The sequence below is a fragment of the Ruegeria sp. YKSD179 genome, from assembly GCF_059612885.1.
Map to the genome: position 1 here is coordinate 1 of NZ_JBXWRL010000040.1, position 52,202 is coordinate 52,202.

Sequence of the window (52,202 nt, forward strand, 5' to 3'; positions counted from 1 at the left end):
TATTCACGGCCCAGCTTTCGGGCTTTATCAACTGCCTGGCAGCAACGAGCCGTCTGGCGGTTGGGTTTGGAGCACAGGTGAGCCACTCACATATACGCGGTGGTCGAAGGGTAATCCTGACAATTTTCGCGGCAGGCAAGGATATGGTCACTTTTTTGCCAACCCAAAACATTCACGCGAACCACACTTTTGGGACGACGGGAGTGACTACGCAAGGACATTTGTTATCGAGATTGAATAGCAGGCGTCACTAAGTCCGTTTTTTTAAAGTTACAGTTCCAAAGATGTATTTCAAACTCAGGTCACTTGCCCACTTCGGACTGGTCAGATTTTTCTGATGGCACCTCTTCTAACTGCAAACGCAAACCCCCGACAGTTTTTTTCTCGATTCAAGGCCAGAGATTTACTATACTAAAGTAGCAATCAGTGAGTGGTTGTGTTTTCAAACGATTCTGGCCGCTTCTCCGACACATCGGCGAAGCGGCCAATTTTTTGTGCGATGGGTTTAGAACGAACATTTTCTAGCAAATCTTGTTTGGGTTATGTTTAAAGATCTCTTTTGATCTCTTCGTCCTCGAGTTTGTTCCAAGCTGCAAACCAAACTAAAGTCTAGGGTCCGTCTATTGCTCAGAAATTCTCAGGGTTAAAGACCTCGACTCTTAACTAAGAAATCCTCAACTGCATCAAAGCGAAGTGCTCGAATTTGCGAGCAAAGCTGCCTGTGTTCTGTTACTGACCCTAAGTTTTCCTAAGATATTCGTGACGTGAAATTTCACGGTTACTTCTTTCAAACTCAGATCTTGCGCTATCGACTTATTGGATTGCCCCGAAGCAAGCATCCGCAGAATCTGTCTTTCTCGGACAGTTAAGCCATAGTTTTGGAGTTCGCTGTCAGGCTGACCCTGGGAATTGCCGGCAGAGATTTCAACGGGATTATTCGCTATCAGTTCATTGATGCCGGCTAGCATCAAGTCGACTGGCATAGATTTTGGGAAAAAAGCAAGCGCCCCAAGTTCAATGGCTTTATCCGCAACTTCAGGGGAAGCAACCCCTGAAATTATCACTGTTTTTTGGTCGGGAAACCGCGATCGGAGCCGGATCAAACCTTCCAAACCGTCCATCCCTGGCATCTGATAGTCGATAATTGCAAGATCGATGTTTCTGAAAGTTGAAAGCGCGACGTATGCCTCCTCAGCACTTGAGGCTACCTTCACTTCGAAACCGGCTTTTTCAGCCAGGTAGCTGGCCAATGTATCGCGAACCAGTTGATGATCATCGGCTAGTAAAATGGTGCTCATCAAGAACCGAACAGCCTCCGAGAAAGAACTATTATGCCTCAAACAACGATTGACTTAGACTCTGTTAATCTATGTTCGACGCTCAAATCAGTGATAGCTTGATTGTAACACCATGCAACCGGGGAGGCCAATTCTATGAACTTAAGAAATGCTCTGACTATCGTGGCTACTTTCGCCGTGATGTGTTTTTCATCAGCCTATGCACAAAATTCGATCCCGTTGACAGTTGTGCTTGTGGGCGGCGAGCAGAAAGAACTCTCGTTGGAGGTTTTGGATTCGCTAGACCAAGTTTCCTTTTCCACCTCTACTATTTGGACTGACGGAATTCACCAATTCAGCGGTGTTCCGATTTCCAGTCTTATCCAACACCTAAACGCCGATGGCGAACTCCTTAAACTTTATGCCTTGAACGATTATTCCGTTGAGATGCCGGTTGCAGAGCTCGAGGAAGAAGTTCCAATTATTGCAACTCGGATTGACGGGGCCACAATGTCGGTTCGGGAAAAGGGACCTTACTGGATAATGTTTCCGTTTGACGACAGTCCCGATTATCAGACCGAATCTAACTATGCGCGCTCGGTTTGGCAGTTGAAAAGAATTGACCTTCTCGAATGATTTGTAGGCATTTCTGGGCTTTAAAGCGAAGGTTTATGGAGGTGCAATGCGATTTAGGTTAGGCCGGATTCTTATTCCGGCATCTGTTTTGTTTCTTGTTGCGCTCGTGGTCGCCTTGGGCCGTAATCTTTGGCTTGAGCAGCGCGCGCTATCTACTGCTGGCAGCGAGAACGCCCAATGGACGATTTTGCAGTTGGACACCGAGTTCGCCAATCTGCGTTCCGTCTTGCTTGAAGAATCTTCCCGTATCAGCCCAGACACCGCAAGAATTTACGTACAGACCCAAATAGCCTTAAGTCGTATCGATCTCGTTAGCCAAGGAACGGCTCGAGAAATAATTGAGAGCGATAACCGCGCGTCGGAGTTGTTACGGGAACTTCAACAATTCGCCGATGAAACAGAAAGGCTTACGCAAAGTAACAGCTCAACCAACGATGTTGTTGAAATTGTCAACTTAACGACACGGTACCAACCGGTAGCCCGTGAATTGGCATTGTTGGGTATTTCCATCGGAGCCGAAAGAACCGAGGCCCGTAGGCAAGAATTTTCGTCAGCTCTCAGAAATGCCGGCCTGGTCGCGACTTCAGTCGTCATCGTATTAGCGGCAGTACTTCTGTTTCTGTACAGAATGCTAAGGCTTTCCAGAAAGCGCGACCTTGCACTTCGCGAAACAACAGCCCGGTTAGAGTCTACAGTGTCTGCTTCGCTTGATGCCATAGTCATCGGAAATGAGAGGGGTGAAATTGTAGAATTTAACCAGGCTGCTGAACAGGTTTTTGGTTCGAAGAAAAAAGACGTTTTAGGCAACATAATCGAGGGCACAATCCTCCCAGATGTTCATTATCAAGAAAATAATAACGAGCCTAACGCGCTAATCCCAAAACTCATTCCCGGGCTTCCCGAAAATAAGCGGGTCGAGATTTTGGGAACGAGGCGAAATGGAGAAGTGTTCCCAGCAGAGGTCAATGTGACAAGGGTATCGAATACAGGCGGCGGCTTGGTCGCCGTCTATCTGCGCGACATAAGTGAAAGAAAGCGCAACGAGCAAGCGTTATTGGAGGCCAAAGAAAGAGCGGAGCGAACTGATCGAGCAAAATCACGGTTCTTGGAAATAATGAGCCATGAAATGCGAACTCCTCTCACCGGAATTCTTGGAGTTCTCGACTTGCTAAAAACTACAGACCTCACGGAGAAGCAAAATCACTTTCTGGAGGTAGCAATCGGGTCGGGAGAGATTCTGCTCGAACAAATCAACGAAGCCCTTGATATTACACGCATTGAGTCAGGTTCGTTGGTTCTGTCGCCCGTTACATTCAATCCGTACGAGAAAATTTCTCAAGTCATCGCAATTCTTGAACCATTAGCAATGAAAAAAGGATTGGAACTTGAAACCGACCTCGATCAAAACTTGTCGGCCAACTTTATTGCCGATGAAGTGCGGGTGGGCCAAATTGTCACGAACCTTGTTGGAAACGCTATCAAGTTCACTTCCCAAGGAAGTGTCCAAGTACAGCTAAGGGGTGATAGTGCCCAGCATATTACTGAGTTGGTTCTGACCGTCTCAGACTCAGGAGATGGGATACCAGCAGACCAACTTGAAAAAGTTTTCGAAGATTATGTGACCCTAGCTCCTGTCAAAGGCCGGCAGTCCAGAGGGGATGGTCTTGGGCTTCCTATTTCAAGAAAAATTGCGAGAATGATGGGCGGGGACATTACTGTCTACTCCCAATTAAATCGCGGAAGTCGCTTCACCCTCAACCTCCCCTTAAAAACAGCTTCGAAGCCTCAGCAAATTGGGTCCAAAGTTGAACGCACAAGTATAGGGAATTCTGTCTCAGCTACGCGAAAACTTTCTGTTCTTGTCGTTGAAGATAACGTAGTTAACAATTCGGTTCTTTGTGAAATGCTATCAAGCCTGGGTCATCGGGTTCACAGTGCGGTCTCAGCAACCGACGGCTACGAACTGGCAATAAACACTAAATTTGACGTTATTCTGTTGGACATTGGTCTGCCTGACGGTGATGGGTGCGAACTAACTGAAAAGATAAGAAAATCTGGCGGGTTGAATGCAACCAGTCGGATTCATGGGCTTTCCGCATACGACGAAGAGGAATACTTGGATAAGGCCTTGGCTTCAGGGATGGACGGATACACAACCAAGCCAATTCGGCTTCACGATCTACAAAAAGCATTGCTGGGAGAACCATTGGATTCGAGCCCCGTGCCTGCCGACAAACCATTAATAGACAGGAATATACTACAGGAACTTGGTGACACATTGGGTCAAGCGCAAATGGAAAAAGCTCTTTTGGAATTCTTCCGAGAGATGTCTGATTTCTTTGCGGAGCATGAAAATCTACCTGACTTGAGTGAAAGAAGCGAATTGGCGTCTCATCTCCATAAACTTAGCGGCGCTGCTGCCTTGTTCGGGTTTCGTTCGTTGACGAAAGTTATTGAGGACACACGAAAAGAAGCAACCGAGGCAGATATAAACGGATTGGAGATTGCCTTAGATCATTTAAAGCAAGAGACGGAAAACACTCGCAGGAGAATGGGATAAGCGAAATCAAACCTGAAGATCCGCACCAACCTAACGACCCGTCCATTTAGTCGTACTTTAGGCGAGTTTTAGTTCCCCAAACTATTCTAATTGGTAGGTTGATAAAATTTTGCGATAACAAATAATTAAGGAAAGGTTCAAATCAGAAGATCTGCAACCACTCACTGGAACGATCTATCGTTCTTAGCCCGCCGACGCAGCTCGGCGGGTATTTCTTTTCGGTGAGGCGGAAATTCGGTCAGGTGACATCTAACCACTTTGAGGTCTGCTCTTCCTGGACTCTATGGTCTCGTTAAATGGTAATGTTTGGCCGTCTTACCAACAGGCATGGCAAGAATTAGACGAACCTCGGCCATATTATTTCACCAATTCAGTTGCACCTTTTAGCGACCACTTGGCTCCCTATCCCCAAGTGGAAGAGCGGCTCGCGAACGGCTTCGTCATTAATACAGTTTTGGGCAAAGCCACCGCGAACGTTCGTCTACCCGCCCAGTGGTGGGCCGCTGGGCGGGTTTCAAGAGGGTCATTTCAGAGAAACTAATTAGGAACGCGCATCAACGACCGCAGAAAGGTTCTCAGGCAAACTAAAAAAGCGCTGAGGAAGTCGCGCAAGCGTCTCTTGCACCAAGACATTAGGTCACCACAATCATATCAACGCAAAAATCCTTGCCTGACCGCCAGTGCCACCTTGGATTTTCGGCGCGCCCACGATGAGTGTTGCTCCCGATGCTGGCACTTCATCTAGGTTTGCAATGCACTCGATTCCAAATCGCCCAGTTGGCAACCAAGCATAATGGGTCGCGAAATCCTGACTGGCCCCTAAGTCGAGCGAAAGTGTGTCTACTGCAATCGACCGTGCACCCGTCTCCAGGAGCATCTGCGTCGCTTCAATATGGAATCCCGGATAATGCTGAATGCCGTCTGCGTCTGCATTCCTGAATCCGGGGGTATCCGTCTTCGTACTCCAACCTGAATTCATGGCCACACAAGCTCCATCGGGGATCGGACCGTTGGCATCTATCCAAGCCTGCAGGTCCTTTGGCGTCACTTGGGTATCGGCATCCTCTGCAGCGCGAGCGCGGATATCGACTACGGCTAATGGGCAAACCAAATCGTTAACTGGGATTTCGTCCACAGACAGACCGTCTGCTGAGAAATGCAAGGGCGCATCAATGTGAGTTCCCGAATGCTCGTCCACTGTATAGACGAACACGTTGAACCCGTGGTCGGCGAAATTTGCAGGTTGTTCGCGGTTCAAACCCGGTTCGCCGACCCAGGTCGGGAATTCTTCACTAAAGGTGTGGGTCATATCTACAACACGACCATGACCGGCCGCCAAGGTGGCCGGCGCTGAGGCGACCAACCCTGCAGCCGCTGTTACTGGCACCGCGGCTGATGCACGCAGTATGTCACGCCGGCTCAACATCCGGTTCTTTACTGAATTCATTACGCAAATATCACACAAGGCAATTCTCCTTTCTTAGATTGTGTCCGGTGCGGCGCTTGTGAATAGCCAAACCGGGGGTCAGTAAGAAGGCAATGTCGCTCGATGGGATCGCAGCCATAACAAAAATCCAAGATCCACCGTCAATCGAACTTCCGGGATTGCACCGTCGCCAATGCCACTTCCAGTCCGGTGCAAGGGACGCATAACTTGCGATCCGAAGTAGAGCGAATAAACGTCTGCGATCAGTTTAAAGGACAGCGTTCCGAACACTCGGAATTCCCCATTCCACCACTCGACTCGCTCAGAACGTTAACACGTTTTCAAAATCATTTGCTTTGATGTTCGAAAAAGAAATTGGAAACCAAATTCGTATTGCGACTGTGCGAGTGTCTCTTGTTACGAGACCTCTGCACCCAACTTCGAACTGAAGCACACTTGACATATTTCGACAGACCCAATTTCGAGACCAAGCAACTTTGCTTTTTTTTTGATTGGATTTGATCCAAAGTAATGGATCAAACGAATAAATCATATCGTAGGGTCAAAGGAAAGATTGCGGCGGAACTCAAGGCTGAGGCAAGCTTCGACGCTTACCGATACCACGAAACTGTCGTCAGAGTGGGAATTTGAATATCCTTCAAGAATTCAACGATATAGATAAATCGTTGCCTTTTGCGGCCGCTAAGTGGCCTGACCGGGTTGCGTTCCGAAGCAATGGCGAATCCATCTCGTACCTCACGCTTCTCAGAAAAGCCGAGGCGATGGCTGTCACCCTTCGTGCGGTTGGCGTCAAACCTGGCGATCGGGTGGCGTTGGCTTTGTACAAAGGTTTGGAAATGCCGATTGCCATACACGCAATTTGGATGGTCGGAGCAGCCTTTGTGCCATTAGACCCGATGGCGCCTGTGGAAAGATCCACCCAAATCATTTCAAATTGCGACACTTCAGTAGTGGTTGGCGCACCACGAAGTTCAGATTTACTTCAAAGAATTGCACTTGAAAACAAAGTTGTAGTCGTTGGTGCTTCAATCCCAAATTGTGACTGTGCCGTGCCTGATGAGCAGGTCACTAACTTTGTTTGCCACGAAAACGCACGTGATGATTTAGCTTACATAATTTTCACTTCCGGCTCCACGGGTACACCCAAGGGTATTTGCCACACTTTCGCTTCTGGAAGCGCTTTTGCTCACGCATGGCTAAGGCAATATGGGCTCAGACCCAGCGACGTTTTTTTCAACACCGTGCCCCTTCATTTCGATTTTTCTTTGGCCGATTTTTTTACTCCGCCTATGGTCGGAGCGACGACCGAGCTGGTTAAAGAGCAGGTGCTGATGTTCCCAGCAAGCCTTTCACAGTTGTTGGAGGAAAGCAGAGGGACAATCTGGAGTTCTGTTCCGTACACATTCTTACAACTTTGCGAGCGTGGAGCCTTGGAGCAACGCGACCTGTCCCATCTCAGGTGGATAATTTACGGTGGTGAACCAATGCCTCCGTCGGCTTTGCCAATTTTGCGAAACGCTTTAAGCGCCAAAATTTCAAACTCTTATGGGCCGGCCGAAGTAAATCAGGTCTCAGAATATACAGTGCCTAATGACCACCCTACGGACATGCCAATACCGATTGGTCATAACATGGATCACGCCACTTTCTTACGGGCGGATGACGGTGAACTGCTCGTGTCTTCAACTTCGATGATGCGCGGCTACTGGAACCGTCCAGACCTGAATGCCAGATGTTTTGCAACAATTAAGGGCAAAAAATACTACCGAACAGGTGACAGGGTTAAATTAGATTCTGAAGGTCGCTGGGTGTTTCTGGGACGGGAAGACCGCCAAGCGAAAGTACGCGGCTATCGCGTAGAACTTGACGAGATCGAACTAGCTATGAACTCTCACGAACTAGTTTCGGAAGCGGCGGCAATAGTTTCGCCTGACGGATCAAAAATACTGGGCTTTGCAATTTTGGCAGACAATCAGGAGCTGGAGATGTCTGACTTTAAAGGCTTCCTGAATTCCAAGTTGCCAGGTTACATGGTTCCCGACGAACTGGAATTCAGAAAGTCATTTGCCAAAACCAGCACGGGCAAGATCAATCGAAGAAGTCTTATGGAGACCGCCAAGTGAGCAGAATAAGCGATCAAGAAATTGCAGATTTCATCTCGAAAACCATCTTGGATGGTAGGCAGGTTTCAACGACGCAAGAATTGTTGTTGTCAGGAATTCTGGATTCGCTTGGGGTCATGACCCTAGTCGCGTTTTTAGAAACGGAAATGAAAATTCAAATTCCAACCGAGAAAATCACGTTTGAAAACTTTAGCAGTGTGGAACAGGTGTCGGGGTTTTTGAATACTATCTGAATTCAACCAATCAATGGGTTATACCCTAATGCTTTCGATTGATGAAAAGTGCGAAGAATTCCGCAACTTCGGCCATGAAGTTTTGAGCGAAGATGTGGAGGAACGAGATAGACGCGGGGCCAAAGACCCATCGGATTGGATGGGCCTGTGGCAGTCCGCCGCACTTAAAGGAGTGTTGGGTATAAACGTGCCGCAACAGTTCGGAGGCGAGGGGCGGTCTTTTACAGATTCTTTTCAAGCGCTGCATTCTCTTGGTAAAGGATGCCGCGACAATGGCATGTTGCTAGGCCTTAACGGGCAACTTTGGGCTATGCAGCATTCGATATCGGTGTTTGGGAACGAGCATCAAAAGGCTAAATGGCTACCTGCTCTCGTAGACGGTGAAGCGGTCTGCGCGCACGCTGTAACTGAGACGAATAGCGGGTCGGATGTGACCGGCATACGCGCGACGGCGGAAAAAACAAAATATGGATATCGTCTTAACGGGGAAAAGATTTGGATCGGCATGGCGCCTGCTGCAGACGTTGCTCAGGTATTCGCAATAACCAACCCGGATCACGGTGCCTGGGGAATGTCGGCGTTTATTGTTGATCTCAAGTCACCCGGAGTTTCAAAAAGCGCCCCATACGATAAGTCTGGTCATCGAACAGTACCGACCGGCAAACTAACGTTTGAAGACGTAGAAATCCCGGATGAGTCACTGTTGGGATCCGAAGGTTCCGGTCACGCAATTTTTAACCAGTCTATCGCCTGGGAACGAAGTTTCATTTTCTCTAGCCATTTGGGGGCCATGAAAAGGCAGCTCGACGAAACGGTTTTGTTTGCACGCGACCGCGCCCCGAATGGTAAACCGATCATAAACAACCAGACCGTTTCTAACCGAATTGCCGACATGCAGGTTCGCTATGAAATTTCGCGACTCTTGATAGAAAATGCTGCTCGCGAAATAGACGCTGGAGTTAAAAACCGAATGACACCTTCGGTTGTGAAATTATCTGTCGCCGAAGCACTTCTGGAAAATGCGTTGGAAGCACAGCGCATCAGGGGCGCAAGCGGATACCTGACCGGAGAATGCGAGAGAATGGTCCGGGATATGGCTGGAACGATAACGCTGGGTGGAACATCGGATATTCAACGCCTCCTAATTTCCGCTTATCAGAAAGGCGCCGTCAGAACTTAATCCGGTCACAACTGATTGTATTTGGACTTCTCAGCCTCTGCAGTTGGTATAACTAGGCCCCTTTGTAATTGCCGCGAAAACTACAAAATTGATCAGGGTCAAGGAGAAACATTCATATCTGATTAAATCTTGCTTTCGGAGAACTTACCGAAAGGAGTTTGGAGATGGTTGAGAAATCCCACACCAGCGGTTTTTGGCCTTCCCTCTATGATCCATTGCGCCAGATGGGCGAACGGGTTGCTGAATGGCTCGCGCCAGCATCCGAAGCTGCCGGAAGCGACGACTCATATCGAATTGCTGTCGAGCTCCCCGGAGTAGCGGAAAGGGATATCCATCTGAGTGTTGAGGAAGGCGTCGTTATTTTGAAGGGTAAGAAGCGATCCGAGCGCGAAGAAACAGGAGAAACCTGGTTCTTCTCCGAACGGCAATACGGCTCGTTTAGCCGTTCTTTTCGACTGCCCCCAGACGCAGAAGGGGACAAAGTCGACGCACAACTCAAGGACGGTGTTCTGACAATCACCATTCCAAAGAAGACACCAAGGAAGCAAGAAACCTCCAAAGTGGAAATTCGCAAGGGTTAGTATCAACCAGTGCTACCAATGCGTTGTCGGAGAAACCGGGTATGAGGCGTAAATCGGTCGACAATTGTCTGGCAACGACCGCCTCAGACCTTTCCAGGTGCGTGGTGTCCAGGTCATGATGGTTTTAGCGCTTGTCTGATTTTCCGGACTTATCATCAACTTTCCAACATGGATTCCGCCCAAGCACTTTTCTATCCGCATTTGAAACCGGGACGATTACTTAACGTTGCAAAGCAATCCTTGGAACGGTTGGCCGCTCAGGAAGAACTCGCAACGCATCAAACAGTACAAGGGTGTTTGCATAATAATTAGAGTATGAAAGCACTCATGTTAAAGGCGTGACGGGGTCCGAAGCTGGAACGCTCTCACGGTGAATGCGCAATAAATTGCAAACGCGCGGCACCACAAAAGCGTTCCGCCTACACATAGCAGCGACCTTTAACCACTATGCCGCTAAGTTCGCTTTAAGCGTCAAAGTTCCAGATGTCGCGTTGAACCTTCCATCCATCAGCTCCGTTGCGTAGGTAAAGAACATATTTCCCAGCAAGCTGTTGCCCTCCCATCGAGCCAGCCAGCGTTCCCATTGTTACAGCAATGTCACCGCTGACATGAGCCGCAGTGATAGTGGCAACCACATCACTCAGACCTCCGTCAATTGCGGCCTGCCAATACTCACGTATGGCACTAAGACCTGACATTGTGGGCGCACCAGGCGGCATCAACGCCCCGTCTTCGGCGTATGGTGCTGTTGCCATATCTGCGTCTTTCGCATTGATCCCTGCGATGATCGCCGCATCCAGTTCTTTAACTTTTTCAATGTCCGACATTTTCTCCTCCCACATTTTTTGTATGCCCCAAGACTACCACACATTCCTGAGTCGATGTTCTTCTATGGTTCCAAGTCCCTTTTAACCAAAAAACATAATGGGATACATCGGATCAGGATAATCGGCAGGCGATGTTATTTAGTGACCATCACCCCTAGCTTCTTCGCTCAAAGTGTTCCTCAACTGGCCTGCGTTCAATCGACGGCGTGCCGTTGGATGTTTCCTTACTCTTGGGGTTGTCGAACAAAAATTTGACCACAACTTCAAACAGCAACCACAAGGCGACGACCCCCAGTACCGCCACAAATAAATGAAACATTGGGTTCGCCATATTTCAGTTCCTTTCACTAAGATATAAAGAACGGTTCAGGACAATGGATAACTACACGCCAGGGCTCAGGGCCGGTTTCAAATGCGTGTCATTTGCTCAGCCACCATGTGCCCCAACCAATGTGAAATACGCCGGTTGACAGGTTCCGCGTCACTTCCTCGAACCGGACATCAAGCAACACTGCATTCTTTCCGTCCAAATAGCGCTGCCCAGATAGAGCGAACGCATTCATCACGTCATGAATTGTGCACGGCTGTTGGATAGTCAGCTGCATTTCCATGGGTGGAGTTAGGTCGTCATCCTGATCCCACCCTTGTATCACGGTCGCAAATTTGGTGCCGGCCTCAAAGGTTTGAGCGGCCAGAGCCGGGTCAATCTCCCGTATTGCCGTTTCTGTGTTGTTCACAAACACGGGGCGTCTCCTCTCAGGTTTCGTAGCGCGGGGTTCTAAACCTCTGCACTACCGAAGTGGTGGCACCTGAAGTTCCTTTCATGTGAGATTCCGCCAACCTAATGCGAATTTCTGCCAGCCCAGAGTTGGCATAATAGATGTTGGCGTTCCCAGCATGCATCCCGCCGCATAGCCGTGTTTATTGAACCGATTGAGCTCGGCGCACATCAATCAAACTATCTTCCGAATAGTAGGTAAACTGACGGCACTGATCTCGATGCAGAAAATCCGAAAACTTAAAACGACAAGCGTATCTTGGCATCAGTGAAACAGTGATTGAAATGTGGTAAAGTGTATTATGACTTCAAGTGATCTTTCAGCTGAAGAAGAAATGCGCCGTCGAATATTTGGCGGGGGCAGATTGCTTCTTGAAAATCTATCCCGGGACGAGCTGTCAGCGCTGTATCCCATGTTGATCAACGGTGACGCGGAAATAATAAACGAAGCCTGTAAACCTTATGTAATCCGCAAGCTTCCACGTTGGTAGGTTATCAGCGTTTTCATTAGGCGGCTTAAGTTATTCAGGCAAGCCCTGAATCTGTTTGGGTTCTGTCTCAACTTAGGTACTTACTTCACTGCCTTTCCGATTGTTCGCGTATTTGCTCGATCGAACGGGCGGCGAAGTTGCCCGACAAAGATTCATCTACCATCGCTTCCAACGCCGGCAACGCCGAAGAGGCCGAACCGCCTATTTCTCCCAGTGCTATTGCCGCTTCTTTTCTGACAAAGACTGAAGGACTATTCAGAAGTAAGATAAGTTCCGGCACTGCAGGCGCCGCCTCAGCACCAAATAACGCAAGCGATTGTGCAGCCGTTCGTTGTTCGTTGGCATCCCCGCGGGATAGGTCAGACTTGAGACTCGCTACCGTAGTACTTGGGGGCAGCGCGGCCAATCGAAGACCCTTGTTAATTCGATTGTTCAAATATTGATGTTCTCCAACCCAACGCACGATAAAGAAATACTCGCGGACGACTTCCTGCAAGGCGCCCTCATGTTCTCCTTTCTGCCACCTATCTATCATTGCCCGCGCCGCACGGCGTTTTCCGTTCAAAGCCAGAACCGATGCTGCAAAAGGCATCAATTCAATTGCCTGAGGGTTTCGATCCAACTCCTGCAAAATGGCTGCCTCGGCACTGTTTAAATCATTCTTTGCGAAATGTGCCGCCCCTTCGAACAAGGCATAATGACTGGGATAGGCAGGATCGAGACGCATTGCAGCTTGGACAAAAGCCAGACCTTCCTCTGGTTCGCCGCCCGCAATTAACGCCCACCCCATAGTCAAATGTGCTTCGGGGTCACTGGGCTGTAAAGCAATCGCTTTTGCGGCTTCCTGTCTGGCTTCGTCCGTTCCCCGGCTTACACCCGCTGCGCTATCCCAATCCGGAAGGTTGAGGCTGACGATGGCCCTTATGACGTGGATCAGCGACGTATCTTGCTGGGTTACTTCACGGAAATACTTGTAAAACAAACCGATATGCATTTTTTCGTCGGAGTTGGCGAACCCTCGCCAATGGTGAAAAATGTGCGGTCGCAAGTGGGCCAAAGCCAGTGTAGCCCACGCGCGTCCGTAGTTTGGATCAAGTGCGACTGCTTGCTCGAAATGCGGAATCGCTGCCAGATTATCCCTTTCATTAAATTGCGAGTACAACTCCCAGCCACGTTGGAAAGCTTCGCGCGCCTCGACCATTTTGGTTTCAAAATTTTCGATCGCGAACCTACTTTGAGTGTTCAGCGGAACCTCCAGTTCCTGCGCGATCGCAAGTACGATGCTGCTTTGAACATCAAAGATGTCGTTGTCTTCCGAATCGTAACGTTCTGCCCAGATCAATCTGCCATTCAATGTGTCTGTAAGGCGGATATTGACCCGAAAGTCTTTCTCTGTGCGTCTAACACTTCCATCTACCACGTACCGCACACCCAGTTTCTCCGCAAAGCCTGCAATGTCGATGTCATTGTCCTGATAAGCAAAGGACGTGTTCCCCGCGATGACAAAAATCCCGGAAATACGAGATAAATCGGTAATCAAATCCTCGGAAATACCGTCAATCAGCATCTGATTGGAAGTATCGCCAGTCAAATTAGATATTGGCCGCACCGCGATCGACGGCAAATCCGGCAACGGGTAAGCCATTTGCGCCTCCGATGCCAGCAATTGGTCCTTTTTCCATAGGTACTCAGAGAAAAATCCTATTGCCGTCAAAACGGTCAGAACCGCGCCCAGCTTCATCCAACGGGGCAATTTCATTTGTTTTGTCGCAACTAAGGATGGTGTCGACTCTGTGCGGACGCGGAAAGCCTCAACAGGTTCCGCGATATTCTTAACATTCTGCGGACCGATTGGGACAAAGCTGCAAGGTACCTTTTTACGTGCGTATTCGACAATTGATTGTGAGGCAACGATACCCCCAGGATCTGCCAAGGCTTCAAGCCGAGCGGCTACGTTTACGCCATCTCCTAAGATGTCACTTGCATTTGAGATTACATCTCCGACATTCAGACCTATCCGAAACGTGATTGCACGGTCTGGGTCAACTTCTTCATTTCTTATCGATAGTTCTGATTGTATCGCCAAGGCAGCGCGTACTGCATCGACTGCGCTGTGGAACTCGATAAGAAAACTATCGCCCGCGGTGTTTGCAATGCGCCCAGCATGCATATCAATCGTTGGCTCGATGACTTCTTTGCGGATTAGTCGAAGTTGTTCAACTGTACCTTCTTCGTCCAAACCAACCAATCTGGAATAGCCTGCAATATCGGTGGCCAATATAGCTGCTAATCGACGATTTGGTCGGCTTTCCATGATATCTTAGATTATCAGTTGGAAATTTTCCTGGGAACTTATTTTCGCTGGAACGTTAATGTTCCAAAGTCGTGTCGAGTTCACGCGCAACCCCGGTTCTCCAAAAATAGCCGCGGTGCAATCACGAACAAAAAGCACGATGTTCAAGCGAGACCCTTAGATTATCCCAAACGCTTTTGACATAACTTAGGCCGATCCGTTTTGATGGACACTGACGCTACGATCTCGGTTGTGACAGAATTTAAAGTCAAATTTTTCTTGCTATTGGAAAAACTGTTTTCAAGACTGATTTTCAGCATATTTTGAGGAGAGAATATCATGGCTGGAAAATTTGAACTCTACACAGACAAAGCCGGCGAATTTCGGTTTCGGCTAAAGGCGGGGAATGGCGAAATTATTCTCGCCAGCGAGGGATACAAGCAAAAAGCCAGCGCCGAAAACGGCATCGACTCGGTGCGACGCAATGCAAGTGATGACAGCCGTTATGAGCGCAAGGATACCAGTTCTGGGAATCCTATGTTCAATCTAAGGGCGTCGAACGGGCAAGTAATAGGAACTAGCGAACAATACAGCAGTACCGCGGCTCGGGACAATGGGATTGAGTCCGTCAAAAAAAATGCGCCTGACGCAAGACTGGATGACCAAACTGGCTGACGGCTGTTTCCAGAAAATTACCCGCGAAAGCTGAAAAGAACCGCTTTCGCGGTCAACAAATCAAATCTAAATTAGAATTTTCACTTCCCCTTTGGGATAGTGAACCAACGTGCTTTTGACACCCGCAGTAACTTTTTGCGCTCCCCAAAAAGACCTCGTATTCGGACGCCTCATCACCAATTACACGACGGCCAGTACATCATCTCAATGGCGACCTGTCCGGCATGGCGTGCTAACTGCAGCTCTTCTGCAGATTTGGTCATGCGCATTCCGGCAAGAGTTGGCGTTACGCTTACCAAGCTCACATCCGAGGCCATAGTACCCGTGAAAACACGTACTGCGGGGGCATATCATCCGGTCCGATACTGACAGAATTTGCCCCTTTGATTGCTCCAGGAAGCTCAGCACGCAACTCATCCCTCATTCCATCATTTTAGGCAACGTATCCTCGTCAGCACGCAACCCAGTAGATCGGTTACCCTTGCAGACCTTAAATAGGCCGAAAATTCCGACGCCTTCATGAGCTGAAAGTACTATCTCCACAATTCGTCAGCTATTTTGGTCTTAGTTTAACAATCTTTGAAACCGAGTTCAGGGAATTGAAGGAATGTCAGCCTCAAGTTCTGAAGTTTCGGTATATCAAATCCCACCTACGCACTCGCTCACAAACCCAAGCGCCGCCTTTTTGCGGTGAACAGAATTGTTTGATCAATTGATAAGTTACAACTTACCATTGGCCCATGTGTTCTTGTTACAAAAATCATTCGAGTATTGTCCGCGCTAATGAGGTTTTTAACGCCCATTAACGGCAACCGACCAGCTACTTCGGTTCTCATTAGGTGATTCGCTTTGCAGAACCGCCTAATGCGGGCATGTTAAAAACAAAGGCAACTGTTGATGAAGGCAGGATTTATGAGCTCTGGGGTCGACCTTGTAATCCACGATGGTCGGGTGGTTACGCCAGAAGGGATTGTTGAAGGCGATCTTGCTATTACCGACGGCAGGATCGTGTCGATAGGAACGTCGGTCACCAAAACCAAAAGGCGCATCTTTGCCAGTGGCAAATGGGTAATGCCTGGCGGCGTCGATCCTCATGCCCATATTGAACAGATGTCCGGCATGGGGCTTTGGAATGCAGACACGTTCGAAACTGCCACAAAGTCCGCTGCCATGGGCGGCACAACAAGCGTAATTTCATTTGCTGCCCAGGCCAGGGGGCAGTTGCTTTCTGAAACAGTTGCCGACTATGCCGCCCGTGCTGCACGAGGCGCGATGATCGATTACGCATTCCACCTCACTGTGACCGATACGGAAGTCGATGAGTTTGACAACGACCTTGCTGCTCTGATTAACGCCGGTCACAGGTCACTCAAAGTCTTCACGACATACAATATCCAACTTAACGATGGCCAACTGCTGGATATTTTTGAGAAAGCAAAGCAGAGCGGCGCTTTGGTATGTGTCCACGCAGAAAACGACGCCATTATTGCACAGGCCAAGGATAATTTGATCAGGGCGGGCCATGTCTCCCCGCTGGATCACGCCCGGTCGCGTCCAAGAATGGCGGAAATTGAGGCGGTAGAACGCATATGCCGATTTGCTGAATACTTAGACCAACCTGTGATGCTGTTTCACATTTCAACTTCCGACGGCGCGTCTGCGATTGCAGCGGCAAAGGCTCGTGGTGCTCCGGTTTGGGCGGAAACGTGTACGCATTACCTACTAATGACCGAAGAGATACTAGATAAACCTGGGCTTCAGGGTGCCAAGTGGATGTGCTCACCACCACAACGCACCAAGCATGATCAGGATGCTTTATGGGCAGCGCTGCTTGGCGGAACGCTCAGCTTGGTGTCTTCCGATCATGCGCCATACCGCTTTGATGAATCTGGTAAATTGGCAGCCGGTACCAACCCGGGCTTCCATCAGATAGCAAATGGATTGCCGGGATTGGAGACGCGATTACCGATTTTGTTCAACGCGATGGTAACTCAGGGGCGCGGTGGACCCCAAGCTTTCGCCGAGTTGACCTCACACTCTGCCGCCAGGATTTATGGGCTTCAACGGAAAGGTGCCATTGCTGAAGGCATGGATGCGGACATTGTTGTTTGGGACCCCGAGAAAACTGTGACGTATGGTACGAACGATTTGCACGATAATGTGGGTTACAACCCTTGGGCCGGATACAGCGTAACGGGATGGCCTGATCTTGTAATGCTCCGTGGCCAGCCACTTGTACAAGATGGTGTTTTCTTGAGATCGCCGGGGAACGGAAAGTGGATTCATCGACCGTTTCTGGCAACCAAACCCAATAGGCGAACCGCTGAGGCGGAAACAAAATGAAAAGACCTGAAACAAACAACCAACTGGCGATCACGTTTTTTTACTACCGCGATCTGCCAGCCGCGATGCAATTCTACGAAGAAGTGTTGGGTTTGCCGCTCGCCATCGATCAGGGGTGGTGCAAAATTTACCGGATTTGTCAGGCAGCGCATGTGGGCTTGGTGGACGAAAACAAGGGCATGCACAAATGGACGGCAGTTAAGCCGGTTCAACTGTGCATTAGGGTACCTGACGTAGATGACTGGTATTCCTATGCCAAAGGAAAAAATCTGGATGGTCTGTCAGAGTTTTTCGAGAATCGCGACCTCGGCATCCGCGCGTTCGTTTTCAATGATACTGAAGGCTATCAGATTGAAATCCAATCTGCGACGGGGCTTGGCGCATGAGTGCACTGATCATCATCAACCCCAACTCATCCAGTATATTGACAAACAGCATTGATCAGGCCGTCGATCCGCTGCGAAGTTTCGGCATTCCAATCCGATGCCTGACACTTGCCGAAGGTCCCCCAGGCATTGAAAGCCAGCGACAAGCGGACCAGACTATCAATCCGATGCTGGCACTAGCCGCCGCTCAGAAAGATGCGGCAGGTTTTGTTATTGCCTGCTTCGGCGATCCGGGGCTGCATGCATTGCGGGACCAGACTGCCCTCCCGGTTGTGGGCATTCAGGAGGCCTCGGTCATGACCGCACTTGGCCTTGGCCACAGGTTTGGTGTAATTGCGATCCTTCCCAATTCGGTTCCTCGCCATTTGCGCGCCTTTGGCGGCATGGGGGTGCTGGGCCGATTGGCGGGGGATCGCCCTTTGGGCCTTGGCGTCGCGGATCTGACAGATGAAACAAAAAGCTTGGATGCCATGATCGCGACGGGAAAACGACTTCGCGACGAAGACGGTGCAGACGTATTGATAATGGGTTGTGCGGGCATGGCGCGTTACCGTGAACCATTGCAGGAGGCAACAGGTCTGCCAGTTGTAGAACCTACCCAGGCTGCGGCAAGTATTGCATTGGGACAGATCCGCCTAAGATTATCTCACAAATTGCAAAGGGTTGATCATGCTTAATGAATCAACAAAGGGCGTCTTCACCATAGCCGCCACACCTTTCCTTCCTGACGGTGCATTGGATTTTGACAGCATAGATCGCATGATCGACGCCTATATTGAACGAGGCGCCAACGGCCTGACCATTCTTGGCATGATGGGCGAAGCCGGAAAGTTGTCAGCCTCAGAATCTGTGTCAGTCGTTCAGCGCGTCATATCACGTTGCGCTGTTCCGGTTATCGTCGGTGTTTCGGCCCCCGGTTTTTCAGCAATGACAGCCCTTGGAAGCGAAGCGATGGGAGCTGGTGCAGCTGGCGTGATGGTTGCACCACCCATGGGATTGCAAACAGATGCTCAGGTCATCGGTTATTTCCACAACACGGCAGACGCCCTGGGCGATATTCCCTTTGTTCTGCAGGATTTTCCACTTGCAACAGGCGTACAAATATCACCGTCTGTGGTATTGAAAATCGTTGAAGATTGCCCGACCTGCGTGATGCTGAAGCACGAAGACTGGCCAGGACTCGAAAAAATCACAACACTGCGCAAGGCGTCCGATGCGGGATCGCGCCGAATATCAATTCTGTGCGGGAATGGAGGGATGTATCTGCTGGAAGAATTGCTTCGTGGGGCCGATGGCGCCATGACTGGCTTTGGATATCCTGAAATGATGCGACAGGTTCTGAATGCCTTTCTTGGCGGAGACATCGACCTCGCTCGCGATATCTTTGACGCCTATATGCCCATGATCCGGTATGAGGCGCAGCCAGGTATGGGTCTTGCCATCCGAAAGCACTCTTTGGCTAAACAAGGTATTATTGCACACCCCACTCTTCGCAAACCGGGAACTGAATTAACGGCCCTTGCGATTACAGAAATCGACGCTCTTGCCGCCCGACAGGAGCAGCGTTTAAGGGAGCTTGGGATTTAGGAAAGTGGCTCGCAATTCAGAAATCCATTCTCAAAGCTCTGGTCGAAAATGGGTTTCGCCGTCGTTGCCTGCATTGGGTTCTGAGCGCTTATAAAACGGACCGCGCTTTAAGGGTTCCCGTTGACCCTGCACCCTATGCCAGAAAATCTTATGTTTCCGGCAGATATTGATCCAACAATGCATCCACGAGACCTTCTTGAAGACGGTAGCCGGTATCCCGGTCCACCCGTAGAATGTCCTCAAGTATAATGAATTGTTCCATGCCAGTGGTCATGGATAACCGTAGTTTCAGATCTTCGTATTCCCTGGGCTTCATCGAATAGCGAAGGGGTTCAAGGGCTTCACCAAACGCATCTACTCTTCTGGCTCCGCGCATTTTGACAGTTCCTTTTTTCAACGAGACCTTTAGGATCTCTCCTAGAAACTGGCGAAAATAGGTCTCGTGATCCCTCGAAAAATCAAGGTAGTAACGCGCAACAGCATGTACGCGGGTTCGGACATCATCGATTCCGACGAGCAATTCAGACGTAGGTCTCACTTCAATGTCCAAGGTCGCGTCCAGCGCCAGTACTCCTGGATCTGAAAAGTACCGGTAGACAGTCGCGCGGCTTGTCCTTGCGCGTTCTGCGACTTTCGCCAGCGTGACCTCTTGCCCTTCGGACATAAGCTCACGCGCTGCCACTAAAAGCGCTTCTCTTGTTCTATTCTTCTGGTTGATCCGTGTACTCAATGCTCTTCTCGTATAATGAGACACTTGTCTTATAACTGGATTTGTGTATCATAACAACACGCCAAATTCAAAAAAAGGGAGTTGTCTTGATGACGCAACCTCGCCCTCGAATTTATCACTTACTTGGTAACCTTTTGACATTTCACGCTTTCCCTTCTGAGACCGGAGATCGTTACACGATTGTCGAAATTAAAACCGCGCCGGGAGCTGGAGCCCCTCCCAATTATCACGCCGGCGAAGACGAAAGCTTTTTTGTACTTGAAGGCGAGTTTGAGTTTCTTGTGAACGGTGAGACAAGGAAAGTATCAGGCGGGGACTTCGTTAAAGTCCCAGAGGGCGCAATTCATGCATTTACTTGCACCGGGCAAGAACCCGGGCGTCTGATTTGCATTAACTCACCAGGTGCCATGCACGACACGTTCTTTACAGAGGCTGGAGAAGAAATGCCGGACGGGACGACAGACGTTCCGAGGCCTGATGGCCCGCCGGATATTCCGGCGATCATGGCCGTCGCCGATAAAGTCGGCATGACAATACTTGCCCCCGACAAAGCTCCAGCCTGAGCCAGTTTCGATGTATTGCCCGAGCCAAATGAGGATAAAGAAATGAAACAACTAGCTTTTAACATTGTTTTCATACTTTTTCCTCTGTCCACCATTGCTGAACCGAGTTTGGAACGTGGTGAATACCTCGTACGAGGGCCTGCGGCGTGCGGAAATTGCCATACGCCGCAAGGACCGAACGGGACCGATATGACAAATGAGCTTGGCGGCATGATGATCGAAAAGAATGACATGATGGAGGCATGGGCAGCCAACATAACTCCGGGTAGCCGTGTTGCGGATTGGAGCGATGCAGACCTTGCCCGAGCGATACGCGAAGGTATCCGCCCTGACGGTACAGTCATCGGACCGCCGATGCCAATCGGCTTGTATCGCGGACTGAGCGATGACGATCTCATGTCGATGGTCATGTTCCTGCGAACAATACCCTCCAGTGACATTGAGACACCTTTGTCCACCTACAATTTTCCGCTGCCACCTGCCTATGGTCCGCCACTTGAGACAGTTTCGGCGCCACCGAGCGGCGTGACGGTCGAATATGGTGCTTATCTTGCTGGACCAGTCGCGCATTGTACGGAGTGCCACACGACTTTCGGGCCCAAAGGTCCGATGTTTGATACTCATCTAGGGGCAGGAGGGTTCGAGTTTCACGGACCGTGGGGCGTTTCCGTCGCACCCAATATCACGAGCCACCAGGACGGTCTTGCAGGATATTCAGACGATGACCTGAAGACCATTATCGTTTTAGGCAAAAGACCAGACGGAAGCCAAATGCTACCGCCTATGGGTTACGCCTATTATGCAACGATGTCGCCCGAAGATCTCGAAGCCATAGTAATGTATCTGCGTACCATCCCACCCCTGCCTGATCCATAAAAAGCTAAGCGAAATGCTGCGGATTTAGCGTTATCCAGTGCGCTATTTAGACTTGTTTCTACCGAGTGGAATACGCCTTGGGTTCCTATTCTGTCTTGTCGTGGGAATTCACCGAAAATTCTTTGAATTTCTGTTTGGAATGCGAATTAGGTTTCGTAAGTCAGCTAACAGCCTATGGAATTACAAATGCCGGAGCGTTCCAAATATGCTCGGTCCATAAATCTGTGTTATTGTTACAAATGATCATTGCCGAACATGATTAGTTTTATTGGAGATTGGAGGGAATTATGCTTCGTTCATCGGCCAACCTATCAGTAATAACGATTGCACTGCCGTTTACTGCATTTGCTCAAGACATTGCTCCTGCGGCGGAAGACATTGCTGGCCCTCCTCAGAACTATTCTCCGTTTGTCGAACGCACTGTGCGCAACCGGAACTTTGCGGAAGGCCTTTATTGGGGAGACACTCATCTTCACACGATGTTTTCCACGGACGCCGGAATGATTGGCAACACGTTAACTCCAGAAGATGCTTACCGATTTGCTCGCGGCGAAGAGGTGATCACATCCTCGGGTCAGCGTGTACGAATTGGGCGACCGTTGGACTTTCTGGTGGTTTCGGACCACGCCGAAAATCTTGGCATGCCGGTCATGCTAGCCGAAGCTAATCGCGATCTTCTAGCCACGGAATATGGAAAACGTTTTTACGATCTTGTTCAGGCCGGCGAAGGCTACGAAGCGTTCAGGCTTTGGGGCACTGATGGTGTATCGCAGAACCGGGACGTGATCGACAACCCAAAAATCAACCGGACGATCTGGGACCGACAGATAGAGCTTGCCGACCAATATAATGACCCTGGAAGTTTCACAGCATTCATTGGTTTCGAGTGGACTTCCATCAACAACCAGCAACAACCTTCCAACCTGCACAGGGTGGTTGTTTTCCAGGAAGACGGACGGAAAGCAGGGCAGGTTCTGCCGTTTTCAGCTTTTCACAGCCCGGACCCAGAGGATCTTTGGGCCTACATGGAGAGCTATGAAACTGAAACAGGCGGTTCTGTGCTCGCCATTCCGCATAACGGGAACCTCTCTAATGGCCTGATGTTCGCAACTGAAAAGCTTAACGGTGAACCCATAGACTCGGAATACGCGGAAACTCGCAAGCGCTGGGAACCCATCGTCGAAGTTACTCAGATCAAGGGCGATGGTGAGACCCACCCAGCTCTGTCGCCAGACGACGAATTCGCTGACTATGGAACGTGGGACAAGGGTGATATCGCGGGGTTCCAAGCAAAGACGCCGGAGATGCTTCCATTTGAATACAGCCGATCAGCCCTGCAGGTCGGTCTTCAGCAAGAGCAGGAATTGGGCATTAATCCCTTCAAGTTCGGCCAAATCGGAGCAACGGATGCCCACACAGCCGTGGCCACAACCCGGGATGATAATTTCTGGGGTAAGATGCCTTCGTCGGAACCCTCCCCAACTCGTTGGGAACACTATGTCATACAGGCACTAAGCGGCGACGACATGCTCTCTACGTTTGAATACGAGGCGCTTGCCGCTGGTCTTGCAGGGGTATGGGCACGCGAGAATACTAGGGCTGCCCTCTTTGATGCCATGCAAGCCAAGGAGGTTTTTGCAACAACTGGAACGCGGATGGCCGTAAGGTTCTTTGGAGGTTGGGATTACTCAGAAGATGATGTCTTTCGCCCTAACGTCGTGGATATCGGATATGCCAGAGGCGTTCCAATGGGCGGCGATCTTCCGTCTGCTCGTAATGGCGCAAGTGCGCCCGTGTTCATGGTCGGTGCACTCAAGGACCCAGATTCCGGCAACTTGGATCGTATCCAGATCATAAAAGGTTGGGTCGACGCGGAAGGATCGCGCCAAGAACGCGTCTACGACGTTGCTGTCTCGGATGGGCGTGAAATCGGATCCGACGGGCGAGCGAGAGAATCTGTCGGCAACACCGTGGACGAGGCTAACGCAACCTACACCAACTCAATCGGCGACGCAGAACTGCGCGCCGTATGGATCGATCCTGATTTCGACCCCAAAGTGCCGGCTGTTTATTATGCCAGGGTGCTTGAAATACCCACACCCACTTGGCAAGCATATGATGAAAAGTTCTATGGCATCCAGATGACGGCCGATGTTCCAAGGAGTCATCAGGAAAGAGCTTATACCTCGCCCATCTGGTATACTCCGGAGGGCTAGATCAGAAATATTTCTTGATAAAGAAAACCGACATCCGGATCACTAATTAGGACAAGGTTGCTGTTCTTGGAAGCACGGGTACAAATTCGAAAACCGGATGGTCAATGTGACCATCTTCTCTTGATGCGATTGTCCAAATTGTTTGCAGTCGCATTGACCTTGGGAGCTTATTTGGCGCCTAAAGAAAAGGATGATTTCATTCATGGATTGGTGTTCAGTTTACAGCGCCTTTCGGAGGTAAAATGATCGCGCAGTCCGTCGACAAAAAATCCCGGCTAGCTCTCATTTCTGCTTTTGATCCAGAAATTGAGGTGCTCCGCAGTAGGCTGGAAAATCCAAGTTCACTGAATATCTTAAATCGGGAGTTTTTGATCGGGGAACTACTCGGTAAGCCGGTTATCGTGTTTTCCTCGGGTGTCTCGATGGTCAACGCTGCAATGACCACCCAACTTGCGATCGATAATTTTGACATCACTGGAATAATCGTTTCCGGCGTTGCAGGTGGGGCTGACCCTAATCTTACGATCGGTGACATCTCTATTCCCACTCGCTGGGGACAATACATGGAGATGGCTTTCGCCCGAAAAACAGAAAATGGGTTCGAACTACCTACTTTTTTATCCTCGCAGTTTCCAAGGTTTGGGATGATGCATACTATCAACGTCGGCACGTTCGAGGAACTTGCGGGTCATGGAAAAAGTCGATTTTGGTTTCCGGCCGATGCCAAATATCTTGAGGTTGCAGAACGAGCTTCAAAGAAAGTCAAACTGACTGCCGTCAGCGCTGAAGGTCTCAAGCTTGATCATTTTCCAGAGGTCCATATCGGGGGCGGTGGTGTCACCGGAACCGCATTCGTTGACAATGCTGAATTTAGAGAATGGGCCCATAATTCCTTTGACGCTCGTGTTCTGGACATGGAGTCTGCGGCAATCGCCCAAGTAGCAGATGCAAATGAGATCCCTTTTTTAGCATTTCGAGCATTGTCTGATTTGGCAGGCGGCGAAAGCGGGCATAACCAATTTGACATATTCATGTCGTTAGCGGGAACCAATCTCGCAAACCTGATCGAAGCTTTCATTTCCGAGCTGGACTGAAACACGCCCTTTACAGGTCTTCCAAGACAGGCGGCCCAAAACTTGCTGCGTCCTAAGACATCAAACCATGACTGAAATCAAATTCTTGATTGGGCTGCCCGAGGTCACTCTTACAATTTCTTAAGCAACCGAATTCGAACGTTGCAATCATTGCGTTGTATAATTCATTCGATAATATGAATGAAAAACCGGATTTGGTTTAACATTTTAGAAACGTTGAAATTGGGTGTCTGAAACAGTGTCCGCGCTCACAACAAGGCGAGCTTTTTTATTAAGTGCTCCGACTGCTTTTGTCGGCATACGCTCGGTGTTAGCTTCAGATCTGCCGCACGAAATTAGGTGGAAGGACCTGGTTCCCTTAAAGGCTAGAGGAGCGTCCTACGACCGGCAGGCATTATCCCACTCTTCGCTGCCCAGCCGGACGTTCAGCGACCCCCGCCATTATGCAATTGTTCCCGAGCTCAACCACCAAAGAGTGAGATTGCCGGGTTTTCTTGTCTCTCTCGAATTCGACAAAACACGTGGGACCGAGTTCCTTCTCGTACCGTTTATCGGTGCTTGCATCCACGTGCCGCCACCACCGCCCAATCAGGTTGTTTACGCAATTTCAAAGCGACCACAAACAATCGAGGGGATGTTTGAACCAGTCTACGCCGTAGGCGTATTGCGTACCGTATTTGCGGAAACGGATTTAGCACATTCTTCATATTCAATGCAGGTGGAGGAATTCGAAAAAGTCGAATTCTGAGCCGGCAACAGGGATAAGGAAAAGACAATGATCTTAAAAAGACTTTGCGCGATGGCATTGGCCGCCTTTCCAACGATTGTTCAGACGCAAACCCCTACGCCTCCACCGGTTGCTGAAACTTCCACGGTCGAGGACATGCGTGCTGCTTTGTTTGGTGGAGTTCCCGGCGAAAGGTGGAAGGAAGGGCTTTTGTTCGAGGGTATCTCTCCACACCCTTGGTTGAATTCAGCTTCAAATTGGTTCCCAGGAACCGAGGACATTCAACCTAACGAGATGCGCATCATATTCATGGGCACCTCTCCGATTATCCGCCCCGGACAAATGAATACTTCGATCCTTGTTCAATTAGGCAATGGCGAGAACTATTTGTTCGATGTGGGCGAGGGTTCAGTTGCTAATATCAACGCATCAAACATTGCATTGAACGAACTCGACAAGATTTTTATTACCCACTTGCATGTCGATCATTACAACGCGCTACCGTACATATATGTGTTCGGCGGTTGGGCGGGCCGGTGGCACAATCCGCTACGCGTTTTTGGCCCATCCGGCAGCGCGCCTGAATACGGTCTAGCATCAATGATCGAAGGCATGAAGCAGATGGTGCGGTGGCATACCGATGCGTTCAGCGTTTTTCCGGTTGGACAGGGGCACGACATTGAAGTCAACGAGTTCGACTACACAGACGAAGGTGGCGTGATCCTTGATGAGAACGGCGTCAAGGTAATCCATTGGCAACGCAGCCACGCCAAGGATGGAGCTTCGGCCTATCGCCTCGATTGGAATGACCTGTGCTTTGTTTGGACAGGCGACGGCCGGCCGAATGAAAGAGACGTCAAATGGGCCAAGGGTTGCGATGTGTATGTGACGGAAACCCAGACTGAACTTGTTGAAATCAGCGCCGGCGTTCAGGGCGTTCCGCCGTTTCTGGCGCGTTACACGATCGATACGCACCACACTCCCGGTTATGCAGCTGGCTATGTTGCAAACCTAATCCAACCCCGCATGTTCATGACGACGCACATGCCGTTTGACCCTTACTTAAACGAAGAAACTGTTGCTGAGATCCGCGAACACTGGAAAGGTCCCTACCATTTCGGGGCTCCGGACGGAATCGTCGTAAACGTGACAAAGGACCAGATTTGGGTACGTGAAGGCATAATTCCGGATTACCCAAACAACCGGGCGCCGCAGTTCAATTTTGACAACAACCAACTAGTTGTACCTGCGCCTCCGAAATCTCGGGAAGACATTCAGAACGCGGATGTCAGGTCATCCGAAATCGATCCGGATTTATACTACCCAGAAGGTTACAAACCTGAGCTATTGCAGGAATGGCCGACCGCCGACCGCGACTTGGTTATCGAGCTTGAAGATCTTCCTCCGAGTTTCAGGGATGGCATGGGTGACACATGGGCCAAACGAAAAGCAAATCGTGCGACATTGGGATTAGAATAAACGCGCAAACAAAGTCGGCCCGGGTCGTAAGAACCCGCCGACGCCGCTTCAGCGCAGATCCTTGATAGATTGTTGCAATGCCACTATCAGTTCATCTCGTTTTTGCGACAACTCTGCAGGTGATAATCCGCGGGCCTCGGCCACAACGCCTTCGACAAGTTTATTGGAAACTTCTTCTGTTAGATGGACTTCGCCCAAATCGTCCCACCAACCATTGAATGTGTCCGAGAAATGATCGCAGAACGCCTTGAGGCCACCTTCGCCTGCCCCAAGGTTGAATAACATCGTTGGCCCCATAGCAGCCCACCTAAGGCCGGGCCCTGCCCAAACGGCTTTGTCGACATCTTCGACAGACGCGACTCCTGAAACTACAAGATTTACAGCCTCACGCCAAATTGCGGCTTGCAGACGATTGGCTACGTGACCGGGCACCTCTTTGTTTATCCGAATGGTTGTTTTGCCGACGCTCTTATAGAATTGTTCTGTTGCATCCACCACGCCACAACCAGTCTTGTCGTTGCCAATTACTTCAACCAAGGGAATCAAATGCGGTGGATTAAACGGGTGGCCCAACACAAAACGTCCCGGATCAACCCAACCGGGCTGCATTTGCTTTAGAGTAAGGCCAGAGGCCGAGCTTGCCACAATCGCATCTGGAGAAAGTGCAGGTTCGATGGCAGAAAAAGTTGCGTGTTTTATCGGCAGTCTTTCGGGCACGCTTTCCTGTACAAACAAGGCCCCATTCACTGCGTCTGCAGCTGATGGATGAAACGAGATAGCGTCTGGTGTTCCATTTTGCGTAAGTCCCAACTGGGCCATTGCGGGCCATGCGGACTCGATATATGCGCGAACTTTTGCTTCTACACCCGGTTCCGGGTCATACATTGCAACTGATCGGCCCGAGGCCAGAAACAAGGCGGCCCAACTGGCACCAATAACACCACCGCCCAAACACGCTGTATGTTGGAATTCCATCAGAATAATCCCGGATTTAGTGGCGAGGCCGCCGTCATGCCGCCATCGATTGTAAACAACTGGCCGGTTGCAAATCCGGCCTCATCCGATGCCAGCCAGACCGACATATTGGCAATATCCTCGGGGGTGCCAAACCGGCGCGAAGGGTGTCGCGCCAATGCATCACTGCGGGCAACTGCAGGATCGGTCGCCAGATCAAAGCCGGCATCCAACATGCCCGTTTCAATCCAGCCAGGGCAAATTGCATTGCAGCGGATGTCAGGTCCATGATCAACAGCGATTGATCTTGTCAGACCGTGCACGAATGCCTTGGAGGCATTATAGAGGGCCATTGATGGATCGGCGACATTTCCTGAGATCGAGCCGATATTTACGATCGATCCACCCGACAACATGCGCGGAATAAATGCGCGGCAGACATTGAAAACACCCCTGCAATTTACACCGATCACCGCGTCCCAATCAGCATCCGAGCTGTCAGTAACTGTCTTTTCAACTTGAACACCCGCGTTGTTAACAAGGATGTCCGTCGTTTTCATATTCGACGCCAGCTTCTGAACCGCTACGGCATCGGTGACGTCAAGTGAATGCCAAACAATATCTGAAGATAACCCCTCAGGTCTGGGACCGCGCCCACAAGTCGTGACAGCTGCGCCTTCGCTTACAAAAGCATCAACGATTCCCCTTCCAATGCCCTGACGTCCACCGGTAACAAATGCATTTTTTCCCACCAGTCTCATCAGTGTGCCACCATTACGTGGCGAACCGAAGTATAGGCATCCAAGGCATATACGGACATGTCGCACCCGGTGCCCGAGCCTTTCATCGCGGCCCATGGCATTTCGGCAGCAGGCATCCCGTGCGTGTTCACCCAAGTCATTCCATAACGCAGCTGCGCTGACATTTTCATCGCGGTCGAAAGATCTTTAGTCCAGATTGACGAGGCCAAGCCATAACGTCCGGCATTGGCGGTCCGAAGCGCATCTTCGGAATCCGAAAACCGCGACAAAGTGACGACGGGACCGAACACCTCGCTGCATGCGATCTCGGCGTCGTTGTCAACATTGGCCACAACTGTTGGCTGATAGAAAAACCCAGGCCCTTCATCCACTTTTCCGCCAACAGCGATTTCCGCACTGCTGCGCGCCCGGTCGACAAACCCGGCGACGCGATCACGCTGAACCGCAGAGACGACGGGACCCATTTCGGCGCCATCCGACCTTGGCGCTCCCACCTTGATCTGGCCGACCTGATCGGCAACCGCAGCAACGACCTTGTCGTAGATACCATTCTGCACCATTAACCGACATGGCTGAGCGCAATCCTGACCCGCGTTAAAGAACGAGCCGTAACGGATCATTTCGGCCACTGCGTCGATATCGGCGTCGTCAAACACGATAACCGGTGCTTTGCCTCCAAGCTCCAGATGCACATGTCGGATCTGGTTGGACGCGGCCCGCATTGCTGCCATACCTGTCGCGGGCGAGCCTGTTACGGAAATCCCTTCGATACGTGGGTCGTTTATCAGTGTATCCCCGACGGAAGACCCCCTGCCATGTAATATATTCAACACGCCTTTTGGCAGTACGTCGGTCAGCAATTCCGCCAACCGCAACGTGGCAATCGGTGTGATCTCGGACGGCTTCATAACAATAGTGCAGCCAGCAGCCAGCGGGGCAGCAATTTTCCATGCGGCCATCATTAATGGGTAATTCCACGGAGCAATAGAAGCTACCGGACCGATCGGATCCTTGCGGATCATCGAGGTATGGCCAACCGCGTATTCCCCCGCCACCGATCCGTTCATGGTGCGTGCGGCGCCTGCCATAAACCTGAAAGTATCGATGGTCAGCGGCATCTCTTCGTCCCGGGCCATCGGCCACGGTTTTCCGACGTCGAGGGTCTCAAGTTCTGACAGTTCCTCGATGTTCTCTTCGATCACGTCGGCAATTGTGTTGAGCAATCCGGCGCGTTCGGCTGGTGTGACGAGGCGATAGGTCTCAAAGGCCTCATGTGCCGCAACTGTAGCAGCCTCGATCTGCTCAGGTGTGGCCTCAGGAACATGGGCAACTGTTTCACCAGTCGCAGGGTCCAGAATGGGCAACGCACTGCCGCCGCCTTCGAGCATCTCTCCATTGATCAGCATTTTTGTCTGCATTTTGCCCCCGTCAGAAAGCAGTCTGGTCGTTGCCCTTGAGGTCCAATCGTTTTCGGGCCTCGTCAGGCGTGGCGACCGTTAGACCAAGATTTTCAATGATCGAGCGGATTTTGTGGACCTGGTCAGCGTTGGATTTCGCTTTCTGACCTGGCCCAATATACAGGCTGTCTTCCAACCCTACGCGCACGTTACCGCCCAAGATTGCAGCTTGTGTTGTGAAGGCCATCTGGTGGCGACCTGCCGCTAGCACCGACCACTCATAGCTATCCCCGAAGAGCTTTTCAGCAATGGTGTGCATATGCATCAGGTTATCGGGATCGGCCCCGACACCGCCCAGAATTCCAAACACCATCTGGATGAAGAAAGGCGGTTTGACCCATCCTTGATCGACCACCCAAGCCAAGTTGTAAAGGTGGCCCAGATCGTAGCATTCGAACTCGAATTTTGTGCCATGCCCTTCCCCCAGTTCCTTCATCGCGTATTCGATATCCGAAAAAGTATTGCGAAATATGAAGTCACGCGTCATGTCCAGAAACTGAGGTTCCCATTCGTGTTTCCAGTCAGAGTACTTTTGCAACATCGGGAAAATGCCGAAATTCATCGATCCCATGTTCATGCTGGCCATTTCCGGACTCGCTCGTAACGCGGCGCGCAAACGCTCTTCGCGGGTCATTCCAAGCCCACCTCCGGTTGAAACGTTCATCACTGCGCCAGTCGCCTGTTTGATGCGAGGCAAGAACTGCATGAAAAGATCTGGGTCAGGATCAGGTTGGCCTGTTTCTGGGTTCCGTGCATGAAGGTGGATGATTGACGCACCAGCTTCGGCCGCGCCAATGCTCGCCTCGGTGATTTCGTTGGGCGTGATCGGTAAATATTTCGACATGGTCGGCGTGTGTATGCCTCCGGTAGGGGCACAGGTAATGATGATAGGTTTGCTCATAGCTTCATCTGCTGAACTTGCGCGCTCAGCCCTCCATCAAGAACCCATAGTTGACCGCTTGCATATCGCGCCTCATCTGAGGCCAGCCAGTTAACCAGATTAGCTATGTCTTCCGGGGTGCCATATGTGCGCATTGGGTGGACATCGCGTACGGCTTTTTGCAATTGGTCGATTGTTTTGCCGTCGCCTCCTGATCCATCACCGGTAAAAAAACTTTGCAGCATAGGTGTATCGACATAGCCGGGGCAGATGGCGTTAACGCGAATACCTTCTGGTCCGTGATCACAAGCCATAGCCCTGGTCAACGCATGAACTGCTCCCTTGGTTGCACAATAAGCGGCAAGGCCGGGATCTGCTATGAAGCCATCATAACTGCCAAAGTTAATGATCGAAGCCGACGTTCCTGAAGACGATGCAATTCGCATAAGTGGCAGCGCGTGCTTCGAAGTAAGAAATGTTCCCGTTACATTTACCGCGAAGGACCGATTCCATTCCTCCAGCGTTGTCTGCTCGATCGTCTTTTCGATCTCGATCCCCGCAGCGTTAACCAGAATATCCAATTTACCTGAGGCATTGGAAACTTCATCCATCGCCGCGATAGCATCAGCTTCCTTTGTTACGTCCAACTTGACAAAGACGCTGCCATCCTCGTCATGCGAGGCCAAAGATCCTTCTGGCGTCAGATCAGCGGCGTAGACACGAGCACCCTCACGCAAAAACCGGGACACTATGGCGCGACCGATACCCCCGCGCCCGCCAGTGACCAGCGCAGTTTTCCCCTTCAGCATCATATGTCATTCTCCTTCAGCGGCGGATATCGATAGCGTGCAGCTGCGACGGTCCAATCCATATGATTGCGAACATATTCCTGCGAAGCGTCTCGCGGCGGATTGTAATCCCACGCTTCGCCCGCCCCGGCCTCCATCGCCGCATGTAAAGTACGACGGGATTTCTGAGTGGCAATCACATCGGCGCGCAGCTTTTCACTGTTCCAACGATTCGATACCTCGGCAGCAAATTCTTCAGCCTGCATTGCATAGGCCGGGTCCGATGCCCGATTTTCTTGTTCCATCGGATCGCGTGACAAATCGTAAAGTTGCGGAGGGTCGGGATCGCAATGAATATATTTCAATGGCCCGCGCCGGATCATGAAGACAGGGTACGGCGTCATCTCAGCGCAGTATTCACCGATTGCTTCGTCGACCGGATCACTTTCACCGCGCGCCAGCGGCATCAGAGAGCGACCGTCCACGGGCTCGCCAAAAATGTCGTCAGAGCCTCCTGCGATTTCGACAAAGGTGGGAAGTAGGTCCAACAGTGAACAAGCATTCTGCGTTGATCCCAGGCCAACACCTGGACCAGCCATAATTAAAGGCACACGGGCCGAATGTTCGAAAAAGTTCATTTTGTACCATAGGCCGCGTTCGCCCAGCATGTCTCCATGATCTGCGGTTACAATGATGATAGTATTGTCCAGCTGTCCAATTTCATTCAGCGTCTTTGTTATCGCGCCAACTTTACTGTCAAAATAGCTGACGTTGGCAAGATATGCACGGCGGGCACGGAGAACTTCAGTGTCTGTCAAAGGAACATAGCTTGCCTCGATCCCGTCCATCACCCGGCGCGAAAACGGATCTTGTTCTTCAGGCGTCAAGGTGAAGCCCGGCATCGGCACGTCTGTGTCCGTGTACAAGTTCCACCATTCTGGTTTTGCCACATATGGGTCATGAGGGTGAATAAAGCTTGCAACCAAGCAGAACGGAGCCTCATCTCCGGCAGCCCGGTCGCGGCCACGATCGATCAGCCAGCGGCGGGCGGCGAATTCGACCTCGTCATCATAGTCGGTTTGGAAAGTGGCGATGGCCTCTCCGCTTTCCTTGACCGTCTGCATGTTGTGGTACCACTTGTCGATCCTTTCATCCGGAGCTTCCCAATCCGGGGTCCAGGCGAAATCAGCAGGGTAGATGTCGGTCGTAACCCGATCCTGAAACCCGTGCTTCTGATCTGGTCCGACAAAGTGCATCTTGCCCGACAGACAGGTGCGGTAACCCAACGCTTTCAAGTAGTGTGCAAAAGTTGGGACCGAGGCGCGGAACTCGCTTGCATTGTCATAAGCCGCGATGCGACTGATCAACTGCCCCGACATGAAGGCAAAGCGTGAAGGAGCGCATAGCGGTGAATTGCAATAGGCGGCGTCAAACCGCATTCCGCGCGAAGCCAGCGCATCAATATGCGGTGTTTTGACTGATGGATGGCCGTAAGGACCGCAGAAATGCGGCGCCAGTTGATCTGCCATCACGACAACGATGTTCGGCCGCGTCACGGAGCGGCCTTTGCGTAAGCATCCAGCACAAGACCGTGGAAGTGATGAACCGCGTGTTCCGACTTTCCTGAGCCATTCGGATCATGAACGATCCGTCCTTGAGTGAAGGCCGGTGTACTCATGCCACGTTGAACGCTTTCGACGATATCGATGTCTTCGCGCTGCAGAACTTCGTCGAGATAGCGTATCGCCTCAATTTCCGCTTCGTCCGGTTCCGGGGTTTCCAGGAAGAAGTCATAAGTCTCCAGCGTTCGATCCGGACCTACGGGAATTATGTTCAACACGATCATCGAAGACCGCCCCGGATAACGCATGAGGCAAGTGGTGGGCCATAGCCACCAGACGGCATGGGTTCGCACGGTTGCGTTAGATACATCGTAAGCAGTGTTTGAATTCTTGCCCGCTTCAGCCATGTGGCTCGAGTAGATACCGTAAGTGGTCACTTTGTAGGTATCCATATCCACCAGATCGCAAAAATCCTTATGCGCTGTTGGGCAATGATAGCATTCAAGAAAGTTGTCGACGACATTTTTCCAATTCGACTTGATGTCATAAGTCAGGCGGTGACCAAAGGTCAGTTGCTCAATATCCGGCGCCCAGTGACGAATTTCAGTCTCCAGATCACCAGATACCGTCCCAAGAGGTTGCGCCGATGGGTCGAGGTTCACAAATATAAAGCCCGCGAATTCCTCGACCTGTACCTGGTCCAGACAGATGTCAGCAGTACTGAACCCACTAAGGTTCTCGGTCTCAGGCGCACGTACGAGCTGACCGTCCAGCTTGTAGACCCATGCGTGATACGGGCACATGATGCGTGTGGTTTCACCTTCACCCGAAAGCAGGTGGTGGGCGCGATGCTTACACACGTTGTAGAAGGCACGCAGCACGCCTTCGCGATCCCGGATCACGGCAACGGGGCGACCCGCGATTTCAGCGGTTACAAAGGAACCCGGAGTCCGAAGTTTCTCGACATGACAGACCCATTGCCAGTTCTTTGCAAGAACCTCATTAATGTCGACCTGATGCCACGCTGGGTCTACGTAAGCTTCGGCCTTCAACGAACTCGTGTTGAAGGGGTCAGGATTGAACCCGTCAGAAATTCGCGCGAATTGTTCTTTTGATGGAAGCTCGCTCATAAGTGACTCCACATTTCTGGGTCGGTAAAAGCCCATGTGACTGATGTGTAGAGCATATGATCTTCACAATTATACGAACAGGCTTATCTTTTTTCGCCACAATTTTTACTTTTTTAGCCATCCAGCGGATTGCGAAATACTACCCGGATTTGCGATGCATTGGCCAAGCCCTGTATTCGAATGGAACGCGCCCTTCGATACGATCATGACTAGGCGGAAGGCCAAACCTTTCCTTATAAGAACGACTGAAATGCACTTGGCTGTCGAATCCGGACGCCATGGCAATTTCGGCGATAGGAAGTTCCGTCTGTGTGACAAGCCCGCGCGCCCGATCAAGCCTGATATCGCGGTAGTACAACGCAGGAGCTTTTTTAATGTATGTCGCGAACAATCGGTTTAGTTGACGGTGCGAAACGCCAGCTCTCTTACAGATTTCCGGGAGAGAAATCGTATCTTCCAGATTGGCTTCCATGACTTGAATTGCCGATTTGAGGGTGGAGGGAATAACTGCGCCCAAAGGCTCGTTGCCTTCAGGTTGTTGCATCGCAGTCGGTCCTCTTAACCGATCGTGGAAAACATATCTGGCCGCTGCATTCGCAAGAGCACTGCCATGTATTCCCTGTAATATCTGAAGAGCAAAATCCACCGATGCCGTTCCACCACAGCAGGTGACGCGGTTGCGGTCTAGTACATAAAGATTTTCGACAACCTCAATCTCTGGAAACAGCTCTTGAAAGGCGTCGATATGTTCATAGTGTACAGTTGCACGATGACCGACCAGCAATCCGGCCTGCGCAAGAATAAATGCTCCAGTATCCAACGCGCCCAAGGTCGAACCTCCCCTGCCCCAGTTGCGCAACGCCTTGCCAATATTGACTGTCATATGTTTTTCCGGCGTCCAGCTGGACGACACAATTGCGATATCCACCGGTTGAGCGGTGATCTCATCCAGTGCTTGAGTTTCGATATTTGTACCATTGCTCGAGGGGCAAATCCCTCCGGACTCTGATACAAATACCCATTTAAAATGGGACTTACCGTCAAGGTAGTTTGCGGCTCGAAACGGGTCGATGAAGCTCATCGTAGCGGACATGTTAAAACTTGGAGTAACGATCACCACCAGACGGGTTTCAACATCTGAGTTCTTCGCCATTTCGCCGTTACCTAGATTGCAGGACACTGCATTCAGGAAATGACTTTTGAGTCAGATGCGCAAGACTGTTTAAAAGTCGGTTACCGCTCAATTCTGTTCTGTCAAATTACATTGGTTAATTTTCTAGAGATCTCTGTTGAGCTCAAACTTCACGTAGCTTTTTGTTTGGTCAGTCGGCAACCCTATCGTGGCAACATTAGTGTAAGGCTCGCGCCTTGCGGCACGTTGTCGATAGTAATTTGACCACGGTGACGTTGCGCGACCGCCAATGCAATCGAAAGACCCAGCCCACTTCCTTCGGAATGCTCCAGTTGCGAAAAGCGATCAAAAACCGTTTTACTTTGGTCCGGGGACAGACCTTTGCCATCATCTTTTACGGTCAACATCACGGCCTTTTCATCCTGACGCACGGAGACCGAAATCTTGCTCAGTTTCTCGCCACCATGCTTCAATGAGTTGTCGAGTAAATTCTTGATGGCCTCGCTTAGGAAAATCCGATCGCCCGAGACAATGACCTTGGTATCGGGCATCGCGACCTCGAATTCGATACCTCTGGCAAGAATTTGAACGCCCATTTCTGCTGCAGCTTCCTCGGCTACTTTCCGAAAGTCGAACTCATCAATCTGATCTTGCCGAGTCGGGTACCTGAGCCGCTCGAGGGACAGAAGTTGTTCCGCAACTGTGGCCGAGTTTTTGGCGGCAGTGACCAATTCAGAGATGCGTTTTTCTTTGTCTTGATCTGTCTTCGCATCTTGCAGTGCCTCGGCCATGGATTGTACCGCCGCCGCAGGGTTTCTCAGCTGGTGTGCCGCTTCTGAAATAAACCTTTGATGCGCAATTATGCTCTGTTCCGTCTGCCGAAAGAGGCGGTTAAGGGTTTTGACGACACCTTGCACCTCGGCGGGCACTGGCCTTCTGATTTCACTGAGGTCATCTGGTGAACGCAAATCAATCGCGTCCTGCAAATCCAACAAAGGCCGTAAACCATGAGCGACACCAAACCAGACAACTATGGCGAGCGTAACAAGCAAAATCCCCATTAAAACAGCGGCGCGTATCGACAGTTGATTGGCAAAGGCATTGCGGTCCGAAGTAAGTTGCCAGGCGGTGACGGTCGCGTCTCCAACAAGGTTCTCCAAAGCGACCCTCTCGGTCATCCGAAGTACGCGAACCGGTTCGTTTCGATACTCAGCTTCAAAAAAATGCGGCTTATAGGGGTCCTGTTGGCCAGACGCCGAAGAAGACGGCGGATACGCATATCCTGTCACATATATGCCGCCCGGACCTGTCACGTGGTAGAAGATTTCTCCACCCGATGCTTGTCTGATCATGTTGCGAGTTGACGGAAGCAGCGCGTCCCCACCAGAAATTGCCACGTCTCGTGAAATCGCAAGACCAGCAGAAAGTAGACTGTCGTCAAAAAGCTCTTGCGCCGTACGCTGTGCGACTGCGAAACGCCAGACCCCTAACAAAACCGCGATCAGGATCAGTGGCGTCAAAATCAGAAAAAACAGCCTGCGCCTGAGCGATCCGTGTTGGTTCACTTTTGAACCTCAAGCAAATAGCCAAGACCCCGAGCCATTTTAATCCGGATACCCAAATCCAGCAGCCTTTTCCGCAGACGTGATACATGAGGTTCTACGGCAGATTCTTCTACATCGGCGCCTACGCCATATACAAAATCGATGAGTTGGCTTTTGGGTACTATCCTTCCGCGACGTTCCAACAGGCACTCCAATACGGCAATTTCTCGACGCGGAATTTCCAAGACTTGGCCATTTACGCTGACCTGTCGTGCACTGCGGTCGAACTCAAGCCCGCCGACAATCTCGCTGGCCTCATAATCCAGCTGTTTTCGCCGGGATAATGCCCGAATACGCGCTTCCAATTCGTCCATCTCAAATGGTTTTACCAAATAGTCATCCGCACCCATATCCAGTCCCGAAACCCGATCGCTCGTCTCGGAACGCGCTGTCAGCAAAATTACCGGAGCGCCATCCCCGCGGGCACGCAGGGATCGTAAAATCTCCAACCCGGAACGGCGCGGCAGATTGATATCCAACACAATCAGATCCGCACCTTCCTGACCTAGATGAAGTTCTGCCGCGTCTCCGTCCGTTAGAACATCTACCGCATGACCACGGTCACGCAGACGATAAGCTATGGCGTTGGCGAGGGTTTCGTTATCCTCGACGATGACGATCCGCATTCGTACTCCTGCAAGTTTCACGCAAGGTTGAAGCCTCATGATTGCCAGATGGGAGGGGGAATCAACCCCACAGTTTCATTTGATGTCACGGCGGCGCGTCAAGCTCGTCTGTGGTTTTCTGGTCAATAGGGAGGAACCAATGACCATTTCAAACTTTACCCGTCGCGCAGTCGTAGGACTGATAGCCGCTGTCGGTTTGGCCGCGCCTGCCGCTGCGGAGGTCGATTTCTCGGGCAAAACTGTTGAGTGGGTTATCCCATTCTCAGAAACTGGCGGCTCGGCCAAGTGGGCCAACTTTTTTGCTCCGCTTCTGTCAGAAGCCCTGCCGGGTCAACCCACCGTTGTCGTGAAATTCATGCCCGGCGCCGGATCGACAAAGGGAGCGAACTGGTTCCAGGAACAAAAGCACGACGATGGAACTCTTTTATTTGGCACCTCAGGCTCGACCCAGTTTCCATACCTGCTAAGCGACCCGCGTGTACGATATGAGTACAATGACTGGATTCCCGTGATGGCATCCGGCACCGGAGGTGTGGCTTATCTGAATGCTGAAGATGGTGCCAAATTCGATGGCTCCGCAAACGCGCTGAAGGACACCAACTTCATATATGGCTCACAGGGTGCAACGCGTCTGGACCTGGTACCCTTGCTGGCATGGCAGATGCTGGGCATGAATGTAGAACCCGTGTTCGGTATCAAGGGTCGTGGCGACGGTCGCCTGATGTTTGAACGCGGCGAAGCAAACATTGATTACCAGACATCCTCTGGTTACCTGGGCGGTTCCGTACCGCTGGTCGAGGCGGGCCAAGCCGTGCCGATGATGACCTGGGGCGCATTGGATGCCGATGGCAATATCGTACGTGATCCGACATTCCCCGATATCCCGACCTTCAAAGAGGTTTGTGAAGCCACCGATGGCTGCGAAACCAGCGGCGAGGCTTGGGACGCATGGAAGGCGTTCTTTGTCGCCGGTTTCCCGGTTCAAAAGCTGGCCTTTCTGCCCGGTGATACACCTCAGGAAGTTGTCGACGCTTACACCGCGGCCTTCCAGGCTGTTACTGAACGAGGTGACTTTGAAGAGATTTCCTCCAAGCGTGTTGGCAAGTACCCCGTTTTTGTTGGCGACGGCTCTAAGGCTGCACTGCAAACAGCGACAAGCGTTAACGATGACGCCAAGGCGTATGTACTAAATTGGCTCAAAGAAGCCTATGGTGTCGAGCTGAACTAGGCTGACGTCCCAGCGCGTGCCAAAACATAGGGCACGCGCTATTACATTCCCAAAAAAGTAATGAAAGGCGGCCGTTATGGAGGTTTTTGCCACTGCAATGCCTGCGCTGGGTGACGCGTGGGGATTGATCCTGCAACCTATCGTTCTGGGCTATCTCGTACTCGGCGTTGTAATGGGACTGGCCGTAGGTGTTTTTCCTGGGCTTGGTGGAATTGCTGGTTTGTCCTTGCTGCTGCCGTTCATGTTTGGAATGGACCCTATCCTTGGACTGGCGTTAATGATCGGCATGGTCGCAGTCGTTCCGACCTCTGATACCTTTGCCTCGGTATTGATGGGGATCCCGGGCAGTTCAGCATCTCAGGCGACGGTTCTCGACGGCTTTCCAATGGCCAAGAATGGTGAGGCAGCGCGGGCCTTGTCTGCAGCCTTTGCATCGTCTCTTTTCGGTGGCTTGGTCGGTGCAACATTTCTGACAATGTTCATCCTTGTTGCGCGGCCTATAGTTTTGGCTTTTGGCCTACCCGAGATGTTGATGATCACCATTCTGGGTCTTTCGATGGTCGCTATCCTTGCGGGTCGCATACCGTTGAAAGGAGTAGCGGCGGCTGGTTTGGGCCTGATGGTCGGAACCATCGGTGAGGCAGACGCCGGTGGATCGCTGCGAATGGCGACCTATGACATTCCTTATCTGACAGATGGGCTGAAACTGGTCATCGTCGGGCTGGGCATATTCGCCGTACCAGAAATCGTATCGCTGCTGCGACAGGATCGTTCGATTGCCAAGGGCGCTTCACTGGGGGCCGGGTGGCTTGACGGTGTGAAAGACTGGGCCGCGAACATTTGGTTGTCTGTTCGTTGTTCGATAATCGGCGTGGTCGTTGGTGTCATTCCGGGTCTCGGAGGTTCGGTCGTAGATTGGATTGCCTATGGACACTCGGTTCAATCAACCAAAGACAAAAGCAACTTTGGCAAAGGTGAAGTACGTGGAGTCATCGGCCCGGAAAGTTCGAACAATGCCAAGGAAGGCGGCGGTTTGGTTCCGACCTTGCTTTTCGGTATTCCGGGATCAGGCTCTATGGCAATCTTCATTGGTGCTGTCGCCCTGCTCGGTTCAGGCAACATCGAGGTTGGGCCAAGCATGCTCAAGGACAATCTCGATATCACCTATTCGATTGTCTGGTTACTGGCTCTGGCTAACGTTGTGGGCACCATATTGTGCATCGCGGCTTCGGGCGGTATCGCCAAGCTAACTACAATCCGCTTTACATATCTGGCTCCGTTCCTGTTCATGCTGATTAGCTTTGCAGCATTTCAATCCGGTCAGAACTTCGAAGACCTGCTGGCCCTGTTCGTGATCGGTTTGATCGGGATATTCCTGCGTCGGTTTGACTGGTCGCGCCCAGCCTTCCTTATCGGCTTTGTCCTGTCTAACCCAGTTGAGAAGTTTACCAATCAAGCGTTCCAGATCGCATCGTTCAGGTTTCGCAAAAGCTTTGGCGAGGGTATGGAATATGTCTTCAGCCCGATCGTGATTGTTTTGATCGTGGTTACAGTTGTATCGGTCATTTTTGGAGTTCGTCAGGCCAAGATGATCATGGCTGAAGGAGAGGTTCAGTCGGGCAGCAAGCGTGCGCCTTTGATTTTTCTGCTCGTTATTATGGCCTATTTGATTGTGGCCTTGGTTAACGCCAATATGATCCCGAACTATAACATGACCGACAAGATTATCCCGCTGGTTATCGGCACAGTCTCGCTCTTCTGTTGTGTTGTTTTGTTAATCCAAATGATGCGACGGCCCGAGGGCGATCCGATCTTTGCAGACAAGGAAATCGCAGGTGAGGATGCAAATGCACCTCATGGGCTTTGGTCCACACTGGCATGGTTTGCTGGTCTGATCGCAGCTACTTGGGTCGTCGGCTTCATCCTTGCGCTATTCGGGTTCTTGATCGCCTTCTTTCGCATTCGCGCCGGATCAAGCTGGCAGATTACACTGATCCTGACCGCATGCGGCATAGGCTTTATGTGTTTCATGGCCGGTGCACTAAACCGGGATTTTCCGCCCGGCCTTCTGCAGGGTTTAGTTGATCTGCCGTGGCCTCTAAAATGACAGAACCCCTAAGGCTTCTTTGCCTCGAAGGGGATGGCATCGGGCCAGAGATCGTGAACGCGACGCTGGCGGTTGTTCAAGCCGCCGGCCGTGTCCTTAATCGCAAGATCCAAACCGAGAAGATGGATATCGGTTTTGCTGCGTTGAAAGCCAAAGGATCGACGATCCCACAGTCGGTGATTGAGGCCGCCGAGTCTGTCGACGGTGTGATCCTTGGTCCGGTTTCGCACAATGAATATCCGCCAGTCGAACAGGGTGGGCGAAATCCTTCAGGCGTACTGCGAAAAGAACTGGAGCTTTTTGCAAATCATCGACCCGCCAAGACATGGGTCGGACTAGACGCACCTTCGCGCAAATCCTTCGACCTGATCGTGATGCGCGAGAACCTTGAAGGGTTCTATGCAGATCGCAATATGTTCGCAGGCTGTGGTGAATTTATGCCCGAACCGGACGTTGCGTTGGCTGTTCGGAAGGTGACGCGCAAAGCAAGTCTCGACATCGCACGCGCCGGTTTCGAATTGGCCGCGTCCCGTCCGGCCAAACATGTTACCGTCGTTCACAAGGCAAACGTCATGCGTATGACGGATGGCTTGTTCTTGGAATGCACGCGTTCAGTCGCCAAAGAGTTTCCCTCCGTTGCCTATAAGGAAATGCTTGTAGACGCGGCTGCGGCGCATCTGGTTCGCGATCCTACACGGTTCGACGTATTGATTACGACGAATATGTTCGGCGATATTCTAAGCGATCTCGCCTCAGAGCTAGCCGGTGGTTTGGGGCTGGCTGGGTCCCTCAATTTCGGTGCTCGTCACGCGGTTGCACAGGCGCAGCATGGCTCGGCTCCGGATATCGCCGGTAGAGACGTGGCAAATCCGGTTTCGCTTGTATTATCAGTTGAAATGCTGCTTCGGCATCTCGGTGAAACTAACGCAGCAGATCTTATCCGAGCCTCTGTGGGAGTTGCATTGGAATCGCCCGAAACACGCACGCGCGACCTGCAAGGTACGCTTGGCACAAGTGCATTCACCGAAGTTCTTTGCAAACTTGTTGAGGAGGGCGCGAGATGACCCAAACCGCAATACCCTACGTTTTCATGCGAGGCGGCACATCGCGCGGCCCCTATTTTCTCAGGTCTGATTTGCCGCAGGATTTGGATAAGTTGGCGGAAGTTCTGATTGCCGCCATCGGTGCCGGCCATCCACTAAATATTGATGGAATTGGCGGTGGCGCTGCAGTTACCACCAAAGTCGCAATGCTTTCGCCCAGCGATGATGAATGGGCAGACATCGACTATTTCTTTGCCCAGGTCTCGGTTGAGGAGAGGCTGGTCGACTTTAAGCCCACCTGCGGCAACATTCTGTCTGGTGTTGGTCCCGCAGCAATTGAAATGGGGTTGATCCAGACTCAGGGCGAAGAAACCAAAGTTCGCATTCGCGCAGTCAACACTGGTGCACAGGTAGAGGCCAAGGTCCAAACACCCGGTGGCCAATTGACTTATGATGGCGGGTCACAGATTGCTGGTGTGCCCGGGCAGGCGGCTCCGATCCAGTTGAGTTTTATGGGCGTAGTAGGGTCTTCGACCGGTGCATTCCTGCCCACAGGTAACTTGCGTGACTCTATTCAAGGGATTGAAGTGACCTGCATGGATGTCGCGATGCCCTTGGTAATAGCCCGCGCAGCTGACTTTGGTTTGTCAGGCTACGAAAGCGCAGAAGAACTTGATGGAAACGAAGAGTTCTTTGACCGTATGGAGAAACTTAGGATCGAAGCCGGTCTTGCAATGGGCATGGGAGACGTTTCGAAGTCTGTAACTCCCAAGTTTGGGCTTCTGGCACCCGCCAAAGACGGAGGAACCATTGCCGTCAGGTATTTCATGCCATGGAAAACTCATCCAACGATGGCCGTTACTGGCGCCCAATGCTTGGCATCCTGTGCACTGACGCCGGGAACAGTTTCTGATGGTTTACTAAACCGCCCCAATTCCTGCCCTGCGGAAATTGAGCTTGAGCATGCCTCGGGAACAATCGACGTCTTGATCGACTTTTCCAATAATGAAAGTTTTGTCCTGAACTCTGCAGGCCTGGTTCGAACGGCTCGCAAACTGGCAGATGGCTATATTTATGTCCCGAAAGAGGTTTGGGATGGGAGTTGATTGGGTTGATGCCATTTGGTATACTTTAGTATACAATTAGGAGGAGCCACAATGACGGACTACTCTGAATGCCTCATGATCGCGCGTCAGGAACTCAGGCTTGCGCAAGCAGCCTTGCGGAGAGAAATGGCAGACTACCCAACACCGATTGCCGGTTGTGACGAGCAGTTCAATCACCTTTTGGACCAAAGTCAGCGCATTCGAAATGCGCTCGCCGCTCTTGAAGCGCCGCATTTTGTCCCAACCCCAAGAAGGTTGGATATCGGGATGAGCATTGAAAGCCGATGAAAGTTCACATTCTAGACGATTGGTTCGACACACTTCGAGGGTTGCCGTGTTTTGACAAGCTGGCGGGACACGACATTACGGTCTGGACGGACCACGTAGAAAGCTCTACCGAGCTAGCCGCGCGCCTACGGGACGCCGAAGTGCTGGTACTTTTTCGTGAACGCACCAATGTGACAAGGGAATTACTGACGCAATTGCCAAACCTGCGACTAATCAGCCAGCGCAGTGTCTATCCTCATGTCGATGTGCAGGCTTGTACAGATAACAGAGTGTTGCTGTGTTCGAACATGCATGGAGGAACACCCTCGTATGCCGCGGCCGAGCTGACTTGGGCTCTGATAATGGCTGGCATGCGTGACCTTCCTGCGCAAATGGCATCTGTCAAGGCGGGTTGCTGGCAAGCCGGGGTAGGTAAAACACTGCGTGGTCGGCAATTGGGCCTTTACGGATATGGGCGTATCGCTCGCACGGTCGCCGGATATGCTGAAGCATTTGGAATGTCTGTCGTCTGGTGGTCGTCCGACGCAGGTCGCGCCCGCGCGACTGCCGATGGCGCGATCATTGCACCCAACCGCGAGGCATTCTTTGCCAACAGCGACGTTGTTTCCATTCACGTGCGTCTAAAACCGGAAACAAACGGTATCATAACAGCAGAAGATTTGGGCGCGATGCAACCAGGTTCCCTGTTTGTGAACACTTCCCGTGCAGGGCTAGTTGCGCAGGGGGCTTTGCTCAAAAGCCTCAATAGTGGCCGTCCTGGCATGGCAGCAATCGATGTTTTTGATACTGAACCACTTACTGATCCCAACGACCCTCTACTGGCACATCCGCACTTGATCGCGACGCCCCATATCGGATTTGTCACCGAAGACGAGTTTGATCTGCAGTTCGCGGATATCTTTGACCAAGTAAACGCCTTTGCCGAAGGTGAACCGATCCACATGATCAATCCCGAGGTTTGGTCCAACGCAGAATGAGATTGGCTGCAATCGGCGCGCCGATTATTACCAATACAATCCGTGTTAGATGGTGTGTGATAACAAAGCCTAAATCGGCACCCGAGACGATCGCCAGAACTGTCATTTCAGCCTGACCGCCTGGGGCAAAGGCCAGAAACGCCTCGACTGGGCGGCCGAGGCCCAATGCGGTGACGATGGCTGTGAAGGCTGCCGCCAGTATCGCTAAAATGGTGACGTAAGCCACACCGGCGGCAACCACACGGCGCAGTTCACTCCATGTAACACCGGTAAACTGTACGCCAATCCCGCAGCCAATGAAGAACTGGGCCACCAGTACAGCTTCACGAGGAGGGCGTGAATGGATGAAGTCACCAAGTGACAGCATAGCTGTCAGAATCATTGGCCCAAGTATCGAGGCACCGAACAACCCGACTTTCTCGCCGCCTTTCCAACCCACAAGAGCTGCGGCCACCATGAGCAGCAGTTCATGCACGGGAAGGTCGCGCGCGGGCTCACCAACGGGGTTAGTCAATTCCGCGCCATAGAAGACCGTCAGAAACAAAGGCGCCAAGGTAACTATGATCAAAACGCGCGTGCCATGGATCAAGGACAATGTACGCGGATCAGCCCCAGCTTCGGTGCCAAAAATAATCATGTCCTGCAATCCACCGGGCATGGCTGCATAAAACGCTGTTTTGTCATCAAAACCCCAAACCCTGCGAAAAAAGGGGACACCGATAAGCGCGATCAAAATGATAAAGAACGGGATCAACATTATCGACGCAGCCATCTTTGGCAGATCTGCGAAAAGGGCTGGTGTAATCGACGCTCCGACGGCCACTCCCAAAATTGTTCTCGCAGCAACTGAAACCTGACCAAATCCCCTAAGCGGCGCTTTGGCCAAAGCCGCAATCAGGCACGCGGACATTGGACCAAACAAAAATGGCAGTGGCAGGTTTGCCGCCCAAAACAACAACGTGCCCAACGCTGCGAGGCCAAATGTTAGGGACCTCTGCATTGTTGGTGTGAGTTGAGAATTCCGGGCGGACAAGATTAGACTCCAGAAATACCAGCTTATTTGTATGCGGTTGTATACCAAGCAGTGCAATATGCAAGCGCACTAGGTTTTTTGCATCCTTTGATGCGTCTCAAATTAGTTCGGCTTTTTCTAGTCTATTCTGATTGCATCCTATTCTCGGCTCACGAGGTCCAAGATGATTGTCGGAGACCAAAGCAAAGTAGTTGCATTCCTATCAGACCCTGCCACTTACGGCGTCTACGAACCAATCGAAGTCATCGAAACTCATATCTCCATTATTTTTCTAGCGGGAAACCGGGCGTATAAACTGAAAAAAGCGGTCCAACTGCCGTATGCAGATTTTTCTACTCCTGAAATTCGCTCCAACGCCTGTGAAAAAGAATTTAAGCTGAACAAGATTACTTCGCCAGAGATCTACCTTGGCGTGCGTCATATCAGCCGAAACGGTTCAACACTAAGTTTCGGCAACTGCGGGGAAGTCATTGACACCGTTGTTGAAATGGTACGTTTCGAGCAAGAAACTATACTAGACCAAGTGGCCTTGCGAGGAGAACTAACCCCTGAAATTATGAGTGTTTTGGCAAAAACAATTGCGAAGGCTCACAAGTCGGCGAAGCCGGTCCAAACCGGTGGCGTTGATAACATCCATGCCGTGCTGAGCATTAACAAGGCAGGCTTTAAACAAGGCTCGGTGTTTACGCATTCTGAAATAGACCGACTAGACGAAGCCTTCCAAACCGCATTGAAACAGAAGGCCGGGATCTTTGAAATGCGAGCCGCGCGCGGTTGTATTAAGCGTTGTCACGGAGACCTTCATCTAAGAAATATTTGCCTCTTCGATGGGGAACCAAGGCTATTTGACTGTATCGATTTCAACGACCAACTCGCTACAGTAGATGTTTTGTACGATTTGGCATTTCTTGCAATGGATCTTTGGCACAGGGATTTGCGACACCTCGCAAACCTTGTCGTAAACCACTATGTTGATTTCTCACAAGAAGAGGACGGTTTTCCGCTTTTGCCGTACTTCATTGCACTTCGTGCAGCTGTACGTGCGCATGTTCTGGCAACACAGTCTGAGGACCTGCAAGACAACCCCGCAAACGCCAAGCGGAAAGAAGCCCGAACTTACTATGACTTGGCGACATCCCTATTAGGAAACACGAAGCCTCGATTAGTTGCAATTGGTGGCTTCAGTGGAAGCGGCAAGTCCACCATATCAAACGAAATTGCACCTGCGTTTGGGGGTGCCCCCGGAGCAAGAGTGATAGAAAGTGATCGGGCACGCAAAGCAATGTTTGGCGTCGATCCGCAGACGCCGCTACCAGAAAAGGCCTATCATCGCGATGTTTCGGATGCAGTATATGACTCGATGGGACATCGCGCCAAGGCTCTGCTAAAGGCCGGGAGCCCGGTGATAGTTGATGCAGTTTTTGATTTTCCTGGCCGAAGAGATAAAATCGAAAATGTAGCGCGAGAAGTTAATGTTCCTTTTGATGGTATTTGGCTGGACGCCGCATCGGCAGTACTTAAACGACGCCTTCAAACCCGGGCCAAGTCAGCATCTGACGCCACTGTGGATGTTTTGGAGATGCAACTTGAATGGAAATCGGTTCCCGTTTCTTGGACGCTGCTTTCAACCTCTTGTTCTATTGACGAAACCCGGCTGGAAATCGTGACCGCGTTGGGTTTGGATCAGCATAAATAAACTTGATTATCCCAACGCAGAAGACGCTTCGAACTAGCCCCGCTAAGGTTATTTCGTGCCCAAATCCTGTCACCCAGGTTGCTGAATATCGGTTGCCCGACATTGCCATAGGGCGCCAAAAGCGCAGTAAATTCTGTATTCAACCTTAGCTGAGCCATTTGCCATCCTCAGAAACGAGCTTTTTTGTACATTGATCTTTATCAAGATTGGCTAACGCAAGCAGTGGTACAGTGAACGCCAAATTAGGAGGGTTCGCATGGAAGATTTGGTGGAAATTGGAAGATCCTTTGTGCAGGCGATGCGTGAACGCAGGGGCATCTCAAACGTTGACGAAATGTATGCCGAAAACGCTCAATCAATAGAGGCGGTCGTGCCTCCTGTGCGGCAGTTTCGGATAACTAAAGGACGGGATGCGATCAAAGCGAAAAGAGAGGATTGGTTGGTAACACATGAAATCCATGAACTCGACGCGGACGGCCCCTACGTTCACCCTCCAAATCGCTTTGGCGTTCGTTACAGGGCCGAGGTAACGCAAAAGTCTACGGGTAAGCATATAACTCTCCGTGAAATCGCAATTTACTCGGTGGAGGACGACAAAATTATTCTCGAAGAGTTCTTCATGTTGCCAAAATAGAAAGCCACCTTGCAGTTCGGCTAAACTTGGTGCAGCCGTGAACCGGTAACTTGGATTTTTCCAATAATAACAAAGCACGGTTACCGCGGTGCAGTCAGCCTACTGATTTACTCCGGTCAGACACTAACTAGAGAAATCCGCTCAACCCGACCCAGCCCGAAACAACCAGTAACGATCCGATTGAAAGACTGCACTTATGCCGAAAGAGCCATATCAAAGTCCACGCGACGGACCAAACTGGCCCGATTGGATGTATTACGTTGCGCTTGCGGCTGTTCTAGGACTTTTGATTGTTACAAGCTTTTTTGCTCCGCCTGCCAATCAGCAAGCAACCACGCTGACATACAGCGCCATGAAAGAGCTTGTCCGTGCGGGGCGAGTGCAATCAGCTGAACTGCGCGAGCATAGCATTATTGTAAATACCAAGTCCGATGACAAGGACGGCGGACAAACTTTCAGTGCCGTTGTCCCGGTCCATGGCGATCCGGACTTGCTTGCGCTGCTGGAAGACAACGATGTCGACATAACGGCGACGGAACCATCTGAAACGTCAATCTTCATTTATCTACTGCCTTGGGTATTTATTCTCGCAGTCTACTTTTGGCTACAGCGGCGAATGACAGGCGGGATAGCCGGCGGTCCAGGTGGAATTTCCGGAGGGCTGCTTAGCGGACGTTTTTCCAAACCGAATGCATCCGCAAAGAAAGTGACGTTCCAGGATGTGGCGGGCCAGGATCAGGCTAAACGCGAGGTTGCAGAATTGGTGGAGTTCCTGCGCGACCCACAGCGTTTTGCCCGCGTCGGTGCCGAAGTCCCGCATGGCGTTTTGCTGGTTGGACCGCCGGGAACAGGAAAAACGCTGTTGGCTAAAGCACTTGCTGGCGAGGCCGATGTCCCATTTTTTTCCACGTCTGGTTCCGAATTTATTGAGATTTTCGTTGGCGTCGGTGCGGGCCGGGTCCGCAATTTGTTTGAGGAAGCGCGCAAGGCTGCTCCGTCAATTATTTTCATCGACGAATTGGATAGCGTCGGTCGCACCCGCGGAACAGGGCTTGGCGGCGGCCACGATGAAAGGGAACAGACACTAAACCAAATACTTGCGGAACTAGACGGATTTAGTGAACGCGAAGCGGTTGTTGTACTGGCAGCAACCAACCGACCAGATGTTCTGGATCCTGCTTTGCTAAGGCCTGGCCGTTTCGACCGCCATGTAACGCTTAACTTGCCTGAGAAAGAAGCCCGACGTGCCATTCTTGATATTCATGCAAGAAAGCTACCACTTGAAAATACCAGCGATCTGGATTGGATTGCGGCTGGAACACCGGGCTTTTCAGGGGCTGATCTAAAGAATCTACTCAACGAAGCTGCAATCACGGCAGCGCGCCGGAACGCAGGTCTGATCACCCGCAGTGACCTTGATGAAGCACGGGACAAAGTGATGATGGGGACAGTACGCACACTCGCCATCCGACCTGACGAACGGCACCGGTTAGCTGTCCATGAAGCCGGTCATACCGCAGTTTCTTACTTCACTCCCGAAGCTGACCCTTTGTACAAAGTCACGATCATTCCACGCGGTCATGCCCTTGGCGGAACACATTCTTTACCGGAGGGAGAACGTCACACTCTCAATGAAACATTCCTCAAAGACCAGATCGTTACATTGCTCGCAGGGCGAGCGGCAGAACAATTGTTCCTGGGAACCGTCAGTTCCGGCGCTGATGACGACATCCGAAGGGCCACCGAAATTGCCAGACGAATGGTGACGCGGTGGGGAATGACGGATGAGCTCGGTCCGATCGACCTACGGCAAAGCGAGGACCACCCATTTCTGGGGCGGTCCATCGCGCAGCCCACGAGTGTTTCCGACACTACGGCGGCGCAAGTGGACCAAGCGATTATCAAGATGCTTGTCGACGCAGAAGCGCGGGCAACTTCGATAATAAAAAAACATAAACCAGAGACCGAAAAGCTAATTGCAGCGCTTGAAGAAAATGAAACACTGGACTTCGTTGCTATTCAGTTATGCCTGGATCCTGAGAAGAAAATTGAGCAACCTCGTCATACACCTGACTCAGTGACCAAAATACCTGTTGTTCCGCATAGTTGACATTCTCGACAGTGTGCGCCGCTGTTTTTGGTCGCAAAATATGGCAGGATCCTTCTCAATCAAGAGAACCCAGTCTCACTGATAAAACTGGACAACAAGAACATTTGTTGGCGGCGGACATTTAGGAATTTTTCGACCTGAGTTTTGGAGGGCCCATGTACAAGAAAATATTAATTGCCACCGACGGATCCGAACTGGCGCAGCGAGCTGTCGAACAAGGTATAAGCCTTGCCAAATCCCTGAATGCCAGTGTGATGTTCGTAACGGTTACCGAGCTGTGGTCGCCCCTTGAAATGGCTGGCGCGGCCGAGCTTGGAAGCCAAGACGCAGTTCGAGGCTATGAAGATGCAGCCGCCCAATCCGCAAAGGAAATTCTGAAGCAAGCCAATGAACTAGCAGCATCTGCCGGGATTGCCTCTGAAACTCGTCACATAGCGGATCGTAGGCCGGCAGAAGGAATTCTGGATACCGCTGAACTGTACGATTGCGAACTTATAGTGATGGCTTCTCATGGTCGCCGTGGGCTACAAAAAATGTTGGTAGGTAGCCAGACTTCTGAAGTCATCGCATTAAGCAAGCGGCCTGTCCTCGTCGTGAGATAAATTGGTCCTCATGCCTGAGCTTTCACTTCGTTTCGACAATCCTCAAATGAAGCGGGATGTTCCACCAAAAGAGTCCATAACGAGAAACCCGGGCACAAGCATTGCAATATGACCGATGTCAAAGTCGAATTGGACGCTCTGTGCCAGACTCCACATGAAGAATTCCCATGTCCGACCCTGGGGACGGTTCCTTGGTTCGGTCAGAGGTTTGGGAGGCACGTAACATGGACCAACTTGCTATCAGATTCCCGGATCGCGCCGAAGCCGGACGTCGTTTAGGCAAGCGCTTGCAAACCATGGAGTTGGATGACCCTGTTGTTTATGCTTTGCCGCGCGGCGGGGTACCCGTCGCAGTCGAAGTTGCACATGCAATCAAGGCTCCGCTTGATCTAATTTTTGTCCGCAAGATCGGTGCGCCCGGATCGCGAGAAGTAGCGCTTGGAGCGATCGTCGACGGCAAAAACCCTCAAACAGTCATAAACAAAGAGGTCCAAAGACGATCACACGCTGACGCCAATTATCTCGAGAAGGCACGCGCCAGGGAATTACACGAATTAGAAAGACGTCGATCGCGATACCTCGGCGACCGCGCGCAAATTTCTGCGAAGGACAAAACCGCTGTCATTGTCGATGATGGGCTGGCGACTGGGGCAACGATGAAGGCGGCGCTTATCTCTATGACGCAACAAGGCCCCAAGAAGGTTTGTATTGCGGTCCCGGTTGCACCGGCTGAGGTCGCAAAAGAGTTCGAAAGTCTGGCCGACGAAGTTGTGTGTCTGAACCCAGCACAGCTTTTTTTTGGTGTTGGCGCGTTTTACGACGACTTCCATCAACTCAGCGATGAAGAGACTATAGGTCTACTGCAGGCAGGGCGGTGAGAAATCATTGCCGCTTTCCGGCCTTTATCCCGCTCAAGCACATATTACACACATTCGTCAAAGGCGGCGTAAGGAGTCCGCCGCCAAGTTGTCTTACCCGAAAATTCGACTGCTACAGTTACAGACCTACCGTTGAGTGCGAAAGATATTGGGCAAGACAAGCGCCAGACGTATTATTCGTCACGCGGCCCGCAACAAGTGACCCACAGTCAGGCTCTACCGCGGGCCAATTTGGTTCATCGGCAGATTGTGTTGTTACCTTTTGCCGGTCTAATAGGTGCTTTTCCACTCAAGCCGATATAGAGTATGCCGCCCGCTCAGACCTTTGAGTTGCCTTGGCTCGGTGTCCGAAAAACAAAATGAGGTTCTTCCTCCAACCATTGCTCGGGTCGCATCCGAAATCAAAATTTCGCCCGCGACGCCTGCAGTCGTTATACGCGATGCCTTGTTGACTACGGTGCCAAAGAAATCACCGCGAGATTGCACAACATCGCCGGTGTGAAT

47 protein-coding genes are annotated in these 52,202 nt (G+C 51.2%); 29 read left to right on the forward strand and 18 right to left on the reverse strand.

Annotation, left to right across the window (positions count from 1 at the left end):
- On the forward strand, positions 1-241 hold a 241-nt coding region (locus AC2FNE_RS17230), incomplete at its 5' end, for a C-type lectin-like domain-containing protein (RefSeq protein WP_496805873.1).
- Positions 242-683: 442 nt separating this feature from the next.
- Here AC2FNE_RS17230 and AC2FNE_RS17235 read toward each other — a convergent pair.
- Entirely contained in the window at positions 684-1,298 is a 615-nt protein-coding gene (locus tag AC2FNE_RS17235) for a response regulator transcription factor (protein WP_170606231.1), read from the reverse strand.
- 135 nt (positions 1,299-1,433) lie between these two features.
- Here AC2FNE_RS17235 and AC2FNE_RS17240 point away from each other — a divergent pair, with 135 nt between their 5' ends.
- Positions 1,434-1,913 (forward strand): putative pterin-binding protein, encoded by a 480-nt coding sequence (locus AC2FNE_RS17240; RefSeq protein WP_170606233.1) that lies wholly within the window; start codon positions 1,434-1,436, stop codon positions 1,911-1,913.
- Positions 1,914-2,001: 88 nt separating this feature from the next.
- Positions 2,002-4,473: a hybrid sensor histidine kinase/response regulator gene (locus AC2FNE_RS17245; protein WP_496805874.1), complete on the forward strand. Its 2,472-nt coding sequence runs from the start codon at positions 2,002-2,004 to the stop codon at positions 4,471-4,473.
- Positions 4,474-5,119: 646 nt separating this feature from the next.
- On the opposite strand, the gene AC2FNE_RS17250 is transcribed toward AC2FNE_RS17245, so the two are convergent.
- Positions 5,120-5,938, reverse strand: coding sequence for a cyclase family protein (locus AC2FNE_RS17250; RefSeq protein ID WP_170606237.1), 819 nt, complete (start codon positions 5,936-5,938; stop codon positions 5,120-5,122).
- 608 nt (positions 5,939-6,546) lie between these two features.
- Here AC2FNE_RS17250 and AC2FNE_RS17255 point away from each other — a divergent pair.
- The 4 genes from AC2FNE_RS17255 (at position 6,547) to AC2FNE_RS17270 (ending at position 10,037) form a co-directional block, all read left to right on the forward strand.
- A complete protein-coding gene (locus AC2FNE_RS17255) occupies positions 6,547-8,043 on the forward strand; it encodes an amino acid adenylation domain-containing protein (RefSeq protein WP_496805875.1) in 1,497 nt (498 codons plus the stop codon).
- On the forward strand, positions 8,040-8,276 hold the full coding sequence (locus AC2FNE_RS17260) for a phosphopantetheine-binding protein (protein WP_170480690.1): 237 nt from the start codon (positions 8,040-8,042) through the stop codon (positions 8,274-8,276). Before AC2FNE_RS17255 ends, AC2FNE_RS17260 begins: the two co-directional genes overlap by 4 nt.
- A gap of 28 nt (positions 8,277-8,304) precedes the next feature.
- On the forward strand, positions 8,305-9,456 hold the full coding sequence (locus tag AC2FNE_RS17265) for an acyl-CoA dehydrogenase family protein (protein ID WP_496805876.1): 1,152 nt from the start codon (positions 8,305-8,307) through the stop codon (positions 9,454-9,456).
- 164 nt (positions 9,457-9,620) lie between these two features.
- Positions 9,621-10,037: an Hsp20/alpha crystallin family protein gene (locus tag AC2FNE_RS17270; protein WP_170606245.1), complete on the forward strand. Its 417-nt coding sequence runs from the start codon at positions 9,621-9,623 to the stop codon at positions 10,035-10,037.
- 464 nt (positions 10,038-10,501) lie between these two features.
- On the opposite strand, the gene AC2FNE_RS17275 is transcribed toward AC2FNE_RS17270, so the two are convergent.
- The 3 genes from AC2FNE_RS17275 to AC2FNE_RS17285 all read right to left on the reverse strand — a co-directional run bounded on the left by AC2FNE_RS17275 (position 10,502) and on the right by AC2FNE_RS17285 (position 14,411).
- Complete coding sequence (locus AC2FNE_RS17275; protein WP_170480696.1) at positions 10,502-10,864, reverse strand: YybH family protein; 363 nt, start codon at positions 10,862-10,864, stop codon at positions 10,502-10,504.
- A gap of 419 nt (positions 10,865-11,283) precedes the next feature.
- The gene (locus AC2FNE_RS17280) at positions 11,284-11,607 is read right to left on the reverse strand and encodes a hypothetical protein (protein ID WP_170606247.1); all 324 of its coding nucleotides are present in this window, start codon (positions 11,605-11,607) and stop codon (positions 11,284-11,286) included.
- A gap of 611 nt (positions 11,608-12,218) precedes the next feature.
- Positions 12,219-14,411 (reverse strand): HEAT repeat domain-containing protein, encoded by a 2,193-nt coding sequence (locus tag AC2FNE_RS17285; protein ID WP_496805877.1) that lies wholly within the window; start codon positions 14,409-14,411, stop codon positions 12,219-12,221.
- A 354-nt stretch (positions 14,412-14,765) separates the two neighbouring features.
- Between AC2FNE_RS17285 and AC2FNE_RS17290 the strand changes: the two genes are divergently transcribed.
- From AC2FNE_RS17290 to AC2FNE_RS17310, 5 genes are all read left to right on the forward strand, one after another.
- Positions 14,766-15,101, forward strand: a complete 336-nt coding sequence (locus AC2FNE_RS17290; RefSeq protein WP_170480704.1) for a YegP family protein — start codon at positions 14,766-14,768, stop codon at positions 15,099-15,101.
- Between the two features lie 897 nt (positions 15,102-15,998).
- Complete coding sequence (gene hydA / locus AC2FNE_RS17295; RefSeq protein WP_496805878.1) at positions 15,999-17,444, forward strand: dihydropyrimidinase; 1,446 nt, start codon at positions 15,999-16,001, stop codon at positions 17,442-17,444.
- Positions 17,441-17,830 (forward strand): VOC family protein, encoded by a 390-nt coding sequence (locus AC2FNE_RS17300; RefSeq protein ID WP_170480708.1) that lies wholly within the window; start codon positions 17,441-17,443, stop codon positions 17,828-17,830. The genes hydA and AC2FNE_RS17300 overlap by 4 nt, the downstream gene beginning before the upstream one ends.
- Entirely contained in the window at positions 17,827-18,507 is a 681-nt protein-coding gene (locus tag AC2FNE_RS17305; RefSeq protein ID WP_496805879.1) for an aspartate/glutamate racemase family protein, read from the forward strand. The genes AC2FNE_RS17300 and AC2FNE_RS17305 overlap by 4 nt, the downstream gene beginning before the upstream one ends.
- Positions 18,500-19,417, forward strand: coding sequence for a dihydrodipicolinate synthase family protein (locus AC2FNE_RS17310; protein WP_170606255.1), 918 nt, complete (start codon positions 18,500-18,502; stop codon positions 19,415-19,417). The genes AC2FNE_RS17305 and AC2FNE_RS17310 overlap by 8 nt, the downstream gene beginning before the upstream one ends.
- Before the next feature lie 148 nt (positions 19,418-19,565).
- Here the strand turns inward: AC2FNE_RS17310 and AC2FNE_RS17315 are convergent, their stop codons facing one another.
- The gene (locus AC2FNE_RS17315; protein WP_496805880.1) at positions 19,566-20,147 is read right to left on the reverse strand and encodes a TetR/AcrR family transcriptional regulator; all 582 of its coding nucleotides are present in this window, start codon (positions 20,145-20,147) and stop codon (positions 19,566-19,568) included.
- 89 nt (positions 20,148-20,236) lie between these two features.
- Between AC2FNE_RS17315 and AC2FNE_RS17320 the strand changes: the two genes are divergently transcribed.
- The 6 genes from AC2FNE_RS17320 to gntH all read left to right on the forward strand — a co-directional run bounded on the left by AC2FNE_RS17320 (position 20,237) and on the right by gntH (position 27,102).
- The gene (locus AC2FNE_RS17320; protein WP_496805881.1) at positions 20,237-20,710 is read left to right on the forward strand and encodes a cupin domain-containing protein; all 474 of its coding nucleotides are present in this window, start codon (positions 20,237-20,239) and stop codon (positions 20,708-20,710) included.
- A 42-nt stretch (positions 20,711-20,752) separates the two neighbouring features.
- Complete coding sequence (locus tag AC2FNE_RS17325) at positions 20,753-21,586, forward strand: cytochrome c (RefSeq protein WP_170606259.1); 834 nt, start codon at positions 20,753-20,755, stop codon at positions 21,584-21,586.
- Positions 21,587-21,873: 287 nt separating this feature from the next.
- A complete protein-coding gene (locus tag AC2FNE_RS17330; protein ID WP_496805882.1) occupies positions 21,874-23,802 on the forward strand; it encodes a DUF3604 domain-containing protein in 1,929 nt (642 codons plus the stop codon).
- A 242-nt stretch (positions 23,803-24,044) separates the two neighbouring features.
- Complete coding sequence (locus AC2FNE_RS17335; protein ID WP_170480732.1) at positions 24,045-24,896, forward strand: 5'-methylthioadenosine/S-adenosylhomocysteine nucleosidase; 852 nt, start codon at positions 24,045-24,047, stop codon at positions 24,894-24,896.
- A 307-nt stretch (positions 24,897-25,203) separates the two neighbouring features.
- Positions 25,204-25,644, forward strand: coding sequence for a DUF3299 domain-containing protein (locus AC2FNE_RS17340; RefSeq protein ID WP_367648157.1), 441 nt, complete (start codon positions 25,204-25,206; stop codon positions 25,642-25,644).
- A 27-nt stretch (positions 25,645-25,671) separates the two neighbouring features.
- The gene (gntH, locus tag AC2FNE_RS17345) at positions 25,672-27,102 is read left to right on the forward strand and encodes a guanitoxin biosynthesis MBL fold metallo-hydrolase GntH (protein ID WP_170480736.1); all 1,431 of its coding nucleotides are present in this window, start codon (positions 25,672-25,674) and stop codon (positions 27,100-27,102) included.
- 48 nt (positions 27,103-27,150) lie between these two features.
- Here the strand turns inward: gntH and AC2FNE_RS17350 are convergent, their stop codons facing one another.
- From AC2FNE_RS17350 to AC2FNE_RS17395, 10 genes are all read right to left on the reverse strand, one after another.
- Entirely contained in the window at positions 27,151-28,077 is a 927-nt protein-coding gene (locus AC2FNE_RS17350) for a 3-hydroxyacyl-CoA dehydrogenase NAD-binding domain-containing protein (protein ID WP_170606267.1), read from the reverse strand.
- Positions 28,077-28,817 (reverse strand): SDR family NAD(P)-dependent oxidoreductase, encoded by a 741-nt coding sequence (locus AC2FNE_RS17355; RefSeq protein ID WP_170606269.1) that lies wholly within the window; start codon positions 28,815-28,817, stop codon positions 28,077-28,079. Before AC2FNE_RS17355 ends, AC2FNE_RS17350 begins: the two co-directional genes overlap by 1 nt.
- Entirely contained in the window at positions 28,817-30,235 is a 1,419-nt protein-coding gene (locus tag AC2FNE_RS17360; protein WP_496805883.1) for a gamma-aminobutyraldehyde dehydrogenase, read from the reverse strand. The genes AC2FNE_RS17355 and AC2FNE_RS17360 overlap by 1 nt, the downstream gene beginning before the upstream one ends.
- Positions 30,236-30,245: 10 nt before the next feature.
- A complete protein-coding gene (gene kce / locus AC2FNE_RS17365; protein ID WP_170606273.1) occupies positions 30,246-31,175 on the reverse strand; it encodes a 3,5-dioxohexanoate:acetyl-CoA acetone transferase in 930 nt (309 codons plus the stop codon).
- Positions 31,172-31,966 (reverse strand): SDR family NAD(P)-dependent oxidoreductase, encoded by a 795-nt coding sequence (locus tag AC2FNE_RS17370; RefSeq protein ID WP_170606275.1) that lies wholly within the window; start codon positions 31,964-31,966, stop codon positions 31,172-31,174. Before AC2FNE_RS17370 ends, kce begins: the two co-directional genes overlap by 4 nt.
- A complete protein-coding gene (gene betC, locus AC2FNE_RS17375; RefSeq protein ID WP_170606277.1) occupies positions 31,963-33,498 on the reverse strand; it encodes a choline-sulfatase in 1,536 nt (511 codons plus the stop codon). The genes AC2FNE_RS17370 and betC overlap by 4 nt, the downstream gene beginning before the upstream one ends.
- Entirely contained in the window at positions 33,495-34,634 is a 1,140-nt protein-coding gene (locus AC2FNE_RS17380; RefSeq protein ID WP_496805884.1) for an aromatic ring-hydroxylating oxygenase subunit alpha, read from the reverse strand. Before AC2FNE_RS17380 ends, betC begins: the two co-directional genes overlap by 4 nt.
- 139 nt (positions 34,635-34,773) lie before the next feature.
- Positions 34,774-35,787 (reverse strand): GlxA family transcriptional regulator, encoded by a 1,014-nt coding sequence (locus tag AC2FNE_RS17385; protein ID WP_170606281.1) that lies wholly within the window; start codon positions 35,785-35,787, stop codon positions 34,774-34,776.
- 182 nt (positions 35,788-35,969) lie between these two features.
- Positions 35,970-37,331 (reverse strand): sensor histidine kinase, encoded by a 1,362-nt coding sequence (locus AC2FNE_RS17390; RefSeq protein WP_170480760.1) that lies wholly within the window; start codon positions 37,329-37,331, stop codon positions 35,970-35,972.
- Positions 37,328-37,996 (reverse strand): response regulator transcription factor, encoded by a 669-nt coding sequence (locus AC2FNE_RS17395; RefSeq protein ID WP_170480761.1) that lies wholly within the window; start codon positions 37,994-37,996, stop codon positions 37,328-37,330. Before AC2FNE_RS17395 ends, AC2FNE_RS17390 begins: the two co-directional genes overlap by 4 nt.
- 139 nt (positions 37,997-38,135) lie before the next feature.
- On the opposite strand from AC2FNE_RS17395, the gene AC2FNE_RS17400 reads away from it, so the two are divergent.
- From AC2FNE_RS17400 to AC2FNE_RS17425, 6 genes are all read left to right on the forward strand, one after another.
- Entirely contained in the window at positions 38,136-39,224 is a 1,089-nt protein-coding gene (locus AC2FNE_RS17400) for a type 2 periplasmic-binding domain-containing protein (protein WP_170480762.1), read from the forward strand.
- A 76-nt stretch (positions 39,225-39,300) separates the two neighbouring features.
- The gene (locus AC2FNE_RS17405) at positions 39,301-41,331 is read left to right on the forward strand and encodes a tripartite tricarboxylate transporter permease (RefSeq protein ID WP_170606283.1); all 2,031 of its coding nucleotides are present in this window, start codon (positions 39,301-39,303) and stop codon (positions 41,329-41,331) included.
- Complete coding sequence (locus tag AC2FNE_RS17410; RefSeq protein ID WP_170606285.1) at positions 41,328-42,395, forward strand: isocitrate/isopropylmalate dehydrogenase family protein; 1,068 nt, start codon at positions 41,328-41,330, stop codon at positions 42,393-42,395. The genes AC2FNE_RS17405 and AC2FNE_RS17410 overlap by 4 nt, the downstream gene beginning before the upstream one ends.
- Positions 42,392-43,480: a 4-oxalomesaconate tautomerase gene (locus AC2FNE_RS17415; RefSeq protein WP_496805885.1), complete on the forward strand. Its 1,089-nt coding sequence runs from the start codon at positions 42,392-42,394 to the stop codon at positions 43,478-43,480. Before AC2FNE_RS17410 ends, AC2FNE_RS17415 begins: the two co-directional genes overlap by 4 nt.
- A 51-nt stretch (positions 43,481-43,531) precedes the next feature.
- Positions 43,532-43,768, forward strand: coding sequence for a hypothetical protein (locus AC2FNE_RS17420; RefSeq protein WP_170606289.1), 237 nt, complete (start codon positions 43,532-43,534; stop codon positions 43,766-43,768).
- A complete protein-coding gene (locus AC2FNE_RS17425) occupies positions 43,765-44,745 on the forward strand; it encodes a D-2-hydroxyacid dehydrogenase family protein (RefSeq protein ID WP_170606291.1) in 981 nt (326 codons plus the stop codon). The genes AC2FNE_RS17420 and AC2FNE_RS17425 overlap by 4 nt, the downstream gene beginning before the upstream one ends.
- Here the strand turns inward: AC2FNE_RS17425 and AC2FNE_RS17430 are convergent.
- Complete coding sequence (locus tag AC2FNE_RS17430; RefSeq protein WP_170606293.1) at positions 44,714-45,745, reverse strand: AbrB family transcriptional regulator; 1,032 nt, start codon at positions 45,743-45,745, stop codon at positions 44,714-44,716. The genes AC2FNE_RS17425 and AC2FNE_RS17430 overlap by 32 nt on opposite strands.
- A gap of 196 nt (positions 45,746-45,941) precedes the next feature.
- Between AC2FNE_RS17430 and AC2FNE_RS17435 the strand changes: the two genes are divergently transcribed.
- The 5 genes from AC2FNE_RS17435 (at position 45,942) to AC2FNE_RS17455 (ending at position 51,698) form a co-directional block, all read left to right on the forward strand.
- Positions 45,942-47,474, forward strand: coding sequence for a bifunctional aminoglycoside phosphotransferase/ATP-binding protein (locus AC2FNE_RS17435; protein ID WP_170606295.1), 1,533 nt, complete (start codon positions 45,942-45,944; stop codon positions 47,472-47,474).
- A gap of 256 nt (positions 47,475-47,730) precedes the next feature.
- Positions 47,731-48,108: a nuclear transport factor 2 family protein gene (locus AC2FNE_RS17440; RefSeq protein WP_170480775.1), complete on the forward strand. Its 378-nt coding sequence runs from the start codon at positions 47,731-47,733 to the stop codon at positions 48,106-48,108.
- 196 nt (positions 48,109-48,304) lie between these two features.
- The gene (gene ftsH, locus AC2FNE_RS17445; protein ID WP_170606297.1) at positions 48,305-50,218 is read left to right on the forward strand and encodes an ATP-dependent zinc metalloprotease FtsH; all 1,914 of its coding nucleotides are present in this window, start codon (positions 48,305-48,307) and stop codon (positions 50,216-50,218) included.
- A gap of 155 nt (positions 50,219-50,373) precedes the next feature.
- Entirely contained in the window at positions 50,374-50,820 is a 447-nt protein-coding gene (locus tag AC2FNE_RS17450) for a universal stress protein (RefSeq protein ID WP_170480779.1), read from the forward strand.
- A 167-nt stretch (positions 50,821-50,987) separates the two neighbouring features.
- The gene (locus AC2FNE_RS17455) at positions 50,988-51,698 is read left to right on the forward strand and encodes a phosphoribosyltransferase (RefSeq protein ID WP_496805886.1); all 711 of its coding nucleotides are present in this window, start codon (positions 50,988-50,990) and stop codon (positions 51,696-51,698) included.
- Between the two features lie 270 nt (positions 51,699-51,968).
- Here the strand turns inward: AC2FNE_RS17455 and AC2FNE_RS17460 are convergent.
- The coding region (locus tag AC2FNE_RS17460; RefSeq protein ID WP_496805887.1) for an adenylate/guanylate cyclase domain-containing protein at positions 51,969-52,202 on the reverse strand (234 nt) is incomplete at its 5' end.

Excerpts from the sequence above, each read along its gene's own strand:
- AC2FNE_RS17240 (WP_170606233.1), top strand. The coding sequence starts at position 1,434 with ATGAACTTAAGAAATGCTCTGACTATCGTGGCTACTTTCGCCGTGATG.
- AC2FNE_RS17400 (WP_170480762.1), top strand. The coding sequence starts at position 38,136 with ATGACCATTTCAAACTTTACCCGTCGCGCAGTCGTAGGACTGATAGCC.
- kce (WP_170606273.1), bottom strand. The coding sequence starts at position 31,175 with ATGAGCAAACCTATCATCATTACCTGTGCCCCTACCGGAGGCATACAC.
- AC2FNE_RS17325 (WP_170606259.1), top strand. The coding sequence starts at position 20,753 with ATGAAACAACTAGCTTTTAACATTGTTTTCATACTTTTTCCTCTGTCC.
- AC2FNE_RS17455 (WP_496805886.1), top strand. The coding sequence starts at position 50,988 with ATGTCCGACCCTGGGGACGGTTCCTTGGTTCGGTCAGAGGTTTGGGAG.
- AC2FNE_RS17235 (WP_170606231.1), bottom strand. The coding sequence starts at position 1,298 with ATGAGCACCATTTTACTAGCCGATGATCATCAACTGGTTCGCGATACA.
- AC2FNE_RS17355 (WP_170606269.1), bottom strand. The coding sequence starts at position 28,817 with ATGAGACTGGTGGGAAAAAATGCATTTGTTACCGGTGGACGTCAGGGC.
- AC2FNE_RS17300 (WP_170480708.1), top strand. The coding sequence starts at position 17,441 with ATGAAAAGACCTGAAACAAACAACCAACTGGCGATCACGTTTTTTTAC.
- AC2FNE_RS17350 (WP_170606267.1), bottom strand. The coding sequence starts at position 28,077 with ATGGAATTCCAACATACAGCGTGTTTGGGCGGTGGTGTTATTGGTGCC.
- AC2FNE_RS17415 (WP_496805885.1), top strand. The coding sequence starts at position 42,392 with ATGACCCAAACCGCAATACCCTACGTTTTCATGCGAGGCGGCACATCG.
- AC2FNE_RS17440 (WP_170480775.1), top strand. The coding sequence starts at position 47,731 with ATGGAAGATTTGGTGGAAATTGGAAGATCCTTTGTGCAGGCGATGCGT.
- AC2FNE_RS17450 (WP_170480779.1), top strand. The coding sequence starts at position 50,374 with ATGTACAAGAAAATATTAATTGCCACCGACGGATCCGAACTGGCGCAG.
- AC2FNE_RS17320 (WP_496805881.1), top strand. The coding sequence starts at position 20,237 with ATGACGCAACCTCGCCCTCGAATTTATCACTTACTTGGTAACCTTTTG.
- AC2FNE_RS17275 (WP_170480696.1), bottom strand. The coding sequence starts at position 10,864 with ATGTCGGACATTGAAAAAGTTAAAGAACTGGATGCGGCGATCATCGCA.
- AC2FNE_RS17335 (WP_170480732.1), top strand. The coding sequence starts at position 24,045 with ATGATCGCGCAGTCCGTCGACAAAAAATCCCGGCTAGCTCTCATTTCT.
- AC2FNE_RS17360 (WP_496805883.1), bottom strand. The coding sequence starts at position 30,235 with ATGCAGACAAAAATGCTGATCAATGGAGAGATGCTCGAAGGCGGCGGC.
- AC2FNE_RS17270 (WP_170606245.1), top strand. The coding sequence starts at position 9,621 with ATGGTTGAGAAATCCCACACCAGCGGTTTTTGGCCTTCCCTCTATGAT.
- AC2FNE_RS17420 (WP_170606289.1), top strand. The coding sequence starts at position 43,532 with ATGACGGACTACTCTGAATGCCTCATGATCGCGCGTCAGGAACTCAGG.
- AC2FNE_RS17425 (WP_170606291.1), top strand. The coding sequence starts at position 43,765 with ATGAAAGTTCACATTCTAGACGATTGGTTCGACACACTTCGAGGGTTG.
- AC2FNE_RS17435 (WP_170606295.1), top strand. The coding sequence starts at position 45,942 with ATGATTGTCGGAGACCAAAGCAAAGTAGTTGCATTCCTATCAGACCCT.
- AC2FNE_RS17430 (WP_170606293.1), bottom strand. The coding sequence starts at position 45,745 with ATGCAGAGGTCCCTAACATTTGGCCTCGCAGCGTTGGGCACGTTGTTG.
- AC2FNE_RS17305 (WP_496805879.1), top strand. The coding sequence starts at position 17,827 with ATGAGTGCACTGATCATCATCAACCCCAACTCATCCAGTATATTGACA.
- AC2FNE_RS17385 (WP_170606281.1), bottom strand. The coding sequence starts at position 35,787 with ATGGCGAAGAACTCAGATGTTGAAACCCGTCTGGTGGTGATCGTTACT.
- AC2FNE_RS17265 (WP_496805876.1), top strand. The coding sequence starts at position 8,305 with ATGCTTTCGATTGATGAAAAGTGCGAAGAATTCCGCAACTTCGGCCAT.
- AC2FNE_RS17370 (WP_170606275.1), bottom strand. The coding sequence starts at position 31,966 with ATGATGCTGAAGGGGAAAACTGCGCTGGTCACTGGCGGGCGCGGGGGT.
- ftsH (WP_170606297.1), top strand. The coding sequence starts at position 48,305 with ATGCCGAAAGAGCCATATCAAAGTCCACGCGACGGACCAAACTGGCCC.
- AC2FNE_RS17405 (WP_170606283.1), top strand. The coding sequence starts at position 39,301 with ATGGAGGTTTTTGCCACTGCAATGCCTGCGCTGGGTGACGCGTGGGGA.
- AC2FNE_RS17410 (WP_170606285.1), top strand. The coding sequence starts at position 41,328 with ATGACAGAACCCCTAAGGCTTCTTTGCCTCGAAGGGGATGGCATCGGG.
- gntH (WP_170480736.1), top strand. The coding sequence starts at position 25,672 with ATGATCTTAAAAAGACTTTGCGCGATGGCATTGGCCGCCTTTCCAACG.
- AC2FNE_RS17310 (WP_170606255.1), top strand. The coding sequence starts at position 18,500 with ATGCTTAATGAATCAACAAAGGGCGTCTTCACCATAGCCGCCACACCT.
- hydA (WP_496805878.1), top strand. The coding sequence starts at position 15,999 with ATGAAGGCAGGATTTATGAGCTCTGGGGTCGACCTTGTAATCCACGAT.
- AC2FNE_RS17380 (WP_496805884.1), bottom strand. The coding sequence starts at position 34,634 with ATGAGCGAGCTTCCATCAAAAGAACAATTCGCGCGAATTTCTGACGGG.
- AC2FNE_RS17290 (WP_170480704.1), top strand. The coding sequence starts at position 14,766 with ATGGCTGGAAAATTTGAACTCTACACAGACAAAGCCGGCGAATTTCGG.
- AC2FNE_RS17330 (WP_496805882.1), top strand. The coding sequence starts at position 21,874 with ATGCTTCGTTCATCGGCCAACCTATCAGTAATAACGATTGCACTGCCG.
- AC2FNE_RS17395 (WP_170480761.1), bottom strand. The coding sequence starts at position 37,996 with ATGCGGATCGTCATCGTCGAGGATAACGAAACCCTCGCCAACGCCATA.